Raw genomic sequence first — 52,798 nt, forward strand, 5'->3', positions numbered from 1 at the left:
TGACAGGGATGACAACAAATATTAAAAAGCGCTCAAATGACCTTTAGAGGGCTGGTACCTACTCCTAACCTGGAGACTGTAAAGAAAAATCTTCAGTATATTGCCCAAATAGTTGGTCAAGAAGAGAAGGCAAAGGAAGTTCTTGTTCAATATCAAAAGCGTATTAAGGAGTTGCAAGAGCATCTAGGAGACCAATTACAGCAAACTGAGGTTTCCGTCATTATCTATGGAGATAGTTTTATTGGAGGACTTCTTGACAAACGCGGTATCGGTGTAGCGACTCAAGTTCTAACTGATATTGGTCTCCGCCAGAACCTCACAATGCACGATAGTTTTAACCTCAGTATTGAAACAATTGATGAATTTGATGCTGATGTTCTATTTATTGCTGACGCTCATGTTGACAAGAAAACACCAGATTTTTATTTCCAAAATTCCTTAATTAACAGTTTAGAGGCAGTCAAAAATGGTCGAGTCTACATTGTTGATCAAGAAGCTTGGCGAGTACAGGGTATGTCAGGAGCGAATAAGATATTAGATGACCTCGAAAAATACCTTGTTAATACGCCCTAGTAAGAAACTGTCACCTATACGAGCGAGCAACATTGGTACAGAGATCGCACCCCTGCGATGCCCCTTCCACAAGCTTCGTCGATCGCGCTTCACCTGAACAGCGATCGCGCTCTGATGGTTGATCGCTGAATGGTTTTTGCGATCGCTCTATCATTTCTCAAAACGTCGATCGCTTAATGATTTAGTGCGGTTCCTGCGGAGTTGCGCTTTGCGCTAATCGCTCCTCTAATTTTGTTCTATCAGCCAAGCTTCTAAATTTGCAACATTGGAAAAATCAAGTAATGCTTCCCCTAATGATTCGAGTTGATCTACCGATAATGCCGAAACGCGATCGCATTCGCACCACCACCAAAAATCCCATCCTCAGATTTCTATTTGTCGCGTTAGCCTTTATTCTGGTGAATTTGTGGGTCTATTTGCTCCGGTGTTTCATCTCTCACCCAAGACTAGGCGGGCAGAGGGTTTTTCAGACTTTGTTTCCCCTCAAAACCATGCTGAACTTCCTCGCTCACGCGGTGGAACGACGATTTCCCTTGATTACAGCCATTTATTTGCCTGTTTCGGGTTGACTTTGCGATCTACTGAGGTTACTTTGCCACTCTGAGAAGAAGGTCGGGTCATCCAGCACTTGACGCAGATTAAACTGATCTTCAACCTCACTGAGCGTTGGTTCATTTGCCTGGACGATCTGAGTCATAAAAGGCAATGCGGAATAGGCTCCAACTATAAAAGTTTCGGGTGAGCGGCGATCGTGATCACGAAAAAAGTGCGTCACCTGAGCAACGCACTGAATGTTTAACGTCGAGAGAGTTCTAACCTTTGAAATCTTTGAGCCAGTCGCGAAGCTGGTCGGCCGCTACATCTCTTCCACCCAGGCCAAAGGCGAGAGCAATCGCAACGGCGATCGCGCCTAACAACAGTCCAAACGCCAGATTCACAATATTAGGGGCAATCCCTGCTTGTTGAAGTGCCATCGCTGCCACCAGTGCAATAATTGCGATTCGAGCCGTCTGACCCAAAAACTTTGATTGACGACTTCCCGAACTAGTAATCAGGCTGTAAGCCAAGTTTGCCAAATACAAGCCCACCGCGAACACCGCCAACCCAACCAGAAGGCGACCAAAAATCGCCAGCAGCCCCGTAATGATCAGCGTCAAGGCAGGTAGATTGAGAACATCAGCCGCCGGGACGGTTGCGAAGAGCAAAATACCCACCAGCACGACCACACCCGCAATTTCAGAAGGCGTGCGCGTAGACGACGGAGTATCCGACGCTTGAAGCAGCGTTTCACCCGTCTGAAACTCAGTGTCATACTCGGTCGGGGGAACTTGAGGCGTATGGGGAGCCGCTTGCAGCCCTAACCAGTAAAAGACGTTGTTGAAACCAACACTGGCGAGAATGTTGCTTACCAAATCGGCGACAAACTTTCCGATCACATAGGCGATGGCTAGAATGATTGCTGCGGTAAAGATCTGCGGGATGGCGCTGAGAATTTGATTCAACATTGCCGTTGCGGGCCCAGAGATCGCGGGGATCTGTAAGGCATCTAAGGCAGCCGTAGCCGTTGGGATCAGAATTAAGACATAGACGATCGTGCCAATTAGCCAGGATAGCGATTGTCCGCCTCCAGTTCGGCTGAGACCGAGTTTTGCGCCAACCTGATCCGTTCCAGTAGCTGAGAGCAGATTGGTAACGATGCCCCTGACCACTCGTGCCACAAACCAGCCCACCACACCAATCAGAACCGCTTTGAGAATATTTGGGAGGGCACCCAGAATATCATTCAGCAAATTTTGAACAGGCTGAAGCGGCCCCTGCAAATCGAGAACGCCCAAAATTAGCGGCAAGAAAAACAGAAACACAAACCAGTAAAGCGCATTTCCCAGCGTTTCACTTAGCAAAAAGGGACTGGGGGCTAGTGGGTCAGCATCGTTCTGTTCGGCAATGCGCTCATCTAGTGAGAAAGACTGTGCTGTGCGAACTGCGACCGCCTTGGCCAGCGTTGCCACCACCCAAGCCACTCCAATCAAAATCGCGGCCGATCCTAGGCGAGGCAAGAACGCAAAAATCTGGTTGAGGAAATTGTTGAGCGGATGAGAAACCGTGGTCAGGTTGAGCGCATTCAGGGCAGCGACGACTGCCAATATCATAATGATCCAGAAGGCGATCGCGGCTCCGATTTGTTCGGTGTTAACTGCGCTGCGAGTCCGCCCACCAGAAACCCACCCCGCCAGACGATTGTCTAAATCTGTTTTTTTGAGCAGATTGCGAACCACACTGGAAACAATGCCCGCTACCAGCCAGCCAATCAGCAAAATTGCCAGCGCCCCCAACAACTGGAGGACAATGTTCATCAGATTGCTTTGTTGGAGATAGGGGATCGGCGAGAAATCAGTACCAGCTTGTGCCAAAACGCGATCGGGCATCCACGTTTGCACCCCAGTTAGCTGACCAAGACTGTGCCAAATTTCGTTCATGGTTGTCTAGTTAACCTCATTTATTTAATCAAGCAAGACGCGCAATTCACTTCATCAATGAAACATGCGTCTAGAATCAGGTCGGAAAGCGGTCAGTACTATGTATAAATCAGCTTACGTGTTCCTATCTAGAGCGCGTAGAGTCAGCAACCTGCGACTAGAGAAAAGTACGGTTGCCTCATCAGATTACTGGTAACTCCCTAAACTGAAAAGACTTCAGAAATACTATTTTGAAGTTTTGGTAAATTACCATAAAGTTTTAGAAGAGTTCACAGCATTCAAATCTTTAGAGCAGCGGTAGATATCCTTAGCTTTGTGAGAATTGAATGTCACAAGCACTGCATAACATCGCAGGTTCCTACCGACTAATCTTCGTTCTAAAGAGATATTTTTTAGAATTCACTAGTTAGTTTCTTTGACCACCAGTTAACATGTCATCCCAAATCTTTGAGCAATCGATTCAAATTAATGCGAGTGCGATCGTGGTTGAGCGCTGTATTACTGATCAAGTTTTGATGCACCGTTGGCTTAATCCCGCTCTGCGATGCGAACCTGTGGGCGATTGGTCTACCGATTTGGGCAGCCGCAGCCGATTTGTGATCCAGGTTCCGGTTTTGCAGCCGACGCTTAAGAGTGTGGTAGTTGAGCGAGAGCCAGGGCTTGTGGTTTGGGAGTTTCAGGGTTTTTTTAAGGGGCGCGATCGCTGGGAGTGTAAGCCAGAAGCGCGAGGCACTCGTTTGGTAAATCGGTTTGAATTTGAGATTCCGAATCCGATCGTCCGCTTTGGGTTTGATACTTTTGCCGCTAAGTTGACGCGAGAAGATATGCAGGCTCAACTGCGACGGCTCAAGCGAGTGGCTGAGGAAGTTTATCAAAGTGTAAGCTAGGATGCTGACAATTATCGGTTACTCATCCGATTTAATAGTTGCTGAATCACATCGCGATCGTCAGCTTTCGGCATCATTTCTAAATACAGTTCTAAATCTTGTCGAGCCTCAATCCAGCGGTTGGTACGAAAGTAGAGAATGCCACGATCGCGCAGTTCTAGAGCCGCGTTGGGAAACAGTAAAAGGATACGTTCGATCGCAGCTAAGGCAGATTCAATTTGATTTTTATTAAGATAAATTGCTTTGAGATTAGTCAACATTCGGGCTAAAAGCTGTCGATTACTAATGGTTTCTAAAAACTGAGGCTGCATCTCAACAGGCTGACCAAAAAGTTGACTTAAGCGGTCTTGACAGTCTTGAGGAAATAGAATTTCGCCTTGAGTAAACGGATCTACAAAGACTTCCATTTCTTCTTGATCAGGGCGAATCAGAAAATGTCCGGGCATCCCAATTCCCACCATTGGAAAATCGATTCTTTGAGCGATCGCTAGATAAACAACAGATAAAGTGATTGGAATCCCTGTGCGGCGATCAAGTACATCATTCAAGAAACTGTTGCGGGGATCATAATAGTCTGTTGTGTTGCCGACAAACTTTAGCTCATCAAACAGATAGCGATTGATGGTTTGCAGGGTTTTGAGCGGATAAGGTTCCAACGGAAGGCGTTTACGAATTTCTTCAGCAATGTCATCTAATCGGGTGAGATAGCGATCGACCTCTAAAGTTGGATATTCTTCTTGTGCGATATGAAGGGCTGCTTTTTCCAGAATAATATGTTCATCGAGTTGACGCACTTCTTGATAAAACTGTTGGCGAGCGAGGGAAAATTCCATTGTTTCAGTGGGAGGTTCTCTTTCTAGATTATCAACTTCTATCTATGAGAAAAAGCTATTTTTTATAATCTTCTCCGGAGCCGTATTTCCAGGCTTGAATCCAACGATTCCAATAATATTGTTGAATTGGTAATAAATTTTTTGTCCAGGGTGTCAAAGTTTTGCCAAATGGATAAAGCAATGAATAGGTTGCCAAACTACTGAAGTGTTTGGCCCAATCCAATAATGTCAAAATACCAACTTGTGGAATGATTTTAAGCACCAGTTTGGGATGAGAAAGTCCTGTCTTCATTAAGGTTTGAAGTAGGGGAATAAACTGGACAACATCTTGTAGAAAAGGTTTGAGAACGGGATCTCCTAACTGCTGCATTTCTTGAAAGACGATCGCCAGCAATTCATTGATTTGATTGGGTTCAATCTTTTGGTCAACGCCTACGCTCATCGCTCGCTGAAAGAGCCAGGTTACTGTGAGATTTGGCTGATAGGGCTGTAGAGGGGCCAACCCATCTCGATGCAAAACATCAGTTTCCAACGCTTCATGAATCCCTTCTGTCAAACGTTTTAGATGGCGCACCATTGCCCCAAATCCTCCAAAACTCAGGGGAGACTGACTGCCGCTACTATCGCCAACAGGCAGAATACGATCCCATTTTGGCTTGAGGGGACTGTCACGATAGCAGGGAAAAAGTCCGAATAAAACGCGCTCAAATTGAAGCTGAGAGAGTTTAATCTTTTGGTATTCAGGTAATAGACGAAAGTACTCTTCAAACAGCGTTTCTAAAGAGATGCGATCGACTTCTGCATCCAAATAAGTAAACAGATAAGTTGTTCGACCGTCCCTAGCCGGAAAAGCTTCCCAAAAATATTGGCACTGATTTTGTATCGGTGTAAATGACACAATTAAATCACCCGACTTATTTTCAGGAAATCCTTTTGCACAACTGCCTACAACTAAACAGACTGCATCTGGTTTTTTGCCTTGTCTAGCTTGCCGCACGATCGGCGAAAAATGCCCCATCGCATCTAACATTAATCGGGCAGTAAATTCTTTTTGAATAGAAACGCCATTGGGATGCACAGTGACTTCTTGAAAGGGCGTATTTTCAAATAGCTTTCCACCTGAATTGCAAAATTTTTGTTTTAGGGTTTCTAGTAAGAAAACGGGATCGACTCCGTTGTTGAGCACATCTTTAGCAAAGACTTCAGAACCCCCTGAAAAGCTAACTCGAACGGGGTTAAATTGAGTAGCGATCGCGCTCTCTAATTCTTCTTCAGTCAGCAAACCTAACTCAACAAATACCTGAAGTTCTTGACGAGAAATATTCCATTCCTGCTCTCGTCCTCGCAAAATCCCCCGCTCTAATAAGGCAACTCGCCACCCTTTTTGAACCAGCGCCGCTCCGATCAAAATTCCTAATGTGCCGCCGCAGATAATGACATCATAATCAAGCGTTTCTAACCAAACACCACTTTCTTGAACCACCTGGGAAACAGCTAATCGATCTTCTCGAAGAGAACGCCACAATTCATCGGTGCGCCTCAATCCACTCAAGACATCGCCTGCAAGTTGCGAGAGAATTTGTTCGGTAAGAGTCATGGAAATTTAGTGACAGCCTTTTTCAAAAGTCTACCGTGACGCACGACTAAAGCAGGCCGCCGCATTTTGCCCCCCAAACCCAAAACTAAAATTTAAAACATTCTCAATCGAGGACGACCCTTTGTGACTAGCTTGAACGTGATTGACTTGAAGAGACCGCGCCTCTGTCACAAAGTCCAACTCAAATTCAGGCGATCTCAACCCCACACAGGGCGGCAATCTCTGCTCCCGCAGGGCCATCAAACAAAACGCAGCCCCCAAAGCGCCAGACGCTCCCAAAGTGTGACCCGTTGCTCCCTTAGTTGAACTGACCGGAACCCCTTGTGGAAAGAGAGTTTGGATCAAATGAGCTTCAGTGCGATCGTTAACTTGCGTCGAGGTTCCGTGAGCATGAATGTAATTAACTTTCTCAGGGTTCAAGCCACTTCTCTCTAAACAGTGCTGAATGGTGGCGATCGCGGTGCGTCTATCGAGGGCTGGCGCACTGACATGAAACCCATCTGCCGTCAGCCCAAATCCTCGAATTTGACCATAAACGCTGGCTCCTCGACAGCTTGCCAACTCCGCAGTTTCTAATACCAAAACGGCTCCCCCTTCACCAAGAACTAAGCCCTCCCGATCGCCATCAAAGGGATAGCAACCCGTTTGTGCCAATGCCCCCATGCGATCGAACCCAATCAGCGTCAAGGGCGTAATCGCAGCCTCCACCGCTCCCACAATCACTCGGTCACACTGCCCGGATTGAATCAGTTCATAGCCTTGAGCGATCGCCCAAATTCCAGTTGCACAGGCGGCCATCGGTGAAAAAACAGGAGCATGAGTTTTGAGCAGTCGAGCCGCCGCGATCGCAGCAGAATTAGGCAACGTTTCTAGCCAATTTTCTAGCAGCGTTGGGTTGGAGTGAGTCGTCAATTTTTCCCAAGCGGATTGATTGCCCCGACTCGACCCGATCACCACGCCACAATCTGCCAACGGCAAAGAAAGTCCAGCGTCTTGCAGCGCATCCCAGACGATTTGCTCAGTCAAGTCCACCAACCCAGCAGGATATTTGTCAATCAGTGCTAGAGGTTTTGGCGGCAGTTGTGGAAAGGGTTGATAAAGTTGAATACTCGATCGCCCTTTCAATAAACCACTCCAACTAGCTTCAAGATTTCCTAACGCTGAGACAAGTCCGATCCCAGTCACCACAACATCCATGTCTGAAGCTAACTTGTGAATGTAGTCAGTCTGATACGAATTCCCTAATTTGCTGGACAAAAGCGGCAAAGACGGTAGACCTCAGACTAAACTCGCTACAACAAAATCCCCAACTTCTTTGAGAAATCGGGGATCTATCTAAAGAGCCTCGCAAGTTTAGGACAGTCTGCCTTGATGCAAACCTGAAGCCGCTATGAGATTCCTAACCCTTCTTGAGCTTGTCTAATCCCTGGGTGACTTTGGCAGACTCAATGCGATCGCCCTGTTGAATCTTATCCACCACTTCCATTCCCTGCGTCACATAGCCAAAGACTGCATAGCTGCCATCCAAAAATTGCAGATCAGACAGGGCAAAGTAAAACTGAGAAGACGCTGAATCGGGAAACGCCGATCGTGCCATTGCTACCGCGCCACGAGTGTGTTTGAGCTTGGGTGCGCCAGAATCGAGAATCTTGCTGTAGACGATCGCATCACTTGTCTTCTCAGGCTTGATTTCTAAGGGAATATTACGAGCCTGTCCCGTTGCTGGATCAGTAAACCCGCCCGTCCCTAACTGCTCTAAAGGAAAATTAGGATTTTTGCCTTGGGGATCGCCACCCTGCACCACAAATGGCTGAGGTTCTCGCACGACTCGATGAAAGACTAAACCATCGTAAACCTTGCGATCGACCAGATCCACAAAATTGCCAGCCGTGACAGGGGCATCAGTCCCATCGACCTCGATTGTAATGGGCGACCCTTTCACCGTCATTACGACTGTCGCCTTCCCGTCTAGCCTGGGCACGCCTGCCGCTTGCGAAGTTGCCTGAACGCTTGGGATCGGAGAAGCTGCCGAAGGGGAAGCAGTTGGCGGAGCGGTCGGAGCCGAAGAATTTGCTTGTGAGCCGCATCCAGCGATCGCGAAGATGGCAACCGCCAACGTGGATAATAGCCAATTTCGGATTTTTGTCTGCATTTTTAGTTACCCTTCCAACAAAGTCACCTCAACATACTAAGCAAAAAGGCCCAGTTGCAACCAGGAATTAGCCCAGATCATTGTAAAAGTAAGTTTGAGGGTTAGGCATGTAGAGCTACAGTCCTTCTAGCGGCACACCCAAAAAGCGAGCCAGTTCCGCCGCCTGATTTTCTAATTCTGAGAGGGGCAGAGGTTCACCTACTCGCGTCAATGGGATATCACGCATTCCTTTAACCCGCAAATAAAGCGATCGCTTGGGGCTGATCCCTTCTCTCAGAGTGGCTTTTACAGCCTGCACATCCGATGCCTTAAAGTTCAACTCAATTTCGCGATTCTTCCCCGGAAATCCCCAGCGAAAGATCTTTACATCACCCGTCTGCTTGTTGAATTCGTTGTAGCCGCCTCCCAGATTCCAAATCACGGACAGCCACAGGTAAATTGCCAGTAGCGTGCCAGCCGCTCCATACAAGCCCATCGCCAAACCCTGCGGCACAAAGATCAGCGTCGTTGGGTCGGCAAAGGGCAGAAGGTTAATCTTTAAATAGCTAGAAATTCCTGCTAGGAGAAATCCGGTCGCACCGAGCGAAATAACCGTCGCCCACCAGTAATTGCTAAATCGTCGAGAACCCAAAATCTCTTTGCGTAAAATCAGGTTAGTAGGAGTTGTCTGTGCAGTCATAGGACATTCATTGCCTGAAGAAGAGATGACAAAATCAGAGTTGCAGCCGTTGACTGATAAGCTTTACAACAGATCGAGATGCAAAGCTGAGAAACAGGGGTCTAAAAAGTTGGCAATTCTAGAGCAACCTCTAAACCAGTATATTACGCCCCACATTCACCTCGGCAAAAGAATCGCGATCGACAGCACATGTTAAATCGTTAAGAGAAACAAAGCTTTATGACAATTAACCCTGAGCAAAAATACTCAAATAGTCATTTCGTCTCAGGAAGGCATGAATTTTCTTGAACTGCTGAAACCATTGGTATTTCTGATGTTTTCAGAAAATTTGATAAAAAGTTTGCTGAGATTTGACGTTTCGCTTTGTAAAATTTCTGATTTCTCTTATTATATGTAGACATATAAACGCGTTCACTCTAGAAAACTCGCATTTTAGTAAAGACTACGAGGGTTTAATTCATGACCATTGCAGTTGGACGCGCGCAACAACCGAGCAGAGGCATTTTTGATGCCCTGGACGACTGGTTGAAACGCGATCGCTTCGTCTTCATCGGCTGGTCTGGTCTTCTGTTGTTCCCCTGCGCCTTCATGGCTGTGGGGGGCTGGATGACCGGCACCACCTTCGTCACCTCCTGGTACACCCACGGACTCGCGTCCTCGTACCTCGAAGGCTGCAACTTTCTGACCGTTGCCGTCTCCACCCCTGCTGACAGTCTGGGACACTCCCTACTGCTGCTGTGGGGACCGGAAGCCCAAGGTGACCTGACCCGCTGGTTCCAAATCGGCGGACTGTGGTCATTCGTGGCGCTGCACGGAGCCTTCGGACTGATTGGCTTCTGCTTGCGTCAGCTAGAGATTGCCCGACTGGTGGGCATCCGACCCTACAACGCCATCGCCTTCACAGGACCGATCGCCGTGTTTGTGTCGGTGTTTTTGATGTACCCGTTGGGGCAATCGAGTTGGTTCTTCGCCCCCAGCTTTGGGGTGGCGGGCATCTTCCGCTTTATTCTGTTCATCCAGGGCTTCCACAACTTCACGTTGAATCCGTTCCACATGATGGGCGTGGCGGGCATCCTGGGTGGTGCGTTGCTCTGTGCGATTCACGGCGCAACCGTGGAGAACACGCTGTTTGAAGATGGCGAAAACGCCAACACCTTCCGGGCGTTCAACCCGACGCAGAGTGAAGAAACCTACTCAATGGTGACGGCAAACCGCTTCTGGTCACAGATCTTTGGGATTGCCTTCTCCAACAAGCGCTGGTTGCACTTCTTCATGCTGTTTGTGCCCGTGACGGGGTTGTGGATGGCCTCGGTGGGCATCATCGGTCTGGCGTTGAACTTGCGGGCGTATGATTTCGTCTCGCAGGAGCTACGGGCGGCTGAAGACCCAGAGTTTGAGACGTTCTACACCAAGAACATTCTGCTGAATGAGGGCATCCGCGCTTGGATGGCTACTCAAGATCAGCCTCACGAAAAATTTGTATTCCCCGAAGAGGTTCTGCCCCGTGGTAACGCTCTCTAATAATTCAACCATTGCGGGTAATCGCGACCAGGAATCTTCAGGATTTGCCTGGTGGTCTGGAAATGCCCGCCTCATCAATCTCTCTGGTAAGTTGCTGGGTGCTCACGTTGCCCACGCTGGTCTGATCGTTTTCTGGGCTGGAGCAATGACTTTGTTTGAAGTCGCTCACTTCATCCCTGAAAAGCCGATGTACGAGCAAGGTCTGATTCTTCTGCCTCACTTGGCTTCTCAAGGTTGGGGCGTGGGCCCTGGCGGCGAAGTCATTGACATCTTTCCTTACTTTGTGGTCGGTGTTCTGCACCTGATCTCTTCTGCGGTTCTTGGGTTTGGTGGTATTTACCACGCAGTTCGCGGCCCTGAAACTCTGGAGGAATACTCCAGTTTCTTCGGCTACGACTGGAAAGACAAAAACCAAATGACCAACATCATTGGCTACCACCTGATCCTTTTGGGCGTGGGTGCGCTGTTGTTGGTTGCTAAGGCGATGGCTTTTGGTGGTCTGTATGACACCTGGGCACCTGGTGGTGGTGACGTTCGTGTGGTCACGAATCCGACTCTCAACCCTGCAATCATCTTCGGCTACTTGCTGAAGTCTCCCTTTGGTGGCGACGGCTGGATCGTCAGCGTTGACAACCTGGAAGATATTGTCGGCGGTCACATTTGGGTTGGACTCATCTGCATCGCAGGTGGACTGTGGCACATCTTCACCAAGCCTTTTGGTTGGGCGCGTCGCGCCTTTGTCTGGTCAGGTGAGGCTTATCTCTCCTACAGTATCGGTGCGTTGTCTTTGATGAGCTTTATTGCTTCCACGTTTGTTTGGTTCAACAACACGGCTTATCCGAGTGAATTCTACGGCCCTACTGGCCCTGAAGCGTCTCAGGCTCAAGCCATGACCTTCTTGATTCGTGACCAAAGACTGGGTGCGAACGTGGGTTCTGCTCAAGGCCCGACAGGTTTGGGTAAATACCTGATGCGTTCTCCGACAGGTGAAATCATTTTTGGTGGAGAAACGATGCGCTTCTGGGATTTCCGTGGCCCCTGGTTGGAGCCTCTGCGTGGGCCGAATGGACTTGATTTGAACAAGATCAAGAATGACATTCAACCCTGGCAGACTCGCCGTGCGGCTGAGTACATGACTCACGCTCCTCTGGGTTCAATCAACTCTGTTGGAGGTGTGGCGACAGAAATTAACTCCTTTAACTATGTGTCTCCTCGCGCCTGGCTGGCAGCCTTCCACTTTGTGATGGGCTTCTTCTTCCTGGTTGGACACCTTTGGCACGCAGGTCGCGCTCGGGCAGCGGCCGCTGGCTTTGAGAAAGGAATCGATCGCGAGTCGGAACCCGTACTCGCAATGCCTAACCTCGACTAATTGAGTCAGGTACTGAATAAAACTAGGGCCTCTGCACTTGATCGCAGGGGCCTTTTTCTATGGCATTCAATCTTCTGGTATCAAGCCTTCTCGCTCAATTTTGGATCTAACTCTGATAGAGAGTTGCGCTCGTCTCTAGAGAAGTCTTTGAGTATCGTGCTTACTCGTCACTTGGATTCGGCAATCGCTTCTTTGCAGCTTCGATTTCGTCCAGACGTTCCTCAATTAGCTGCCGCAATTTCTGGGCCATTGATAGCTTTTCCCACAGATGGTTTTCTGCGTAAGCGTTTACAAGACGCTCTCGAAGTCCTTCAATATCTACGCTCTGACGATCGGGCACAAATTTACTCTGTCTTTCTACGGGGCTATTCATAGATTAACTTCCTGTAGACAGTACGTTTTAATGCGTTTCATACATTATGCAGCGTTGCATTACTTATTGCTGCTAGTTGCAGCATTTTAGGTAGAGTGATACAGTAACGCTCAAGAAGTTTTTAGAGTGAATTATGAATCAACCAAGTTTCAGGGACGTGTATCGCCTCTATCTGATCGTGGCTGACTTTCCCGAAGAATTGCCCAGGGTGACTGGGCGCGCCTGCCACAAAATTGATGCGGATGATCATGTGCGGTTTCTCAAGCGAAAGGCAGGGCAGGGCAACTTTTATGTGGCATTTGACCTGGAGCCGCAAAAATTGAATCGAGATCCGGTTTCGTGCTGAAGCGATCGCGATTAGAAATCAAACGATCAGGCTTGAAGCGCGATCGTTCCACCTCAGAACTCGGAACTTGTAGCTCAGAACTCGGAACTTGTAGCTCAGAACTTGGAACTTGTAGTTCAGAACTCGACCACTCGACCTCAGAACTCGAAACTTCCACTTCAAAACTCGGAACTTCCACTTCAGAACTCGATCACTCGACCTCAGAACTCGGAATTTGCACCTCAAAACTAGAACCGGGATGTTCTGAACTCGAAAATTGCAGTAAAGAGTTCTCTTTTTCGTATTTTTTGTGCTATCGCTGTATCAAACCCTGATGAGTTCGCCCAAATTCATCCCTCATCCCTCCTCCCTTCCCATGAAAGCCAGCGAAGTCCTTAGACGCTATGCCGCCGAAGAGCGAGATTTTCGCTGTGCCAGGTTGCGCGGGCAGTCGTTTAGAGGACAAAACCTCTCTGGTGCCGACTTTAGCGAGGCAGACATTCGAGGAACGGACTTCAGCAACGCCATTTTGAAAAAAGCAAGTTTCGTCGGAGCAAACGCAGGGCTACCCACTAACTGGAAGCTTGGATTTGCCATCCTCTTTTGTTTAGGGTTAATCATCAGTTTTGTGGTTGCATTCTCTTTTATTCATGGTGGATGGTTCCTTTGGCGATCGAACCTTGAACTCAACTGGCTTGCCATTGCTATCTTTGCCCTCGTCTCCGCTGTCATTGCTTATCAGGGTTTAGAAGCGGGGTTTGTGGTGATTGCGATCGTGATGGCGATCTCCCTACTGCTTATGGGGCTTTCAGCACTGACAGGCGGTGAAATCATCCCTTTTACAATTGTGATCGTCTTGCCAGTTGTGTTGTCTCTGGGGGGTTCTGATTTGGTGGCTGGTTCGATAGTCGTGGCAACCATTGAGCTAGGGGCAGCCATTGGCTTGCTTGTTGCACCCCTCTACGGAGCGACCATGCTGGCTGGAGCATTAGCCGGGAAACAGTTTGGCAGTACACCCGATGTTGTAGAAGTTCCTCTTGACGTGATCGTGCCCTTATTTGCGGCCTGGGCGATTGCCCAAACCCTCCTAGGGGGTTACATGGGATGGCACACCCTCAAGGGAAATGACAAGTTTGCTTTGATTTGGAAAACCTCACTCGTCCTCTCGACGATCGGCGGGACTTCCTTTCGCGGTGCAGATCTGACCGCCGCAAACTTTACCAGAGCGACACTCAAAAACACGAATTTTACGAATACCTGGGAAAAAGACGCTCACGGCAAGAAGCATCGAGAACGCAAAACTATTTTGGACTGGGTGTGCTGGCAAGATGCCAAACAACTCGATCGCGCCAGAGTTGGCAATTCCATTCTGACAAACCCGGCTGTGCGCGACTTGCTCATCACTCGCAACGGCTACCAGAAATCATACATTGATGCCAACCTGCGAGCCGCAAACCTGGATGGGGTCAACTTAGAACAAGCAAACCTGACTTGGGCAGATTTGACCTGCGCCACCCTACACTATGTCAACCTGAAGAACGCCAATCTGACTGAAAGCCTTGTTCTCAATGCCGACTTCAGGGGGGCGACCCTCACCGGAGCTTGTCTAGAAGCCTGGAACATCGACAGTCATGCCAACTTAGAGCAGGTAGATTGTCAACATGTGTATTTGTTGCGAAACGAGCAAGAACGCCGCCCCAGTAGCGGCAACTTTGCCCCCGGTGAATTCACCAAACTCTTTCAAGAAGTCCTGAACACCGTCGATCTGATTTTCCGCAACGGCATCGACTGGAAAGCCTTTGTCGTTGCTTTTAAGCAAGTGCAGGTCGAAAACGAAGAGACCCCGCTAGAAATCCAGAGCATTGAGAATAAAGGCGATGGCGTTGTGGTGGTGCGAGTCAGCGTCCCGCACAATGCCAATAAGCCAAAAATTCACAGTGAGTTTAACCAGCAATATGAACTTGCTCTCAAAGCGATCGAAGCCCGCTATCAAGCAGAACTGCAAGCCAAAGACAGCGACATTACCTACTACCGTCAGCAAAATACAGATATGTTAGGAGCCATTCGCTCACTGGCAAATCGACCAATCAGCATCATTAACGAGAACAAGCTTATGAGCAATAGCAGCGACCAAAGCCGCAACCTCAACGTCGGCGGCAACCTCAACGCCACAGGTTCCTCCTTCAACCTCGGTGAAATCAGCGGCAACCTCACCAACACCCTCAACCAGCTATCCGCCCACCCCCAAGCCGCCGAACTCGCAGACTTGCTCAAGCAGTTACAGCGCGCGATCGAGTCCGACCCCGACCTCACGCCCCCCGACAAAACCGAAGCCCTAGAGCAAATCGGCACTCTGGCAAAAGCCGGAGAAAACCCCCAAGACAGCACTCTCAAGAAACTCGCCGCCACTTCAGTCAAAATTTTGAAAGGGACAGTCGCCGCCCTTCCCAGCACCGCCACGATCGTCGAAGCCTGTAGTAAGCTGTTACCGCTGATCAGCAAAGCGTTAGGACTGGGCTGAGTGCCGCGATTAACGAATGGAACCGCAACTCAGAGACATTCAGCTATACACAACAGCCAGCGGCAAAGTGCCCTTCACACAATGGCTAGAAGCGCTGCGAGACATCAAAACTCAAACTATTATCAATAAAAGACTCGATCGCGTGCGTTTGGGCAATTTGGGCGATCATCGCTCTGTCGGCTCCGGTGTCTACGAGTTGCGGATTGACTACGGCTCAGGGTATCGCATCTACTTCAATCAGATTGAAACCACGATCGTCTTGTTACTCTGCGGTGGCGACAAAAGCACCCAAAACAGTGACATCCTCAAGGCAAAAGAATACTGGGAAGATTATGAACAACGTCAAAGCGCCCGTGAGTCATAGCTATCAGGACTATTTGATCTCGCGCCTGAGCGATCGCACCTACGCAGCGACCTATCTAGAGACACATCTTGAAGAAGCCACCGCTGAACCTGACGTACTGCATCTAGCGCTGCTAAATGTATCTGAGGCGCTGAGTCGATCACACCCATTGCTGCAAGCAGCCGACCATCAACAAAAGCTCGACGATTTACTAAGTCAACCGGGAAGTCAAGCCATCCAAAGTTTAGCGGACTGGTTAAATCAACTAGGACTGAAGCTAACGGTTGTCGCTCAACCGCCCACTTCTAACCTTAGTGAGATGGGCAGCACCCATTCGATCAATCCCCTGCATTCCACCTTTTGCCATGCCGAACTCGCAGACTTGCTCAAGCAGTTGCAGAGCGCGATCGAGTCTGACCCTGACCTCCCCAACAAAGGCAAAGCAACCGCCCTCGAACAAGTCAAAACTCTGGCAGAAGTGGCACAAAATCCTGATCAGACTGAGAAGAAAAGCCTGGGCACTCAGTCCGTTACGTTTCTCAAAAACGCAGCTTCGTTTCTCCCCGACACCGCCAAACTTGCAGAAGCTTGTACAAAACTACTGCCTCTGATCAGCAAAGCTCTAGGATTGGAATGAGTCATTAGGGAACTTCTGCGATCGAGTCCGGGGTGCTTGAGCCGTCACTCAATCTGTAACCTCTTCACCGACCTGTAACCTCTTCACCGACAATGAGGTTTGTTCCTACAGTCAAAAACCTACAGTCAAAAACCTATGGAAGTGATTCCCGCGATCGACCTGCTCAACGGTAAATGTGTCCGACTGTATCAGGGCGACTACAACCAATCAGAAGTGTTCAATGACGACCCGGTTGCGGTAGCGCAGCAGTGGGCTGAGGAGGGGGCAACTCGGCTGCATTTGGTGGATCTAGATGGAGCCAAGGTAGGAAACCCGGTGAATTTGGCAGCGATCGCCGCGATCGTTCAAGCCGTAACGGTGCCTGTCGAAGTTGGGGGCGGACTGCGCGATCACTCCAGCGTTGCGGCTTTACTGGCGACGGGTGTCCGGTGGGCTATTTTGGGAACAGTTGCCGTCGAGAATCCTAAGCTTGTCGCTGAACTGTGTGGTGAATTTCCGGGGCAAATCATCGTCGGCATCGATGCCCGAAATGGAAAAGTGGCGACCAAAGGCTGGCTAGAAACTTCAGAAGTGTTGGCGACTGAGTTGGCAGAACGAATGGCCCAGTTGGGAGCCGCCGCCATTATCTACACCGACATTCATCGAGACGGAACTCTACAAGGGCCCAATCTGGCGGCGCTTCGAGAATTGGCTGCGGTAGTCGCGATTCCTGTCATTGCGTCGGGGGGAGTTAGCTCGGTAACGGATTTGCTGAGTTTGTTGGCGTTAGAACCGCAAGGGGTGACCGGAGCGATCGTCGGGCGTGCCATTTATACCGGAGACGTGTCCCTCAAGGAGGCGATTCGAGCAGTAGGACAGGGCCGCTGGCAGGACATTCCACCTGACTTTGGCTCATCTGCGATCGGCTAACCTGCCTGTAGAGTGAACAGTTTGATATTGAGCTTACAGAAATTTAGCCAAACGCTATATCTGCTGCTATCTTAGGGTGAAAGCAATTGAATAAGAGCAAGTCATCGTCACATGGGAATAACTTATCGGCGGGTTCTGCTGAAGATCAGTGGTGAAGCTCTGATGGGCGACCTGTCCTACGGGATTGACCCTGCTGTTGTCACGGGTATCGCCCAAGAGGTGTCAGAAATCGTGGCCAATGGAGTACAGGTGGCGATCGTAGTGGGCGGCGGCAATATTTTTCGAGGGGTCAAAGGGGCGGCGGCAGGCATGGATCGGGCCACCGCTGACTATATTGGCATGATCGCCACGGTGATGAATGCCATGACCCTGCAAGACGCGCTAGAACAATTGGGAGTACAGACACGAGTGCAGACTGCGATCGCCATGCAAGAAGTCGCAGAACCTTATATTCGTCGTCGGGCGATGCGTCACTTAGAGAAAGGTCGTGTAGTCGTGTTTGGGGCGGGGTCAGGTAACCCGTTCTTTACGACAGATACGACTGCTGCTCTGAGAGCCGCCGAAATCAATGCAGAAGTGCTGTTTAAGGGGACGAAAGTAGACGGCGTGTATGACGCAGATCCGACTCACAATCCTGACGCAAAACGCTTTCAAAGTCTGACTTATTCTCACGTTTTGACCCATGATTTGAAAGTGATGGACAGTACCGCCATCTCATTGTGTAAAGATAACAATATCCCCATTGTTGTTTTTGACATGTCAGTTCCCGGAAACGTAAAACGGGCAGTGATGGGAGAACCTATCGGAACGATTGTCGGAGGTTTTTGTGAAGTTTGCTGAAGTCGAAGACCATATGAAGAAGGCGATCGAAGCCGTTCAGCGGTCGTTTAATACAATTCGTACGGGTCGGGCTAGCACCAGTCTGCTAGACAAAATTTCGGTCGAATATTACGGGGTGCCTTCATCTCTTAAGTCTTTAGCCAATGTCAGTACGCCTGATTCGAGTACGATCCAGATTCAACCCTACGATCGCTCCAGTCTGTCGATTATTGAGAAAGCAATTTCGATGTCTGATTTGGGGTTGATGCCCAACAATGATGGCTCGGTGATTCGGCTCAATATTCCGCCGTTGACGAGCGATCGTCGTAAAGAGCTAGTCAAACTGGCCGCCAAATATGCAGAAGAAGGCAAAGTTTCGATCCGTAATATTCGCCGTGACGGAATTGATACGGTGAAAAAACAGGAAAAAGACAAAGAGATTTCTGAAGACGAAGCCAGAGATTTGCAGGACAAAATTCAAAAACTCACTGACAAATACATTGCTGAAACTGAAAAGGTTTTAGCGCAAAAAGAAAAGGATATTACGACTGTTTAATTCTTCCAGCTTCGTTAGAAATTTGATGGAGGCGATCCGTTCTTTGGGTCGTCTTTATTTTATGGGTTCTCCCCAGTATGTAACATAAGATCGGAGAATTTTTTAGAGGTAGAAGTTATTCTTCCAACATCTGAGCAAGGAGTGATATGTATTATCTTGTGCCAGTCTCTAACTGACTGCTTTCGCTCTATTGAGGTTTTGCGCCTAGACAAGCGGGATGGCTCAATCTTCATTTTTGCTGGAGAAGAACTTCAGATTCAAGTTAGTCGCAATGGGCTGTGGAGATTTATTGCATGAAGCCAGATTTTAAACTGATGAGTAAGTCCGAATTACGAGCTTATGTGCTTAAACATCGAGGCGATCGCGAGGCGTTTTATAACCTAGTCGATCGTTTGAAAGACGACAATCAAAATACACAGTGGAATCCCTTTCCTCAAACACCAGAAGATTTAGCAGCGATCGAGGAAGCTATTCACAATCAAATTAGAAAGATAGAAGAATCTTAGAAATTTTCAAAGAGGTTCAACAAAATCACGATGCAGGAAAACTTTATCTATGTGGTGACTGATGATAGTTCTGAATTGGCTCCACTAGAGGGGCAGAGAGGTTGGCGAGAAGAAGTCCAGCAGCGCGTGGCGGGTCTCAAAGAAGTGAAGCTGAATGTTACAGAACTAGAGAAAAAGATGGCAGCCTTTTTGCAAGTTGTTGGACGATTGTTTCAGCAAGCAGAGCAGCAGGCGCTTACAGAGCAATCATCAGAAAAGATATCTGGGATGCAATTAGCTGAAGTTGAGTTGTCTGTAGAGATCAGTGGAGAGGGAGAGATTAAACTAGTAGCAGGAGGAAAAGCGACTGGCAAAGGCGCAATCAAAATGAAGTTTACGCGCATTGCTTCAGAATAAATGGCTAAGAACTGGGCGATCGTAATCGGCATTAATCAGTATCGCTTTCTGCAACCGCTCAGGTACGCTAAGCGAGACGCTGAGTTGATGCAAAATTTCTTGTTGAACGATGCTGGATTCGATCGTGTTTTCTTCTTCTCTGATGATTCCTCTCCACTTGGCGATAAATCCACCGAACCCTTCCGAACAAACCTGCTGCGGGTAATGCGACAAATCTTTGAGCAGCCATTTATGGGAGCAGGCGACAACTTTTGGTTTTTCTTCAGTGGTCACGGAATTCGTTATGACGATCGTGATTATTTGATGCCTTTGGATGGCGACTCAGAAGATGTGGAGAATACGGGGATTGCGACCCATGATATTACCGATCGCTTACGTCGCTGTGGCGCAGACAATATTGTGATGATGCTGGATGCGTGTCGCAACGACAGCAAAAAGAGTGGTCAAGGCATTGGTCGCCAAACAGAAGAAGAGGCACGGCGTACAGGTGTCATTAGTATTTTCTCGTGCAGTCCTGACCAGTATTCTTACGAAATCGAAGCAATTCAACAAGGGGCATTTACAGCAGCGTTGCTCGAAGGATTGGGAATTCGGGGTCGATGTGCCACGGTTGAGCGATTAAATCAATATCTTGAAAATCGTGTTCCAGAAATTGTTCGGCAACATCACAGCAAAGCACAGCAAACGCCTTACACCATTGCAGAACCGATCGGGCGATCGAATCTGATCCTGATTCCGAAACACGCAGACTTCTCCGATATTGCAACCCTAAAAAATGACGCTTATCAAGCAGAAGTTAGTCAAAACGTGGCATTGGCAGAACAACTTTGGATTCGAGTTCTAGCAGCAGCATCTGGGCAGGATATGGATGCAGTAAGGGCACTACAGAGAATTGAACGATCACGGTTGGGAAATACTGATCAATCATATGTAGTTGACCAAACACAAACAGGTTCTGTTAAAGGCGAAAATTCTGGAACTTTGCCTCTCCTGGTTTTTCAAGCCGTTCGCAGAAGCATTAATCGAGCAATTGAAGCAACTCCCGGCTATCTTATTGGATCAATCCTTCTGCTGATAGCGGTACTGTGGATAAGAAAAACAGGAGGTGCTTTTTCGTTTAACCAAACCACTCCACCTGTTGGTCAAGTACCCACTCCCGTAATTTCTGAGCGACCCACTTCTGGTCAAACTCCAGATGACCGTCTTTCGTTTCAAACTCCGAGTATTTCTTCTTCTCTTCAATCATTTGAAGTCAATGACTTAACAGCATTTGCGATTAAAAATTTCAGCCAAGGCAATCTTCAGACTGGCAATCAAGCTGTAGAAGCGTTACTCGATCGTGGAGCTATCACCGCCGCCGAAACAGCCTTTGCTTCTGTTCCTGCTAATCAACGCGACATACCAGAGATTAATTTTCTACACGGCAGAATCGCCTGGCAATCAATCGCTCGTGGCAACCGCAACTATGATCCGGGAGATCCGCGCCGTTATTGGGAAGCCGCCACCCAAGGCAAGCCTGATCCGCTTTACTTTAATGCCCTGGGCTTTGCTTACTATGCAGAAGGAAATTTGCAAAGGGCAACAGATGCCTGGTTTCAATCACTCAAGTTAAGCGAAGAACAGAAAAAGAATGGTGCCCCTTCTCAAGATGTGCTGACAGCCTATGCGGGTTTGGCGCTGGCTTCTCTCAAATCTGCCTCCAGTCAGCCTCCCGCTCAAAAAGTTAGACTTCGAGGTGAAGCGGTGAAACTGCGCGATCGCGTCAATAAATCCTCCCCCGATAGCTTCCTACCCGGAACACTCTATCGAAACTGGCTCTGGACTGAAGCTGCGATCGCAGACTGGAAAGCATTACAGGCAATAAAGTAGCGCGTGAAAAAAGTCTTTTCTCCCAAATTTGAAAGCTTACAAAAACGAAATTTAGACTGAAATTTGTACAGAATTTAGAATGTATTAGAATTTGGGCAGCAGGATTGATAGTTTTGATTCGCGATCGAGCAACCACACAGCAACTCGAAGAAATGCTTGAAGTCTACGGAATCTACATCAAAATAGCAGTGGATGTCGATCGTGGACTTCTCGTAGGTGGAGGAGAACTTCATGCAGATTGCGAAAAGGTTTTGCTCGAAAATGGCAGCACACAGCAAAGTATTTGGGGAGCCGATTGGGTGCCGCTGTTGCAGAAAATGCAGTATGAATCGATGATCAATCTTCGTCCTCGTCAAAACCGCTCAATGGAAATTCTTGACCCCAGAATTCGAGAAAAAGTCACTCAAATCACTCAACAGTTATTAGGAGGGTTATGAGAAATTGGAATCAACTAAAAGAACGATTTCTACGAGATGGGGTGCCAATTCGTTTAGGAGAACTTGCCTCTAACCTATCTAGAATTAAGTCTTTCTCGTATGAGGAAAGTTTGCAACAAGCTGTTGAGCAAATGCTACAAGAGAGTAAATTTTTTGTCGAATGGACGATTGGTGAAGTCGAGGCAAATGTCGCTGTTGAGTTAAATGAGTTGTACGCTCAACTGACTCGGTGGGAGAAAGATTTCTCAGGCCTTTGGGCAGACCTCGACCAACGTACCGAAATGAGCGAACAGGCACGGAAATGGTCAGACCGAATTTTAGAGCGATCGGACTTGCTCTCAGAATCAGTTCCTTTAAGGAAACAATGCTAGGAACTACCTGAGATTTTCCTACGAACCCGCAATCATGCCAGCCAGTAAAATAAAGCCCACTAACACATCGAGTCTGAGCGCGTGAAGTGTGTTTGGAAGTTTGCCCTGAGAAAGTTTGTAATATTGGTACGCCCAGCCGATCGCTGCCACCGTCAAACTCAACCAAAACGCCCATTCAAGCTGCATCACCTCACCTAACTTTGCCAGAAGCACGATCGTTCCTGTATAGAAAGCGCCGATCGCCTGCGGAGCATACTTGCCAAAAAATAGCGCACTTGAATTCACGCCAATTCGCTGGTCGTCTTCGCGATCGGGCAGGGCATACACCGTATCAAAAGCCAGCGTCCACAAAACCGTTGCGCCCCAAAGCAGCCAGGTTTCTTGACCCAAACAAGGAGTCGCCGCAGGAATCGCAGAACAACTGACCGCACTCCAACTGATCAAAACCGCAAACCCCCAAGCGATCGACAACACCAACTGAGGCACCGGAAAGACTCGTTTTGCGCCCGGATACAGCAAGATGACCGGAACAGCGGCCACACAAAGCCAAAACGTCAGCCGATTTAGATAAGCTGCCAGTCCATAAGCGCACACCAGCCCTACCAGCATGACGACGACACCAACCTTGATCGAGAGCGATCGCGACGCAAGCGGTCGGTTGCGAGTTCGTTGGACTTGAGGATCAATATTGCGATCCCACAAATCATTGGCGACACAGCCCGCCGCACTCGTGGCCAGCGTTCCTAAGACAATCACAGCGACCAGCATCCAAGGAGGCGTTCCTCTCGCAGATAGAAACACCGCCCAGAGCGCAGGAATCATCAAAATCAAGCGTCCTTCTGGCTTGTCCCAGCGCAACAGTCGAAGAACTTTGAGCCAGATAGGTTCGGGAGTCGTTAGCATAGAGGGTTTGAATTGAGCCTAATCAGCGTTCAAAAGCATCCAAAACTATTGTGCAACGGGCAGGGTAAAGAAAAACCGACTACCTTCTCCGTGGGTGGATTCAAAACCGATTTGACCGCCCTGGTTTTCGATCAAAAGCTTACAGAGAGAAAGTCCCAACCCAGTGCCCGAAATGTTGGCTCGATCGCGGTGTCGCACTCGATAAAATCGCTGAAACAAATGAGGTTGAGCCTCGATCGGAATCCCTAATCCTCGATCGCGCACCCACACTTCCACCGATCCCTCTGAATGTATTGCCCCAATCACGACAGCAGTCTGAGCAGGAGAATACTTGATGGCATTGGACACAAGATTGATCAACACTTGGGACACCTGCCAGCGATCGCCCCAAACCTCTGGCAAATCAGACTGAAATTCATAGGCGGCTGAATGATGAAATAGACCCATCACTTCTTGAACCAGAGCGCTAACTGAGAAGGCGATCGGCTGAGACACCAAAACCCCGGCTTCAAACCTTCTCAAAGCGACCAGGCTTTGCAGCATTTCTTGCAAATGTTCGACCTGTTGGCGAATCAGATCTAAAAATTCCTGACGCTGATCGTCATTCAAAGACGGCTCACCCAGCAAATGGACAGATCCTTGCAGCGAAGTCAGCGGCGTGGCGAGTTGGTGCAGCAATAAGTGGATAAACTCGGTTTGAGAATCCACCTGATCTTGCAGTTGTTGCTTTTCGTGAAGCAAGACTTCGAGCAGGTCGGATGTGTCCAGCAGAGGGGCAATCGGGCGATTTCCCTGAGACGGATTGTGGTTCTCACCAGGTAAAGGAACGTGAGACATCTCAGTTTAATCTCAGTTTGGGCGTTGAGTGCGAAAGAGATCATCTGCGGCCGTTCAGGAAATGCCTTGGCACTTGACGAGCCTAATTATTCAGATTATTTCATTATGTTACAAATCTAAAGTTTTTTAGCAAGTTGGACGGCAAGCATTTCTACCTGAAGAGATTTTGTCTGATGAATTGTTGTAAAAACGACCTGAGAAACTCTTAAGATCAACCTGACCCTCGATCTGCAACCTCTTCTAATCGTCCTCCGTCAAGATAGAAAGTAGACCGCGACCCATCAACTGTCAGCTACGCATCTATCTTCTAACCCGTTAAAAATGCTACAAAGTTTCTGTTGCCGATCGTCCCATTCTGCCCCGCAAGCCGCTTCATCGCATGGTTAAATCAACCTATACCCCTCCCGAAACGTTGATCAATATTCCTACGCTGCCCAGCGATCGAGACCGCATCCTAGCGGCAATTGATGTGGGGACAAACTCAATTCATATGGTTGTGGTTCGCATTCAGCCCCGATTGCCTGCGTTCACAATCATTGCGCGAGAAAAGACGACTGTGCGATTGGGCGATCGCTGCAAACAAACGGGACGACTCACCCCAGAAGCGATGACACGGGCAACGGACGTACTAAAGCGCTGTCAAGAAATTGCCAAAAGCCTCAACGCCGAACAGACGATCGCCGTCGCCACTAGCGCAGTCCGAGAAGCCCCAAATGGACAGGAATTTTTGCAGCAGATCGAGGCAGATTTGGGGCTGTGGGTCAATCTGATCTCAGGGGTCGAAGAAGCTCGGAGAATCTATCTAGGTGTGCTTTCGGGGATGCAGTTTAATGATCAACCCCATGTGATCATTGACATTGGGGGTGGCTCAACTGAGTTGATTTTGGGTGACGGGCACGAACCGCGAACTCTCAGTAGCACCAAGATTGGAGCAGTCCGCCTGACTTCAGAACAGATCACCACTGACCCCATTAGCCCCACCGAATTTCAGTATCTCCAGGCTTACATTCGCGGCATGTTAGAGCGCCCCGTCGAAGAGTTGCAGACTCAACTCAAACCAGGCGAAACCCTACGGATGATTGGCACGTCGGGCACGATCGAAACTCTGGTCAGTCTAAATGCTCGTGAAAAATTTGGCACGGTTCCCACTCCACTCAATGGCTGTCAAATCACCCAAAAAGACCTGCGTGAATGGGTCAATCGACTCCGAAAGTTGAGCTATGCCGATCGCCTTTTAATTCCTGGACTCAACGATCGACGCGCTGAGATCATTCTGGCGGGGGCAATGATTTTGCTCGAAGCGATGACTTTGCTCAAGGTGGAGGCGTTAGAAATCTGTGAACGATCGCTGCGCGAAGGAGTCGTCGTTGACTGGATGCTGGCCCACGGCTTGATCGAAGATCGGCTTCGCTATCAAAGTTCTGTCCGTCAGCGTAGCGTTCTCAAAAATGCTCAAAAGTATCAGGTCAATCTAGAACACAGTCAGCGCGTCGCTCAATTTGCCCTCAACTTGTTTGACCAAACCCGTGGTCTGTTGCATTCCTGGGACACCGATGCACGAGAACTGCTGTGGGCGGCCGCGATTTTGCACAACTGCGGGCACCATGTCAGTCACGCCTCTCACCACAAGCATTCCTATTACCTAATTCGTCACGCAGAACTGCTGGGCTATACCGAGATCGAGATTGAAACGATCGCCAATCTAGCCCGCTATCACCGCAAAAGCAGCCCCAAAAAACGTCACGACAGCTACCGAAATCTCACTAGCAAAAAACATCGTCGCATTGTTGAACAATTGAGTCCACTACTGAGATTGTCCGTTGCCCTTGACCGCAGACAAATCGGGGCGATCGCTGACATTCAGTGTGACTATATTCCTGACCTACAAGAGATGCGGCTGCTGCTACAAGCGACTGAGCCTGGCGAAGATTGTGCTTTAGAACTGTGGAGTTTGGACTACAAAAAGAGCAGCTTTGAGTCAGAATTTGGAGTCAAGCTTGTCCCCATTCTGAGAACAATTTCAGCTAGAAACCCTTGAAACTAGGTGAATTCGATGAGGTAAATTCGATGAGATTGTTCGCTTCGGTTATCAATTCGAGTCACTTCCAAATCCCCTACGAGTGAGGGATTTGGGGGGCTGCCCAGATTAATCATCGTAGCGAAAGATTTCACCGAATTCACGCTGTTTTACGTTACCCGCAAGGGGTCGCTTCACGTTACCTACAAAAAGTCGCGTTTTAGTTGCAGTAGAAAAGAATCAGAAATTGCTCTGAATTCAAGCTGTGAAGGGATTCAAGCGACTCCGTATTTTCTAGTAGGTAATCTTCATCATCTATTAGGTTTTCTTCACTGAATTTTTACAGAAATAGCGATAGGTTTGGGGGCAGGCAGCTTAATTTGCTTAAGTTTAGAGGAATCTAATTTCTTCACCTCAAAGTCGAATTTATGTAGGCATATTTCATCTGAGCTTCACGCTCCACTGAGTAAAAATACGGTATCTTCTCCTTAAAGGGTACAGATTTTCTACTAACTTCTCAGCGTGTTCTCCGTATTTTATCTATTAAGGATATTCACTGATAAACATACGGAGGCTTCTCAAAAAGCTTATCTGTCTTTAGTCTCGCCCCCGCTAAAGTGCTTAACCAGTAGGCTTTAAGTAACAAAGTAGACTTGACAACTACAGCGCCCAAGAATTACTCTGCCCGGTAATTTAATTTCTATAGATTGGTGCCTGAAATCACTTTCAGAGTAAATTTCCAGTTTCAAGAATGCGATCATGACCTTAGAAACTTCCATTCCTGCTCAAAGCGTAATTGGCTTTCCGGTGACTGCACTGCCGTTTGACCAGCAGATTTCAGTCATTCTCAAGTGGGCCAAAAGTCGAATCAGTAAAGTGGTCTGTGTCGCCAACGTTCACATGCTCACAGAAGCCTCCTGGGACCCTGCACTGGCCTCAGTTCTCTACAATGCAGATATTGTCACACCTGATGGGATGCCGCTCGTGTGGATGGTGCGACTGTTGGGCCGCTATTCGCAAGACCGAGTGGCAGGGATGGATATCATGATGTCGCTTTGCGATCTGGCTCCTTCTCAAAACATCAGCGTCTTTTTTCTTGGCTCCGAACCAGAAATTTTGGACAACATGCGGAGCCGCTTTGAGCGAGAGTTTCCTGACCTCACCATTGCAGGCATGGAGCCTTTACCGTTTCGTCCGCTGACCCCTGCTGAGGATGCGGCAGTCATTCAAAAAATTCATGAGAGCGGGGCAGGAATCGTCTTTGTGTCTCTGGGTTGCCCCAAGCAAGAATTTTGGATGGGACAGCACAAAAGCAGAATTCAGGCGGTGATGATCGGGGTCGGGGGCGTTTTTCCCATCTATGCAGGCATTCACAAACGGGCACCCTATTTCATTCGTGAATCAGGTCTGGAGTGGCTGTATCGTCTTGCTCAAGAACCTCGTCGGCTGTGGGGCCGCTACCGCAAAACGATCCCACCGTTTCTGTGGCTGGCGTGTAAGCAGCTTTTGAGTTCACAAGGGAAAATCCAGACTTCGAGCCGAGATTAAGCTTGAGATGGTCGAGGCTCGTAAATTAAATCGTTATCTATAGGATGTGTTGAGCTAACTCGATCGCGCCACCAGCCTGAAATCTTAAAATCGGTGCGTTTCGCATAGCTCTGCGTTAACGTCAGTTCGATGAATTCTTCGCTTTGCTTGCAGATCCCAAAAGGCTCCCTAAATTCCCCACGAGTAGGGGACTTTAAGACCAGATCTCCGACCCAAAGGTTTTCATCTGTAGGGGATTTGGGGGACAACCTAGATCTGCAACCAAAGCGAAGAAATTCATCGAATTCACGTTGATCAAAAAGTGTTTACAGCCGATCGAGCGAATTGGTATACCTGATCTAATTGACGCTCAACTCGCTTGATCGAGCCGTCTCCAGGCAGCGATCACGGTTTGAAGAGGCTGGGGTAGGTGAGTCTGAATGCTATCAGAGTATTGAACCGTACCAGCGCGAGTCGAAAGTGTAACCGTGATAATGTCTGCGGAGCCTGGAGTAGCGGGATAGCTGAGGCGATCGTACGCCTTGATCGCTGCCATAACCTGTTGAAACTGACGCATCTGCTGAGAAGAAATCTGAGTGGTTTGCAGCAAAGAAGCTGTGCCATTGGGGTTGAGGCGACTGCGAATCAATCGACCGTCTTGAAGCAGAACAGTTTGTTGCGTTTGACCCGCGAAGCCGCCACTAGCGATCGCTCGAAAAATGACGCTTTGCGGTAATTTGGGCAGGTCATTCACCGGAATCTGAACAGGCTTCAGTAATGTCTCTCTGGTGGATTGGTCAAGCTTCACCATCGATCCTGAGAAATTGGTGCGATAGACCCAGCGCTGTCCGGTTGCTTCTACCACCACGAGCCAACCAGGAACCAATGCCTGAGTACAAAAAGCTTCCTTCTCTGCCAGCCCCAGACAACCGTCGCTCCAGGTTCTTTGTTCAGCCTGGGTGATCCGCAGCGCAGAGCGAGATAGATTTGATTGCGCCACCGCGTCTCTGAAGACTGCATTTTCTACCGACGCTGGAAGTGATTGCTCCTGGATTCCTGCTACGCGCAAAACTCGTCCTTCGCGATCGGTGTGATAAACCCAGGTTTGCTGGTTTCTAGCGACAACTACGCGCCACCCCTCAACTAGAGCTTGACCACACAGTTCATCTGGTCTTGCCAACTCCAGGCAGCTATTTCGCCAGGTGCGCTTTTCAGCGGTTCTGATCCGCAATTTTTTGAGTGGCACTCTGACCCGACGAGACAGATCGCGCCGCACCTGATCCGCGATAAACTTTGGCAGGGCTGAGGAGCGATTGCTTCGCTTGAGCAGGTTGATGGGATCAGCAGACACAGGCTGCACCATTGGCACACCCGTCACCAGAGACAAGACCGCCACTAAAACAATCACAGACAAAAATTTAGTCGATCGGTTAAGTTGCATCGCAAAGCAGGATAACAAGAACTGCACTCCCAGACGCAGAGGTGAGGATAGCAAGTTCCAGGGTCAGGTTGACGAGTGCAAAACTTAATTTTCGACGGTGGACATCTCCGGCAAAGTGGGTAGGTTGCGATCGCGCATAAATTGATTAAACGCTTTGGGCTGCACGATGTACCAGACAATTCCCATAACTAAAATTGCTGCGACCAGCGCTGACAAGCCTGACACGATTTGATAGAGCGCCGCAGGATGGTGAGAATCTGGACGGATGGCACGCAGATTTTCTGCTCTAGAAACTCTGGAAACAGCGCGGGACGGCGGTCGAGCAGGACGAGTTGGTTTGGTCGCGGTGGCCACACGAGTAGACGAAGGCATAATGCCAACTGTCACTGTTGTAGACCGCATGGCTTGCAAATGTTGAGCCACGATCGGCGGGCGACGACCGCTACGAGTCCAGATCAACAGTGCCGACAGCGGAATTCCACAGAGATTGGCGATGCTTAATCCTTGAATGCGCTGTAACAGCGGTTGGTCATTACCAATCAGGGCCACAAGCCGACCAGGACTACTGCGTGACAGCCCATAAGCACATTCTGCAACCGTGAGCGCAAGCCGGGCCCGCCTGCTATAGATCTGTCCAGCAACGGGTTGGAGTGAGGAATGAGTCGCCCCAACGCCCGTCAATTGCCAATCGCTCTCACCAAAAAAGCGCACAAATTCTCTAGCGGTCTGCTCCTGATTGCGATCGACCCCAACTCGCCCTAGCGCCTGGATCTCTTCGTAGACTGCCTGGGGTACAAAACACCGTCCAACTCGTGAAAACTCTTGCCACTCGCGGGTTTGACCAGCCAGTAGCGCCGTGAGATCAAACAGGAGAAAAATGGGAGGTAATTCAGACATGGTTTTAGGGAGGTGACTCAACGGGAACTCTAAAGTATGAAGTGTAATTTATCACTGACCGTTTACGCTTCACACTTGATAACTTAAATTTCAACAACCTCACCCACCAATTCCGAGTCGTCCTGCCAAACTGGGTGTCAGGGGTAAAAGAATCGTAACCATTAAAAAGAGAGCCAGCAAGCCTAACGCCGCCCGTGCGTCATCGGGTTCTAACAATTCATTCAGGCTGGGGCGTTCTAAATTGCGCTGCAAGACCAAAATCACGATCGCCCAATATAATGCTAGCGGATTCACTAAAGACGTGAGAGCTAACAGGATCACGGTCGCGATCGTCGTCCAGCCTGCAATTTTGCGTCCGTAGATCGCTTGGACAATTCTGCCACCATCAAGCTGACCCGCAGGCATGAGATTGATCGCCGTGACGAGCAGCCCAATCCACCCCACAATGACCAAGGGATGCACAGCAATGACGGTCTGCTGAAGCGCACTGCCCAAGACAACTCGTGCCAAAGTTCCTACTAAAATCGAACCCTCAAAAAACTGAGTCGGCACCTTAAACAAACTGCCCTCATGAGAAAGCAGCAAGCCACCGATCAGCAAAATTAACGAAACGATGCCGCCAGCGGCTGGGCCAGCAAACGCGATATCAAACAACGCATTTCGGCTAGGCAGCAGAGACTCAAATCGAGTGATCGCCCCAAAGGAGCCAATTTGCCAGGTTGGAATAAACAAGGGAAAACTCAGGCGAACCTGATGCCGTCGTGCCAAAAACCAGTGACCCAACTCGTGAGCCGCCAAAATCGTGAGAATGCCACTGGCGATCGGCAACACTTCCCGGTATCGGCTCAAGTCGGTGTAAAAATCAAAGCCCAGTAGGAATCCAGACGTTTCTAAACAGGTTGCGATCGTTCCCGTCAACAAAACCCCTGCCAAAATCTTTTGGGTCAGCGTGGCAGGCTTGGGATCATTGGCGCTCGGTAAGATGACGACAACTGGCTTGCCATCCTGATTTTCGACCAGAAACAGCCGATAGCGATCGCCCAATTTGTCGTGCAGATTTTTGGAGAGGCGATCGTAGGTCGGTTCAATTTCACCTCGCAGATTACCTCTAAAAATCGCCCCATTCTGATAGGGGATCGTTTCGGTTGCAAAAAAAGTATCAATCCCAAAAATCCCTTGAATCGTCTTGAGATCCTCTAAGGGAATGGGCATCTCTTCAGGTTTTTCGAGGCTATCCGGTGAAGGCGTTGTCAGCGTCTGGGAGGGAGGCTCGATCGCCTGAGTTTCAAGATTGTCAGTTTCAACATTGGATAAAGTAGACGCTCGTTTGGTCAAGACTTCCTGACCTGCTGCCCGGAGCCGTCGCCCAATTAAAATATAAGAACCAGTAGAAATGACAAATAACAACAAGACACCCGCCAAATTGAGGTAGATGCCCACCGAAAACAAACCAAAAAATAGCAGCCAGGGAGCCATCAGCACAACCGACTGCAACCAGTCCAGAATACCAATTTTGCCAAAGGGTCTGGCCCGATAATAGCCCCAACCCAAAATCCCTAAAGCCACTAGCACAGTTAGCGCAGTAATCATCTCCAAACCCCTGTAAGACAATGCTTACGCTCGATCAAGCAGAGAGCGCTTCTAAGTCTACTCTATCGAAGTTGGGGGTCTGTGGAGCGATCGGATTTGAGGAGAAATTTGAGTTGGGGAAGGGTGGAGGAGGTTGAGCTATAGACTTTAGACTTCGGACTTTAGACAGAAAGCATTTCGAGTTGTAACGTCTCGATCTAACGTCTCTACTGGTTCTTGAGTTTGACAATCTGATCTAACACGCTGCGATAGCCTTCTGCTTGACCTTGTTGGAGGTAGAGATCGCCTGCTTGTCTCAGATCAGTCAATGCTTCTTGACGATCGCCCAGGCTGGCAAGCAATACGCCGCGATGATAGTAAGCATCTGCACTGGTTGAATTGATCCGTAAGGTTTGGCTAAAGTCAGCGATCGCCCCGCGCGCATCTCCCAGATCCATTCTGGCTTTGCCGCGATTTTCGTACGCTCTGGCATCGGTGGTGTCGAGACTGACGGCTTGGGTGTAGTCTGCAATCGCCCCGGCTCGATCGCCCATTTCTGACCTGGTTTCGGCACGGCTGACGTAAGCGGCCGCGTAATCTGATTTGACCTGCAACGCCTGAGTGTAGTCAGCCAGTGCGCCCTGTTTGTCTCCGACAGAGGCCTTCAAATCGCCGCGACTTTTTAACACTTCTACATTGTCGGGCTGGAGTTTGAGGGCTTGATTGTAGTCAGCGATCGCCCCCTGCACATCTTCCAGCGCAGCCCGTACCATTCCTCGTCTCAAAAAGGCATCGGTCTTGTCAGGATTGAGTTTCACTACTTCGCTAAAGTTAGCCTGGGCAGCTTCTAGATTCCCCAACTTAGAATGAGCCAGCCCTCGATTGTAGTAAGCAGAGGTGTAGGTCGGTTTGAGGCGGATGGCTTGATTAAAGTCAGCGATCGCCGCCTGGTCTTCTCCAATTTCATGATGCAGTGTGCCGCGACTTAAATAGGCTTCTGCGTAGTCGGGCTGAAGTTTGATCGCTTGATTTAAATCATTCATAGCAGCCTGACGATCACCCTTCGAGAAGCGAACATAGCCCCGATTGAGTAAAGCAGGCGTGTAGCTCGGCTGAAGCTGTAAGGCTTGATTGAAGTCAGCGATCGCGCCATCGGTGTCTCCAGACTGAGCGCGAATGTGTCCCCGATTGACGTAGGCTGGCACCAGGTTGGGATTTAGCTCTAGGGCTTTGTTGAGGTCAGCGATCGCACCATCGGCATTACCCACTGCATAGAGAGTCGTTCCGCGTTGAGCATAGGCACCCGCATCAAAAGGACTGAGCCTGATCGCCTGATCAAAGTCTGCCATCGCTCCAGTTGAGTCACCCAGATTCGATCGGGCTGCCCCTCTTCCTACGTAAGCATTACTGAGATTAGGATTTAGCTCGATCGCTTTGTTGTAGTTCTCAACGGCTCCTCGATAGTTGGCGCTTCTAATTTGACCTTCTCCGGCTCCGTAAAATTTCTGAGCTTCTTGTTGGGTTTTAGACAGTTCAGACGCTTTGACGGGTTCTGTTGGGGTCGGTGCTTTGGCGGATTCTGTCTGGGCTGCCATCGGCGCAACACTACTGAAAGTTGTGACCAAGCCAACCACAAGGGCGTGGACAGCGTGACGTGAGGAAAAACGGATCAGGCTCATGGCTTTAAGTCAGGATGTCTTAGAAAGAACAAGGGTCTTTTTCTAGCTGACTGTTCCCAAAATTGAGGACTGGATCACGTCTGGCTTTATGAAGTTTTTACCAAAGCTTAAGGAGTTTCCCGGAGGAGAGGTTTCTCTGCAAGAGCAATTGTGGCTGGCGGTTCAAACCGCGCCTAACAGAACGAAGTCGCCTTCGCAGACTAAAAGAATTTTTGAGGGGCGAAGGCGGGTTTTGATTGAATTCAGATTAAGTCGGCACCAGCTCACCCGGACGCAGCCTGGCCCATTTACCGTGTTCTGATTTAAAGCTGAGACACCCTACAACGTCCCATTCCATCTCAATGTAGTCGGAGCGATCGCGGATGTTGACATTGATCGTCGGCTCGGTCGCTTCAAAGTCGGGTGTCTCGGTGAGATGGGGCTGTTCGTGCTGGTGTTCGACCGCGTGATAGGTGGTGCAGCGGTCTACATAATGGCAATTGACACAGATACACATTGTTCTAATCTCTCTGCAACACAATAGAAGGGAGTGGGGCAAGAATGGAGATGATTTTCTGTTACTCTAGCTCAGGCGAACGAATTATTCACTGGCTTCTGGGTTGATTTATGTTGCGGTTAGCGGTTAGCAAAAGATGGCGGCGGCGCAGGTGGGCGATTTCTAGACCCCAGACGCTCCATACCTGAAAAATCAAGCGCCATACTAGAGAGGTGTGGTCGCTTTGATTGAGACGATCGGTTTAGAAACGCTGACTCGACTGCCTGTAGCTGCTTCAATTCACTGCCAGTCGCTTCTTTGTCACTTCGCCAGCTTTACCCCGTTTAGGATTAGTTTGAATTGAATCATCTGTGTTGGCAAAACGTTGTGGTTGCCTCTTCTGCCCTGTCTCCCGAAAGCTGGCCCTTTAGTCTAAAGTGGCTACCTGAATCTGCGTGTCTGGTTGGTGGAACGGTTCGGGATGCTCTTCTCAAGCGGCATTCTGACTATTTGGATTTGGATTTTGTGCTACCGATCGCGGCGGTCGAAACGGCCCAAGCGATCGCGCGTCACTATCGAGCCGGGTTCGTGTTGTTGGATGCGGAACGCCAGATTGCTCGTGTCGTGTTTGAGCAGGGAACGGCTGACTTTGCCCAGCAGGTCGGCCCGACGCTAGAAGCCGATTTGCGCCGACGTGACTTTACGGTGAATGCGATCGCCTACAACCCACACACCTCTCAATTACTCGATCCGCTGCAAGGTCATGCCGATCTACAACGGGGACTGCTTCGCATGGTCTCGTGTGAGAATTTGGCAGAAGATCCGCTGCGTCTTTTGCGGGCGTATCGTCAGGCAGCCCAGCTAGGATTTGCGCTCGAATCAGAAACTCAGTCCGCTATTCGCCAACTCGCACCCAAACTAGGGAGAATTGCCGCCGAACGGGTGCAGTCAGAGTTAAATTATTTGCTCAGTTCTCCGAAAGGAACAGACTGGTTGAGAGCCGCGTGGCAAGATGGTCTGCTGCAAGATTGGTTTCCCAGTGCGACAGAAGTGAGTTTGACGCGATTGAGGGCGATCGACCAAACAGCGGTAGTCTTTCAAGAAACCTGGGCTGAGTTTGAGGCGGAGTTGTTTCAAAACATTCGTACTGCCGCTCGTAATGAAGGCAAGCTCGAAAAGTCTTCTGGCTCGACCCGCAACTGGCTAACGATCGCCAAATTAGCCGCTTTACTGAGTCCTGATCCCCAGCAGGCAGAAGGGCAGTTGTGGCGATTAAAGTACAGTCGAGCCGAGATTCAGGCAGCAAGTACCGTTCTCAAAAATTTGCCCCGGTTTGAAAACAATGCTCAGACCGAGTGGAGTTTGGGAGAGCAATATTTCTTCTTCCGCGAAGTGGGCGCTACCTTTTCGGCACTGGCTATCTTGGCGATCGCTGCGGGCACTCCTTTAGAAACGATCGCGCCTCTGATTCACCGCTTTCTCAATGCTGAAGATCCGGTTGCTCACCCCAGTTCTCTGGTCACAGGGCAAGATTTGATGTTGGCGCTCGGTCTCGCAGCCGGGCCGCAAATCGGTCAACTACTGGCAGCGCTACAACTAGCACGAGCCGAAGGGAAGATTTTTAACGCTGAAGAGGCGATCGCCTGGGCTGCAAATTTGGCGCGGTCAACTGGATAGCTGTGCGGATTATGTTAGAGTGATCTTCTCACTCAATTCCTTTCGGGGCTAGATTCGTTTGGCTCTGGTTTGAATGCGATCATCTACAATTCTTCAACTGATGTCTCAAAAGGGGTAAACATGGCTAAACGCCGCAACCAAAAGAAAGAAAAAGCGCTCCGTAACCAGGCTTATGCTCGTAAGTTTCGCAAGCGCACTAACACAGGTCGCATGACGCGAGGCAGACGCTACGACAACAATCGCGATGAGTCAGAAGGCGATCAAGAAGGTGCAAGCAGAGGCAATGAGGGTGCTGCTGACGTATAGCGGCTGGCCTTAAAAGATTGTCAGGATCAAAGATTGTCAGACGGGCTGAGATTTTAACGGTTCATGCCTCTTCTGAATTGCAAACGATTAAATCTTGCCCAAGTCCCCGGATCTCAACAGGTCTGGGGATTTTTGATTGTAGATCTCAGTCCAAAAGGTAGAACTTCTGTGTAGACTGAAGCTAGTTTGATTACCAATAAGTGATGCCTTCTAAACAGCAATTGCTTGATGAGATTGAGCAGATCCCCGATTTTCTAGTCGAGGAAATTCTAGATTTTGTGCAATTCTTGAAATCGAAGCATCAACCGGATAGACAAGAGACCGCGTTGTTGAGCGAGTCCACCTTAGCAAAGGATTGGCTTAGACCAGAGGAGGACGAGGCGTGGCGGGATTGGTGAGAGGCGATGTGGTGATTGTACCGTTCCCGTTCTCAGATCTTACTGAGGCAAAAAGACGACCTGCGCTAGTGTCGGCGGTGCTAGCAGGGGATGATTTAATTTTGTGTCAGATTACGAGTCGTTTGGTGAGAGACGGTTCTGCGATCGCTCTAGAAAGCTCAGACTTTAGTTCTGGAAGTTTGAGGCAGTCAAGTAATATCAGACCCAATCGCTTGTTTACTGCCGATAGACAAATCATTCGCTCAATAGCCGGACAGTTGAAAACAGAGAAACTGAGTGAGGCGATCGATCAAGTGATTAAACTGTTGCAAGCTTGAATGTGGTTACATGGAGTCAATTCCACCACATGATTTAGCCTCATTCACTTCCTTGTTGTGTTTTTTGTCTCTATTTCGCACTCTACGGACTCGAAGAATAAATGATAAATCCCTCAGACGCTCGTAGATATCGTTACTTGCTAGCAAAAGTTCTTCAAAAGGATCGTCCTCACCTTTCTGCTTTGTAAATGCCCATTTACCTATCCGGCCAATACTATGAGCTTCAGCAGTACGGAAATTATCATCAATTCCTCTAACAATCCTTTCAATTTGGTTGATTGACTGTTCCCACTTCTTGTTCCACTCTTCTATTGACTCATTCTGTTCCTCCCCAGGGTCTATCTTCCACCCACGTGCGATTTTTTGGAATGCCTTGAGCCTACTTTTCGCCTTGAAAAAGTCTTGATATTTGTTTGGCCAATGTACTAAAACCGTAAGCCCCATAATTTTGTCCCACATTGCTCGAAAGCGAAGAGCAGCGTTGCTTGCAGCAATATACCGCCCCATCCGGAGTGAGAAAAAGCCTTCAATATCTCCTCCCGAATATTCACGGTTTGTTTCATCTCGAATGATTTTGAGATCACACTGAAGAGCTACATCTTGTAAACAAATATCGAAAAAGGCAGAAAAGAGTTGAGCAGGTTTTTCGTGTTCTTCTGAAATATTAAAGAACTCTTCAAGAGAGATAAAAGGCCATTTGTGAATGTGGTGTTCTAATCGGTATCTATTCAACAACTGATCGAATTCTTCAGCGTCAGAGCGTGTTGCGACTTTGAACTCAGTAGCTTTCATAAGGCTAAAAATCTAAAGTTAAGTGCAAGGTCATGAGACATAACAATACATTGTGCAGCATAGCTTTCTTATTACTCAAAATGGCTGACTTTTGGCTCTCCTAGATTTCGTGTGTTGCGAGATTTCTACACAGTTTGCAACTCTTTCTCCTGAAAGGGTTTCAGAGTTGCCCGTTAGAAATTCCTAATAGAAGCTTCCCCTTTTTCATATCAAGTCTAGGAGAGCCTGACTTTTCTACTTCATATTGCCTCCAGTTTTAGAAAACGTCTTCAAGTTACCCGCAAGAGATCGCTTGCCAAAACTCCTCAACCAACGAACTCTGGCAGATAACTTGAAGCGATCACTCCACTGCATTGTTAGACCTCATTGCGCCTCTAGCAACTCCTCAACAGTCAACTTAATATCACTTGCAATTTGTCGTAGCAGCCTGGGAGAAATATCGCGCCCTTTGTGAAATGGAACGGTAGTTGCTCGTCCATCCTCATGCCGAAACTGTTTGTGCGAACCTTTCTAACGCACTTCCGCAAACCCAAGATTCTCCAGAATCCGCACAACTTCCTGGGGTTTGAGAACGGGAATGCTGCTCATTATTTATCCAGCCACAATCTGCTGAGTTCCAACAAACTCTGTGCCGATCGCGACTTGTTCATCTTCAAGCAGCATCTCAATCACTTCCTGCAAGTTTGCGTGTAACTCGTCCAAGGTCTCGCCTTGAGAATGCGCTCCAGGGAAGCCAGGAACATAGCCAACGTAGAGGCTTGTGTCTAGATCTCGCTCAACGATCGCAGTAAAAGTTTTCATACTACTTTCTAGATTTAGCGGTTTGATTCTAACCAAAAATTGAAACTACTAGGACGTTCCGAAGCAAAATGATACTGCGACTTGTGTTCAAAATTTGGGAAGCGACTTCTCAACAGTCGAGCATCCTTAGAATGGCTTTTTTCCTGCGACTATAAGTTTGCTCATCGCCCTGCTCTCAAAATTTGTTCAGCCGTCAGATTCAACGCTGGGAAAGTGGGAGAGACTATAGAATCGCTGCCTCGAAACTCCCTCGACTGATAAGCTTCATTTTTGAGCGTGAGGACTGTCACCACTGCTCTCTCTGGATCAACCTGCCAAAACTCAGGAATGCCTCGCGCTGCATACTCTCTTGGCTTCTCAACATAGTCGCGGTTGTAATTGTCGCTGCCTGGTGCTCCCGGTGAGACGACTTCTATCACCAAGGGCGGGGTGGGCATGTCGATCGTGACGGACGATCGTTTCGCTCCTTCTAGTGCAATTTGTCCTGTTTCACTCAGTACCATCAAATCGGGATAGCGACTGCTCACCATGCGACTGTTTACAAAAACCTCAGTGCCTCGACGAATGAGATAGTGCGGCACAAATTGCAGCAGTGCAGAGAACAGAAATCCTGCAATCATGACATTGAGATCACTTTCAGGAGGCAACTCGACTAATTCTCCATTGACCAACTCATAGTTACCCTCTGGCAGTTCTGAAGGGTGTAGTGCTGCATATTGCTCAAACGTTTTGAATCGTGGCTTGGCTTGCGTCATAGTGTGTTCGCCTTTAGCACTAATCGCCTTTTTGCTCACCCTCGCGTTAGTCGGTTTCACCCGCTTTTCGGTGGGTAATTTTGGCAGTGGATTCAACAATTCTAGCCAGGAGTTGAAACTACTATTACGCTTTGGGGCGAAATAATGCTGCAATTGATACCTAAATCTTAGGTGACATCGCTCTCCAAAACTCTCTATTCAAACTTCGCTTTCGCAATCTCAGATTTATTTGTTCTGCTGTTGCTAGTCCTGACAAAAAAGCACTTTCGACCCGGTTTCCTCCACACCAATCTCCTGTGCAAATTAGCGGTAATTGTGTGTTTGCAATTAGGTATTTTTCCGTTAAGGGTTGAGTCGGAAAGGCATACCGCCAGCGATGAACTTGTAGCACTTCGGGTGTAGATAGCCAGGGAAGAATTTGAGCAGCTTTGTCTAAGAGATGTTGTCCGACAGGTTGCAGGTCAGAGGTATCGAGATGACGGTGAGCAAACGCCGCGTTACTTTGCACGACGAACACAGGCTGAGAGGGTGAAAGTTGTTTGGTGCTGTCGATCGCAATCCAACCCAGATCAGAATCATGGGGACAGACGATCTCTTTCCAGTCTAGCAAATCCGTTTCGATGTGGGATGGGTAGGTTGCGATCGCCGCAATACAAGCCGAATACTGCACCGATTTCAACGTCTGCAAAAAGTCTGAATCTGGGATGGATTCTAGAATGATCAGAGCTTGAGGAGCCGGAATCGCCACGATCACTGCATCGGCGGTAATGACTGAATTGTTCTCAAATTGCAGGTGCCACTTTTGACCAATAAGTTCAATTTTTGCAACGCGCTGATTTTGGATGAGAGCCAACCCCGTTGCTAGAAACTTACCGATCGCGCTAAATCCCATTGGTGAAGCATAACGGGGCGATCTCTTCGAGTTATCCGCAAGGGGTCGTTCTCTCGGTTCTTGTACCTGTCCATTGGCATCCAATTCGTGAATCGTGTCTGTCCAGGGTTGGAGAATGGCGCGATCGACCAGCGTTTTGACCAGGGATTGAAAGCGATCGTCTTTTGGCTTGAGATAACAGACCCCATGATCGGCGTGAGTGCCTTCTAATCGACGAGTAGCCAGCCTGCCGCCCAGCCCACGAGACTTCTCAACCACCACGACGTTGTAGCCCGCCTGATGTAGTTGTTGGGAACAGGTCAACCCCGCCATTCCCGCACCGACGATCGCAATCTCAAAATGAGTCATCCCATCACACCGAGAAATGTGTTTTTATATTACGAGAAATTCATCCTTCATCCCTCCTCGCGAAGCGGATTACCCCCAAGGGGGAACAGATCATCGAAGTTCTCCCTTATCCCCTCCCTTTAGTAGAATATGACTGACTGCCCAAACTTTGCACCGGAGGAGTCTGAGAGTGGACGAACTGAGAGCGGCATTGGAGTTAGCAACCGAAGATGAGTTACGAGACTTGACCGAGATTTTGTTTCGTCCCAAGTTTAATCCGTTGGATTATGTCAGCACGCCTGACCCGATCGAGGTGCAAAGTCAAGACCGAGAAGACTGGCTGGATGCGATCGACGAACGATTTCGATTTTTGGCCGCTGATGGCATGACCGTTTTGAGAGGACGCACGGGACAGGTGAGCTATCGTCAAGTGTTGATCCAGGTTTGCCGCTATTTGAAATTGCCTTATGCAGGGTCGATGTCTACAACTGATCTAGAGGCAGAAGTTTTTCTCAGCTTGTTAGACCGCGCTTGGAAACAGCTTCCCAAATCAGAAAAGGCGGCGTTGACGAAACGAGTTCAACAATCTATTTCTCAATCTGATCTGGCAAAAACACTGCCGCTCCCGGTGCAAAATGACCCGTTAAATCTGTTGCTCAAAGGAGGAGGCGCGATCGCCATTAGTTCCGTCGTCCGTCCGATGTTACTTCAACAGGTCGCCGGACAATTTGCCCTCCATTTTGCCCGACATGAAGCCGCAAAAGCGACCCTGACTCAAGGCGGATTGGCGGCCGCAACTCAGTTTCAAAATTACGCCGCGCTTCAAATGTCGAAGTATGGCATGGTGGCCAGTGCTGCGAGATACGGAGCCGTGAGAACGGTGTTTGCCTTTGCAGGATCGGCGCTTTGGGGCTGGTTTTTGGCAGATTTGGGATGGAGAGCGATCGCCACCAACTACGGTCGTGTGATTCCCATCATTTTTACGCTGGCACAGATTCGACTCACCCGTTCTGAATGTTTTGAGGCAATTTGAGCAAATCTCTGAGAGCCTTTCTGCAACTCCAGCGTCACCCCAACCTGAGTCTGCAACGGCACTGGAACATCGTCCAACTCGGACTGATCCTGCTGCCCTTTAGCGCGTTTTTAGGCGGGGTGATGATGCTCGTGCCGTCAGTGGTGATTTGGCAGCAGGAGTACAAAACTCTGATTCGTCAGCCGCTGAATTGGGGGTTTTTGACGCTTGCTCTTTGGTTACTGATCACCGCTTGTTTTGCGTTCAATCGATACAATGCTTTTCTGGGGCTATTCAACTTTCTGCCCTTCTTTTTTGTCTTCACCGCACTCAGTAACCTGATCCAAACGCCCAGTCAGCTTAGACGAATTGCCTGGATTCTGGTGATCCCTTCGCTGCCCGTGTCATTGATTGGTTTCGCCCAACTCTATTTACACTGGGGCGGTCGTCCTTCGCTGCTGTGGGGACTGATCGAATGGACGATCGACCCATCGGGCAATCCTCCCGGACGCATGGCTTCTGTGTTTACTTACGCGACGGTTTTGGCCAGCTATCACGTCATTGTGTTTGTGTTGGGTCTGGGCTTGTGGATTGAGGAAACGCAGCGAAACCCAAAATATTTCTTGAGCGCGATCGTGCTTCTGGATGCCGTCGCCTTAATTTTGACCAACTCTCGAAATGCCTGGGCGATCGCGCTTCTGTCCTGTCTTGCCTTTGCGTTGTATCAAGGTTGGCGACGCATTGTGGCAGGAGTTGGAGCGATTGCCGGAATCATTTTAGGAGCCGCCTTTGCCCCACCGCCATTTCAGGATGGGTTTCGAGCCGTTGTGCCTGCGTTTTTTTGGGCGAGACTGAATGATCAAATGTTTCGCGATCGTCCGATTCCTCAGATGCGATCGACGCAGTGGAGTTTTGCCTGGTCACTGACCCAACAGCGTCCGATCACAGGATGGGGCTTGCGAAACTTCACTCAGCTTTATGAAGCAAAAACGCAGTATTGGTTGGGGCACCCCCACAATTTGTTTCTAATGATGTCATCCGAAACAGGGCTTCCCGCAGCCTTGATGTTGTACGGATTAGTGGGTTGGGTCGTGACCCAGGGGGCGATCGTCTTTAGAAATTGGCAGGGAGAAAACCGCCTGATCTTTTTCACCTTCCTCATGGCCTTCGTCGCCTGCACGCTGTTTAGCCTGTTTGACATTACGCTGTTTGACGCTCGAATTAATACAATGGCCTGGGTTCTATTAGCGTCGATTTGCGGAATTGTCTATCAAAAAGCAAGCTTACGAAAAGATAGAGACACGATTTGAGTCGCATCTCCGTATGAATCAAAGTCCCCCAGAATAGGGGATTTAGGGGGCGAAACAATTGACAACCTTCACAGATCAATCCCTCCAGCAACACCTCAAAAAGCAGGCTTGCAAAAAAATAGAGACACGATTTGAGTCGCATCCCCATTTGTCAAACTTTTAAGTCAAAATTTCAAGTCAGTGGTCTACTTGCCCATCTGAGCAGCCACTTCTGCCGCAAAATCACTCTCTTCTTTTTGAATGCCTTCGCCCAACACAAAGCGGACAAAGCGACGTACCTGAATGTTTTCGCCCAGTTGTGCCACATTTTGCTTGACCAACTCATCAACCGTGATGTTTTGATCGCGAATGTAGGGCTGATCGAGCAGACACATCTCTTTGAGACGCTTGTCGATGCGACCCTGAACGATCTTCTCTTTGAGTTCTTCTTTTTTGCCGCTCAGGTCATCTTTGCCCATCTCGATCGCTTTCTCTTTTTCGACGATCTCAGCGGGAATGTCAGCAACCTTGACGTATTCTACATTGGGGCAAGCCGCCACCTGCATCGCCACGTTTCTCACCAACTGCTGAAACGCCTCATTTCGAGCCACAAAATCCGTTTGGCAGTTGACTTCTACCAGGACACCAATGCGTCCGCCCGTGTGAATGTAGCTGTCAACCAGACCCTCAGCCGCGACCTTGCCTTCTTTTTTGGTCGCAGACGTGATGCCCTTTTGTCGCAGCCACTCCGAAGCTTTTTCTAAATCACCGTCGTTTTCTTTGAGCGCTTTTTTGCAGTCCATCAGACCTGCGCCCGTTTTTTGTCGGAGTTCACCGACCTGTTTTGCCGAAATGTCCGCCATGGCCTTTTCCTAATAGGGTTGATTGAGTTTTGAGTTTTGAGCTAGGAGGTTCGGCGTTGCGCCTACTCATGAATTTTGAGTTACGAGTTATCAAAACCCATAACCCAAAAATCACTACTCAAAACCTATTCTGCGCTTTCTGTCTCTTCGGGAACGAATTCCGCTTCTTCGTCGTATTCGTACTCGTCTTCTGCACCGTCGTAGTCGTATTCGTCCTCTGTTTCTAGCTGACCGTGACGGCCTTCATAGATAGCATCGGCTAACCGACCTACAATTAGCTTAATGGATCGAATCGCGTCATCGTTGGCCGGAATGGGAATATCCACCACGTCGGGATCGCAATTGGTATCGAGTAGAGAGACGATCGGAATACTCAGCTTGGTGCATTCCTGAACGGCGTTATATTCGCGACGCTGATCGACAATCAACACGATATCGGGCACTTTTCGCATCTGTTTGATGCCACCCAGATATTTTTGAAGTTTTTCAAGCTCACGACGCAAAACAGCAGCTTCTTTTTTGGGCAACAGATCCAATCCGCCTGTTTCTTCACGACGCTCAAGGTCTTTGAGGCGATCGACGCGGGTTTTGATCGTCGTCCAGTTGGTCAACATGCCGCCGAGCCAGCGCTGGTTGACGTAGTATGCGCCACAGCGAGAGGCTTCTTGGGCGATGATTCCAGCGGCTTGGCGCTTGGTGCCAATAAACAAGAATTTTTTGCCTTGCTCAGAAGCGTTGCGGACATAGTTGTAAGCTTCATCCATCAACTGGGCGGTTTGCACCAAGTCAATGATGTGTACCCCGTTGCGCGAGGTGTAGATGTACGGGTCCATTTTGGGATTCCATCTTCGGGTTTGGTGCCCAAAGTGAACTCCAGACTCAAGCATTTGAGCCAACGAAACAACTGGCATTTATTTAACTCCTGATTCGGGTTAATCCTCCATTCAGAAGCAGTGAGGCGTGAGGCGTGAGGCGTGAGGAGTCAAAGAATTTGGGATAAATTTCTTGGTTCTCAGTGTCCATTCCTGTGGCCAAACCACCCGAAATTCTGAATGTGCGGGTTGAAAGAACTTATCTAGGATAGCACTTTGGGCACTTATCTGACTTTGGTTCTGTTGAGTTGAAGGGGAAGATTACGTCTCGATCGCGCGGCTAAAACTCCAACTTTAAAAGAACTGGCTGACCAGACAGCTAAAGCCCGGAAGATTGGGACTACTCAGGCGATCGTTCTGATACAAAGTCGCGACCAGTTTGAGGGCAGCATTTTCACGTCGATACACTTCAACGGTTTGTTCTTGCCAGCTTACAATCCAATACTCATAGACTCCTTGGACTGAGTAGAGTTTCAGCTTGGCTTCTCTGTCGCGTCTTTCATTGGTTGCGCCTGGGGACAATACCTCAATCACAAGCTCTGGTGCGGCGATGAGATGTCCGGCTGCGTCTAGCAATCGTTCTAGGCGATCGTGGCTGGCCCAAACCACATCCGGAATCACATTATCTGTCTCTGAAAAAATGATACCAGGGTTAACTGCGGCTCTCCCTAGTCCACTTTCGTCCGACCAGAGTTTCAACAAGGTTCCAGCATTGATACAAACCTCTTGGTGTTTCCAGTTGGGCGCTCTCGTCACAAATAGTTCTCCATCAATAATTTCGTAGCGATTGACACGATCGCCTTCAAAGATCGTCAGATCAGAAGTCGTCCAGCGGATGGAATGGCTAGTTGTGGACTGCATAGAACGCCTGCCTCTCGTCACCTTGATTATAAGTCAAAGATTGTAGGCCAAAGTTTGATCGCAACGATCGGATAGAAAACCCCGGCTCAAACCTCTTATCTTGAAGTCAAGCAATTAGAAAAACAACCCTTGTAACCCGTTGAGAGGTAGAAGCTGTGAATCAACTGATGCAATCACTTTCTGAGGAAGCACTCTGGCGAGCGGTTCTCGATCGCGATCCCAAGTTTGACAATCGGCTTTTTTATGGGGTTCGGTCTACCAAAATTTATTGTCGTCCCACCTGTCCGAGTCGCCGCCCTGATCGCCGTCAAGTTTGCTTTTTTGAGTCGCCCCAAGCTGCTGAGGCGAGTGGCTTTCGTCCTTGTAAGCGTTGTCATCCTCAACAAGCGATCGCTCCAATTCAAGAAAAAATCTTGTCAGCCTGCCGTTATATTGAAGCGCAGCACGATCGCATTCCCACGCTCACAGAATTGGGCACTCAGGTTGAGATGAGTCCGACGCATTTTCAGCGAGTGTTTAAGCAAATGATTGGAGTGAGTCCGTTTGAATATGGCGACGCTCGCCGAGTTGAACGCTTGAAGCAACAATTACATCAAGGCGAAGAGATTGCGATCGCGCTCTACAGTGCAGGGTACGGTTCTAGCAGCAGACTTTATGAGAAAGGATCACAACTTGGCATGACACCCGCAACTTACAAAAAACACGGTTTTGGTGAAGCCATTCGTTACGCCACGGCCGACACTCCTCTGGGAATTTTGCTGATTGCAATGACCGATCGCGGTTTGTGCAGTGTCCAACTTGGAGAAACTATAGAAGATTTGGAGAATGAACTACAAGCGCAATTTCAAAAAGCTTCTTTGTATAAAGCGAGTGATGATCTGCAAGCGTGGATTCAAACGTTCGTCAGTTATTTGAGTGGTTCTTTGCCCTTACCAGAATTGCCCTGTGATGTGAGAGCAACGGCTTTTCAAATACGGGTGTGGCAAGCTTTGAGGCAGATTCCGATCGGAACCACCATCACCTACAGCGATTTAGCGATAGCGATCGGGCAACCCACTTCGATTCGAGCGGTGGCCAGTGCTTGTGCAAGAAATCCGATCGCGCTTCTTGTCCCTTGTCATCGGGTCGTGCCTAAAACGGGCGGCTTGGGTGGTTATCGCTGGGGCGTTTCTCGCAAGCAGGCATTACTTGATTTGGAGAAACAATATATGACTAATTCTCAATAGCTGCTACTAAGAGATTAGACCTCCTGCGCGAATCCGGAAACGCCCCCTAAATCCCCCACAAGTGAGGGACTTTGAGCCAAGACTTGCGGTTTCAAAGTCCCCCAGAATGGGGGATTTAGGGGGCACAAGCCGACCCAAACGGAGCAAGACCTAAGCGGCAGGTGACATCGAAAATTCTATTCATGCAGGAGGTCTATTAACGACGTGTTTGTTTAAGCACCCAATAAGCTGAGGTTAGTGTCATCAGAATTTGACCTATTTGCATAATGGGATCGAATCGCCAGCCATAAAGAACGAAAATAACACTACTGATGAGAAGAAAGACTGCAAGAACGATCGCTGCAACTCGCACAGGACGGCTAGACTGAGCAAAGAGTAACAATTTCAGCCCCAAATAAACTAACGCCAGTCCACTCAACGATGCAAAATTCAATTGAAAATTTACCATAATTTATGAACGATGATCTTGAACAATCCAATAGACATTTGAACTGACTAGAAGCAATTCACTAAACTGCATAATTGGATCAAATTGCCAACCATAGAAAACAAGAACCAAACCAGCTAGAACATAAAATGGAGCAAGAACAAGATCTTGAAGTAATGTTTCAACCCTGGAACTTCCATGAGCCATCAACTCTGATAGTGGCAAGAATAGCCCTAAAAGCACCAAAACCAACCCCAGAAGACCTACAATACTAAACTGATAATTGACCATTTTGATTTTGGAACCTAGCTTTTCTGGTTCTGCTGAAGTATGTCGATTTTATGGTAGCGATCGTCTCAATTCAAGCCAAGCACAAAGTTCTGGAGTCGGTTGCACGATATGACCTTCGTACAAGAAAGCCAGTGTATTCAGTCTTGTTTTGATTCTTCTAAGCTGTCGAATTTCATTTAGGTGATTGAGAAGATAGCCCCGCTCATTCTGATGCTCTGACCACCTTTCTGCTTGCTTTCTGACTTCTAAATAAGACAAATTATTGAGTGCCCAATTCACAACAGTCTGAATGTCTAAAATTGGATGTCCCACAACCGAACCCAACTGCCTAATCATTCCGAGCCTCAACACCATTGCTGAATTGAGAAAAGATTCGTTGTCAGGAACACCTGTTGTTTGAGCCAGCTTTTCGTAGACTGAAACTGCAACTTCTGCCCACTTTAAAGCCGTCATGCGATCGCCCTCTACCCCAGAGTGAGCTACTGAGGTCGCCACTTCAGCCAAACCATGCCCTTTTGCCGGACTTTTTCAAATCCTAGCTTCCGAGCAACTTTGGCTAATTCGCTGGCTTTAGCTGGCATCTGCGACAACCAATTCAACGTCTTTGGGGAGCGATCTCTTCGAGTTACCCGCAAGGGGTCGTCCAGTTTCTTCGTACTCTTCCCCAATCATGTCAAATACGTTGTGTAATTCGGTACGGGCTGCGTCTGGCGTTTCTCCCCAAGCATGGCAACCCGGAATCGCAGGTACATAAGCGATAAAAGTGCCGTTATCATCTGGACGAATCACAGTTGTATAGTCTTGCAGAGATTTCATTGTGAACAGTTTAAGGTAAATTGCTTCTGTTTTGACCGTAACATGAAGTTCTACCGTTGTTGAGCTTCTGCATAAGCTGCGTAAACGCCTTTGACGTTGTACCAGTTGAGAAAAATTCGGGCGACTTCGAGAGCGAGTTGGGGTTTGCCTTGATCAATTAGCCAGCGCAGCAGAGGAGCCATTGTGCGCTCATTGAGCAAACCGCCGATCGTCAATCCTCCCCACAACAAACGATGAATCCACGTCATTTGAATCATCATTCGTACATTCCAGGTGGGATGCTTTTGGTAAAACAAAACGCCCATGCGGCCGCGTTGAATTTCGATATCAATCAGTTTGGGAATCTGTTCCAAAGAAAAAGCGGGATGCCAATGATAACCAACCGCATCGGGACATTTGATCAGCTTCAAGCCCAACTTTTTGAGCCGAACGCCTAACTCCAAATCTTCCCAGCCGTAAAGCTGAAAGCCTGTGTCAAATAAGCCTGCTTCAATTAGCCAGTGACGCGCGATCGCCACATTCCCCGTCGCAAAATAGGCCGCCGAAAAGTCCGTCACCTTAAACGGTTCAGAGGTCGGATCGGCAAAATTAGCCGTATTGATCACTCGTCCGTAAGTGAAAAGGCGAGCAGGTTCACCTGTGCCAGAGGCATTGCCCAATTCTTTCTGACCATCGCTTAACGCTGCTGCATGGGATTTGAGAAAAACGTCCGTGACGACTAAATCGCTGTCGATAAAAATAATCGTGTCGCCGATCGCCTTCTCCACTCCCAAATTTCTCGCCGCCGATGCGCCTTTGTGATCCTGGCAAAACAGCTTGACGTGAGGAAACGCTTCAGAAGTCAGCCAATCGACCGTGCCATCCGTCGAGCCATCATCCACGACGACCACTTCATACCCAGAGAACTGAGCACTGGACTGCTGACGTTCGAGCGCCCTCAAACACTTCTCTAAAATTGGCTTGCGATTATAAGTCGGAATCACAACGCTGAAAAACACAGGCTCTTCCTCAAAATGACAGCTTCACACCCCGATTCATGTCATTCAATTTTGACAGTTCTCAAGGCTGATTGAAGACGGGACGCTGAAACAGAGACTTTTGATCCAAGTTGTCTGCTTGAGTCTGGTACTATCTACGCAATAAACGGCTACATCCGGCGATCGTCAGATTTCTGTGCATCTCCGGACATTCCAAAAGAAAGATAAGCTGCATAATTGTAAACTTGTTGTTCTACACAATTTGGGTAAATTCATGGGTCGCGCCAAAAAGGTTGTGCTGGCATATTCAGGTGGGGTTGATACGTCGGTTTGTATTCCTTACCTTAAGCAAGAGTGGGGAGTTGAAGAGGTCATCACGTTAGCGGCAGATTTGGGTCAGGGAGATGAGCTAGAGCCAATTCGCGAGAAGGCCTTGAAGTCTGGAGCGAGTCAGTCTCTGATCGCAGACGCGACCCAAAGTTTTGTCAAAGATTATGCGTTTCCGTCAATCCAAGCGAATGCACTGTACGAAAATCGCTATCCCCTTTCGACCGCTCTGGCGCGGCCCTTAATCGCCAAACTATTAGTAGACGCTGCCGCCGAACATGGAGCCGATGCGGTCGCCCACGGATGCACCGGAAAGGGCAACGATCAAGTGAGATTTGATGTCTCGATCGCCGCCCTCAATCCCGATCTCAAAGTGCTGGCCCCCGCTAGAGAATGGGGCATGAGCCGCGAAGAAACGATCGCTTACGGAGAACGCTACGGCATCGAATCTCCGGTTAAGAAAAAATCGCCCTACAGCATCGATCGCAACCTGCTTGGACGCAGCATCGAAGCCGGCCCGCTCGAAGACCCCTACCACGAGCCGCTTGAAGAAATCTACTTGATGACCAAAGCGATCGCCGACACGCCCAACGACCCTGAATATATAGAAATCGGCTTTGAGCGCGGACTTCCGGTGAGTTTGAATGGTTTGGCACTGAGTCCGATCGAGTTGATTACGCAACTAAATACGATCGCTGGCAACCACGGAGTCGGCCGCATCGACATGATCGAAAACCGTCTCGTCGGCATCAAATCCCGCGAAATCTACGAAGCCCCTGCGTTGTTGGTTCTAATCCAGGCGCACCGCGATTTGGAGAGCTTAACCCTGACCGCAGATGTCACCCACTACAAGCGAGGCATTGAGGAAACCTACTCGCAAATGATCTACAACGGTCTCTGGTACAGTCCGCTGAAGGGTGCGTTAGATGCCTTTGTACAGCAGACTCAAGAGCGAGTCACCGGATCGGTCAGAGTGAAGTTTTTGAAAGGGAACGCGGCGATCGTCGGTCGGCAGTCCACCTACTCTCTCTACACGCCCGATCTGGCAACCTATGGCGCAGACGACAAATTTGACCACAAAGCCGCCGAAGGCTTCATCTACGTTTGGGGCTTGCCCACCCGCGTCTGGTCACAAAACCTGCGGAAATAAAAGCCGTTAGGAATTGAATGAGAAGGGACGATCGTGACGATCGTCTTTTTTTTCCTCCCTCCTCCCTCCTCCCTCCTCCCTCCTCCCTCCTCCCTCCTCGTTCTCTCTCCTTTTTTCTCTCCAAAAACTTCCCCCCTTCCCACTTTTTCCTCGCACCTTGGGCAACCTTAAATCACGACCCTTCCTAAAAGTCGTCACTAGTAACGCAAGCAAGGTAAACGACAGGCATGACGAGACTCACTCCTCGGCATCTAGACGCAGAAAACAAAGAGCCAATCCCAGACACCTACCCCATAGCCACCAGTCTGCAACCGCTCAAAGAATCGGATTGGCTGCTGAGGACGGTCGTAGAAAATCTGAATGATGGCGTAGTGATTACCGATTTACAAGACTGCGTTTTGCACGTCAACTCGCGCATGGCCAAACTCGTCGGCTGCACCATCGCAGAAATGATCGGCAAACCGTCTGGGCAATTTTTCTCAGCGATCGAAGGTTGGCTCCAATTTTACGCCGGGCAAGCCACTCAAGAACGACAGCGCTTTTATGGCTGGAAGGAAGGACAACTTCAGCGCAAAGACGGTCGAAAATTTTGGGCAGAAGTCAACGCTACTCTATTGTGCAACAATTCTGGAGAACCCACCGGAACGCTAATCACCGTCAAAGATATCACCGAACGCAAATGGCTCGAAGAATATCTGCGATTGCTAGAATCAGTCGTCGTGAATGCTAACGAGATAGTGATGATCTCACAGGCAGAACCAACCGAAGACCCGCTCAGTTTGCGAATTGTCTATATTAATGATGCGTTTCTACGAGTGACAGGCTACAACTCATCAGAAGTGATTGGCAAGTCGGCTCATCTTTTGCTGGGAATAGACACCGCTGAGAGGGAGGTCGATCGCATTCGGGCTGCCCTACTCAAATACGAGGCCGTCAAAGCCGAATTGATTCTCCATCGCAAAGATGAGACTCCGTTTTGGGTCGATCTCAATACTGTGCCGATTCGAGACGAACAAGGTAAAGTGACTCACTTTGTCTCCGTTATGCGCGAAGTCACGGAACGCAAACAAGTCGAAGAACAACTGCGCCGCAATGCGTTTCATGATTCGTTAACGGGGTTGCCCAATCGTCTGCTGTTTATGGAACGGCTGTCTCACACGGTCGATCGCCTCAAACAAAACCCCGATCTCCAGTTTGCCGTCTTGTTTTTGGATCTCGATCGCTTCAAAGTGATCAACGATAGTTTGGGTCACATGATTGGCGATCAGTTGTTAGTGGCGATCGCTCGTCGCCTCGAAGCCTGTGTGAGTCAGCAAGATACCGTTTCTCGTCTGGGCGGTGACGAATTCACCATTTTGCTCGAAAGCATTCGAGATGTCGAAGATGCTACCAAAATTGCTGAACAGGTACATCAGGCGCTCTCGACTCCGTTTGATTTGAATGGGCATGAGGTATTTACGTCGGCGAGTATTGGCATCACCATGAGTACGACTGCTTTTGAGCGTCCTGAAGATCTGCTGCGGGGGGCAGATATTGCGATGTATCGAGCCAAGGCCTCTGGTAAAGCCTGTCACGAAATTTTTGACACAGACATGCACACGCGAGTCGTCAATCTGCTGCAACTAGAAAACGATTTGCGGCGGGCCGTCGAGCGTCAAGAATTTTTGCTGCATTATCAGCCGATCGTCGCCCTGGCTACGGGAAGAATTGTCGGTTTTGAGGCTTTAGTTCGCTGGCAGCATCCCGATCAGGGCATGGTTTCACCGATCAAATTTGTGCCGATCGCCGAGGAGACGGGGTTGATTATTCCGCTGGGGCAGTGGGTTTTAAAAGAAGCCTGTCAGCAAATGAAACGCTGGCAAACTCGCTTTCCTCAAGATCCGCCTCTGAGCATCAGCGTCAATCTGTCGAGTCGCCAATTTTCTCAGCCCAGTCTGATTAGTCAAATTCGCCAACTGCTTGCGGATACTGGATTGGATGCTCACAGTCTCAAGCTAGAAATCACCGAAAGCGCCATCATGGAAAACACCGAATCGGCGATGGATATGCTGCTACAACTCAAGGCGATGGGCATTCAGCTTTCGGTCGATGACTTTGGGACGGGCTATTCGTCGCTGGGCTATTTGTATCGGTTTCCAATGGATTTGCTCAAGGTCGATCGCTCGTTTATTAGCCGTGTCGATGTCGATGGCGAAAAGCTAGAACTGGTTCGCACGATCATCACTCTGGCCTGGAATCTGGGCATGGATGTCGTGGCCGAAGGCGTGGAAACGACCAAACAACTCGCTCAACTCAAGGCGCTCAAGTGCGAATATGCTCAAGGTTATTTGTTTTCTAAACCTCTGAGCCGCAAAGACGCTGAGAAACTGATGAATATTGACCACCCGTTTAAGCATTTGGCTCAAGTGTTGCCGCCTAACGGACGAGCGATCGAACCCGCAGATTTTTGAGGCGCTCGCTCCCCAACTCCGCCAGCCCAACGCTCGAAAGACGAAGAACTCTGCGATCGCGGACGGATTCAAATCCTATGCGACCCGTCACCTCCCAACCTTCACGAAACATCCTTGCCAAAGTCAACACCGACAAGTCTGCGCGATCGTGATCAATCACCTTGACTTTCGATTCACCAACCCGTTTTCAATACCGTTGATGTTCAGATGAACGACAACTCTGGAAGACCGTGTTGATTGACCTTCGGGCTGGCGGCATAACGACCCCGTTCACCCGACGCTAACAACCTCTCGGAATCAGCCAGCTAACTTTGTACGGTCGGCGTGCAACGGGATTGTTATACAGCGATGCTCCCAACATTTACCAGTCAATTGTGTTCCCCTGTATTCAGGCATTATGCTGATTCGTCTATACAGAGCGACTGCGTAGCCATCTGTCTGTATTCATCCAAACCTGACCTTAGCGCAAATTCCGCA

Annotated in this window: 57 protein-coding genes and 2 pseudogenes; 29 read left to right on the top strand and 30 right to left on the bottom strand. The window is 48.9% G+C overall.

What is annotated here, in order from left to right; all coding sequences use genetic code 11:
- The first annotated feature begins 36 nt into the window (after positions 1-36).
- Positions 37-573 carry an ABC transporter substrate-binding protein gene (locus tag ACKFKF_RS19960; RefSeq protein WP_446869320.1) on the top strand — a complete coding sequence of 179 codons (537 nt, stop codon included), beginning with the start codon at positions 37-39 and terminating at the stop codon, positions 571-573.
- Between the two features lie 225 nt (positions 574-798).
- Here ACKFKF_RS19960 and ACKFKF_RS19965 read toward each other — a convergent pair.
- Positions 799-864, bottom strand: a pseudogene (locus tag ACKFKF_RS19965) (DUF4351 domain-containing protein); the annotation flags it as partial.
- Between the two features lie 26 nt (positions 865-890).
- Here ACKFKF_RS19965 and ACKFKF_RS19970 point away from each other — a divergent pair.
- Positions 891-1,142, top strand: a complete 252-nt coding sequence (locus tag ACKFKF_RS19970) for a hypothetical protein (protein WP_446869321.1) — start codon at positions 891-893, stop codon at positions 1,140-1,142.
- Here the strand turns inward: ACKFKF_RS19970 and ACKFKF_RS19975 are convergent.
- Both ACKFKF_RS19975 and ACKFKF_RS19980 read right to left on the bottom strand, forming a co-directional pair.
- Positions 1,121-1,270 carry a hypothetical protein gene (locus ACKFKF_RS19975; protein ID WP_446869322.1) on the bottom strand — a complete coding sequence of 50 codons (150 nt, stop codon included), beginning with the start codon at positions 1,268-1,270 and terminating at the stop codon, positions 1,121-1,123. The two genes, ACKFKF_RS19970 and ACKFKF_RS19975, sit on opposite strands and share 22 nt — an antisense overlap.
- Positions 1,271-1,385: 115 nt before the next feature.
- On the bottom strand, positions 1,386-3,050 hold the full coding sequence (locus ACKFKF_RS19980; protein WP_446869323.1) for a mechanosensitive ion channel: 1,665 nt from the start codon (positions 3,048-3,050) through the stop codon (positions 1,386-1,388).
- A 431-nt stretch (positions 3,051-3,481) separates the two neighbouring features.
- Here ACKFKF_RS19980 and ACKFKF_RS19985 point away from each other — a divergent pair, with 431 nt between their 5' ends.
- Entirely contained in the window at positions 3,482-3,937 is a 456-nt protein-coding gene (locus tag ACKFKF_RS19985; protein ID WP_446861949.1) for an SRPBCC family protein, read from the top strand.
- A gap of 11 nt (positions 3,938-3,948) precedes the next feature.
- Here the strand turns inward: ACKFKF_RS19985 and ACKFKF_RS19990 are convergent, their stop codons facing one another.
- The 5 genes from ACKFKF_RS19990 to ACKFKF_RS20010 all read right to left on the bottom strand — a co-directional run bounded on the left by ACKFKF_RS19990 (position 3,949) and on the right by ACKFKF_RS20010 (position 9,198).
- On the bottom strand, positions 3,949-4,770 hold the full coding sequence (locus tag ACKFKF_RS19990; RefSeq protein WP_446869324.1) for a SirB1 family protein: 822 nt from the start codon (positions 4,768-4,770) through the stop codon (positions 3,949-3,951).
- Positions 4,771-4,825: 55 nt separating this feature from the next.
- Complete coding sequence (locus ACKFKF_RS19995; protein WP_446869325.1) at positions 4,826-6,367, bottom strand: FAD-dependent oxidoreductase; 1,542 nt, start codon at positions 6,365-6,367, stop codon at positions 4,826-4,828.
- Between the two features lie 30 nt (positions 6,368-6,397).
- The gene (locus ACKFKF_RS20000; RefSeq protein WP_446869326.1) at positions 6,398-7,624 is read right to left on the bottom strand and encodes a beta-ketoacyl-ACP synthase; all 1,227 of its coding nucleotides are present in this window, start codon (positions 7,622-7,624) and stop codon (positions 6,398-6,400) included.
- A gap of 142 nt (positions 7,625-7,766) precedes the next feature.
- Positions 7,767-8,519 carry a peptidylprolyl isomerase gene (locus ACKFKF_RS20005; RefSeq protein WP_446861945.1) on the bottom strand — a complete coding sequence of 251 codons (753 nt, stop codon included), beginning with the start codon at positions 8,517-8,519 and terminating at the stop codon, positions 7,767-7,769.
- Positions 8,520-8,634: 115 nt separating this feature from the next.
- Positions 8,635-9,198, bottom strand: coding sequence for a photosystem I assembly protein Ycf4 (locus ACKFKF_RS20010; protein ID WP_446869327.1), 564 nt, complete (start codon positions 9,196-9,198; stop codon positions 8,635-8,637).
- A gap of 459 nt (positions 9,199-9,657) precedes the next feature.
- Between ACKFKF_RS20010 and psbD the strand changes: the two genes are divergently transcribed.
- Complete coding sequence (psbD, locus tag ACKFKF_RS20015; protein WP_446861943.1) at positions 9,658-10,719, top strand: photosystem II D2 protein (photosystem q(a) protein); 1,062 nt, start codon at positions 9,658-9,660, stop codon at positions 10,717-10,719.
- A complete protein-coding gene (gene psbC / locus ACKFKF_RS20020) occupies positions 10,703-12,088 on the top strand; it encodes a photosystem II reaction center protein CP43 (protein ID WP_446869328.1) in 1,386 nt (461 codons plus the stop codon). Before psbD ends, psbC begins: the two co-directional genes overlap by 17 nt.
- Positions 12,089-12,248: 160 nt before the next feature.
- Here the strand turns inward: psbC and ACKFKF_RS20025 are convergent, their stop codons facing one another.
- Positions 12,249-12,461 carry a hypothetical protein gene (locus ACKFKF_RS20025; RefSeq protein ID WP_446861941.1) on the bottom strand — a complete coding sequence of 71 codons (213 nt, stop codon included), beginning with the start codon at positions 12,459-12,461 and terminating at the stop codon, positions 12,249-12,251.
- Positions 12,462-12,594: 133 nt separating this feature from the next.
- Here ACKFKF_RS20025 and ACKFKF_RS20030 point away from each other — a divergent pair, with 133 nt between their 5' ends.
- From ACKFKF_RS20030 to ACKFKF_RS20090, 13 genes are all read left to right on the top strand, one after another.
- Entirely contained in the window at positions 12,595-12,807 is a 213-nt protein-coding gene (locus ACKFKF_RS20030; RefSeq protein ID WP_446869329.1) for a hypothetical protein, read from the top strand.
- Positions 12,808-13,162: 355 nt separating this feature from the next.
- Positions 13,163-15,307, top strand: coding sequence for a pentapeptide repeat-containing protein (locus ACKFKF_RS20035; protein WP_446869330.1), 2,145 nt, complete (start codon positions 13,163-13,165; stop codon positions 15,305-15,307).
- Between the two features lie 16 nt (positions 15,308-15,323).
- Complete coding sequence (locus tag ACKFKF_RS20040) at positions 15,324-15,671, top strand: type II toxin-antitoxin system RelE/ParE family toxin (protein WP_446869331.1); 348 nt, start codon at positions 15,324-15,326, stop codon at positions 15,669-15,671.
- On the top strand, positions 15,640-16,287 hold the full coding sequence (locus tag ACKFKF_RS20045; protein WP_446869332.1) for a hypothetical protein: 648 nt from the start codon (positions 15,640-15,642) through the stop codon (positions 16,285-16,287). Before ACKFKF_RS20040 ends, ACKFKF_RS20045 begins: the two co-directional genes overlap by 32 nt.
- A 135-nt stretch (positions 16,288-16,422) precedes the next feature.
- Positions 16,423-17,196 carry a 1-(5-phosphoribosyl)-5-[(5-phosphoribosylamino)methylideneamino]imidazole-4-carboxamide isomerase gene (hisA, locus tag ACKFKF_RS20050; protein WP_446869333.1) on the top strand — a complete coding sequence of 258 codons (774 nt, stop codon included), beginning with the start codon at positions 16,423-16,425 and terminating at the stop codon, positions 17,194-17,196.
- Positions 17,197-17,307: 111 nt separating this feature from the next.
- Entirely contained in the window at positions 17,308-18,036 is a 729-nt protein-coding gene (pyrH, locus tag ACKFKF_RS20055) for a UMP kinase (RefSeq protein WP_446861935.1), read from the top strand.
- A complete protein-coding gene (gene frr / locus ACKFKF_RS20060; protein WP_446869334.1) occupies positions 18,023-18,571 on the top strand; it encodes a ribosome recycling factor in 549 nt (182 codons plus the stop codon). Before pyrH ends, frr begins: the two co-directional genes overlap by 14 nt.
- A gap of 117 nt (positions 18,572-18,688) precedes the next feature.
- A complete protein-coding gene (locus tag ACKFKF_RS20065; protein ID WP_446869367.1) occupies positions 18,689-18,868 on the top strand; it encodes a DUF6888 family protein in 180 nt (59 codons plus the stop codon).
- Entirely contained in the window at positions 18,865-19,077 is a 213-nt protein-coding gene (locus tag ACKFKF_RS20070; RefSeq protein ID WP_446869335.1) for a DUF6887 family protein, read from the top strand. The genes ACKFKF_RS20065 and ACKFKF_RS20070 overlap by 4 nt, the downstream gene beginning before the upstream one ends.
- Before the next feature lie 30 nt (positions 19,078-19,107).
- Complete coding sequence (locus ACKFKF_RS20075; protein ID WP_446869336.1) at positions 19,108-19,473, top strand: Pepco domain-containing protein; 366 nt, start codon at positions 19,108-19,110, stop codon at positions 19,471-19,473.
- Complete coding sequence (locus ACKFKF_RS20080; RefSeq protein ID WP_446869337.1) at positions 19,474-21,342, top strand: caspase family protein; 1,869 nt, start codon at positions 19,474-19,476, stop codon at positions 21,340-21,342. It abuts the gene before it with no gap.
- Between the two features lie 104 nt (positions 21,343-21,446).
- Positions 21,447-21,779, top strand: a complete 333-nt coding sequence (locus ACKFKF_RS20085) for a DUF5674 family protein (RefSeq protein WP_446869338.1) — start codon at positions 21,447-21,449, stop codon at positions 21,777-21,779.
- Positions 21,776-22,150 carry a hypothetical protein gene (locus ACKFKF_RS20090; protein ID WP_446869339.1) on the top strand — a complete coding sequence of 125 codons (375 nt, stop codon included), beginning with the start codon at positions 21,776-21,778 and terminating at the stop codon, positions 22,148-22,150. Before ACKFKF_RS20085 ends, ACKFKF_RS20090 begins: the two co-directional genes overlap by 4 nt.
- 18 nt (positions 22,151-22,168) lie before the next feature.
- Here ACKFKF_RS20090 and ACKFKF_RS20095 read toward each other — a convergent pair whose 3' ends face one another.
- Together ACKFKF_RS20095 and ACKFKF_RS20100 are read right to left on the bottom strand one after the other, a co-directional pair.
- A complete protein-coding gene (locus ACKFKF_RS20095) occupies positions 22,169-23,053 on the bottom strand; it encodes a 4-hydroxybenzoate solanesyltransferase (protein ID WP_446869340.1) in 885 nt (294 codons plus the stop codon).
- Positions 23,054-23,098: 45 nt separating this feature from the next.
- Positions 23,099-23,890, bottom strand: a complete 792-nt coding sequence (locus tag ACKFKF_RS20100; protein ID WP_446869341.1) for a sensor histidine kinase — start codon at positions 23,888-23,890, stop codon at positions 23,099-23,101.
- A gap of 379 nt (positions 23,891-24,269) precedes the next feature.
- Here ACKFKF_RS20100 and ACKFKF_RS20105 point away from each other — a divergent pair, with 379 nt between their 5' ends.
- Both ACKFKF_RS20105 and ACKFKF_RS20110 read left to right on the top strand, forming a co-directional pair.
- A complete protein-coding gene (locus ACKFKF_RS20105) occupies positions 24,270-25,928 on the top strand; it encodes a Ppx/GppA phosphatase family protein (protein ID WP_446869342.1) in 1,659 nt (552 codons plus the stop codon).
- A 738-nt stretch (positions 25,929-26,666) separates the two neighbouring features.
- Complete coding sequence (locus tag ACKFKF_RS20110) at positions 26,667-27,455, top strand: WecB/TagA/CpsF family glycosyltransferase (RefSeq protein WP_446861930.1); 789 nt, start codon at positions 26,667-26,669, stop codon at positions 27,453-27,455.
- Positions 27,456-27,804: 349 nt separating this feature from the next.
- On the opposite strand, the gene ACKFKF_RS20115 is transcribed toward ACKFKF_RS20110, so the two are convergent.
- The 5 genes from ACKFKF_RS20115 to ACKFKF_RS20135 all read right to left on the bottom strand — a co-directional run bounded on the left by ACKFKF_RS20115 (position 27,805) and on the right by ACKFKF_RS20135 (position 33,516).
- A complete protein-coding gene (locus ACKFKF_RS20115) occupies positions 27,805-28,875 on the bottom strand; it encodes a hypothetical protein (RefSeq protein WP_446869343.1) in 1,071 nt (356 codons plus the stop codon).
- 84 nt (positions 28,876-28,959) lie between these two features.
- The gene (locus ACKFKF_RS20120) at positions 28,960-29,772 is read right to left on the bottom strand and encodes a PIN domain-containing protein (protein ID WP_446869344.1); all 813 of its coding nucleotides are present in this window, start codon (positions 29,770-29,772) and stop codon (positions 28,960-28,962) included.
- Positions 29,773-29,871: 99 nt separating this feature from the next.
- A complete protein-coding gene (locus tag ACKFKF_RS20125; protein WP_446869346.1) occupies positions 29,872-31,362 on the bottom strand; it encodes a site-2 protease family protein in 1,491 nt (496 codons plus the stop codon).
- A 206-nt stretch (positions 31,363-31,568) separates the two neighbouring features.
- Entirely contained in the window at positions 31,569-33,020 is a 1,452-nt protein-coding gene (locus tag ACKFKF_RS20130) for a tetratricopeptide repeat protein (protein WP_446869347.1), read from the bottom strand.
- A 247-nt stretch (positions 33,021-33,267) separates the two neighbouring features.
- A complete protein-coding gene (locus ACKFKF_RS20135) occupies positions 33,268-33,516 on the bottom strand; it encodes a Ycf34 family protein (RefSeq protein ID WP_446869348.1) in 249 nt (82 codons plus the stop codon).
- Positions 33,517-33,882: 366 nt separating this feature from the next.
- On the opposite strand from ACKFKF_RS20135, the gene ACKFKF_RS20140 reads away from it, so the two are divergent.
- The 4 genes from ACKFKF_RS20140 to ACKFKF_RS20155 all read left to right on the top strand — a co-directional run bounded on the left by ACKFKF_RS20140 (position 33,883) and on the right by ACKFKF_RS20155 (position 36,193).
- Positions 33,883-35,172 carry a CCA tRNA nucleotidyltransferase gene (locus ACKFKF_RS20140; RefSeq protein ID WP_446869350.1) on the top strand — a complete coding sequence of 430 codons (1,290 nt, stop codon included), beginning with the start codon at positions 33,883-33,885 and terminating at the stop codon, positions 35,170-35,172.
- A gap of 120 nt (positions 35,173-35,292) precedes the next feature.
- A complete protein-coding gene (locus ACKFKF_RS20145) occupies positions 35,293-35,478 on the top strand; it encodes a hypothetical protein (protein ID WP_446861923.1) in 186 nt (61 codons plus the stop codon).
- Between the two features lie 203 nt (positions 35,479-35,681).
- Entirely contained in the window at positions 35,682-35,876 is a 195-nt protein-coding gene (locus tag ACKFKF_RS20150) for a DUF2281 domain-containing protein (protein WP_446869351.1), read from the top strand.
- Entirely contained in the window at positions 35,861-36,193 is a 333-nt protein-coding gene (locus tag ACKFKF_RS20155) for a type II toxin-antitoxin system PemK/MazF family toxin (protein ID WP_446869352.1), read from the top strand. The genes ACKFKF_RS20150 and ACKFKF_RS20155 overlap by 16 nt, the downstream gene beginning before the upstream one ends.
- Before the next feature lie 6 nt (positions 36,194-36,199).
- On the opposite strand, the gene ACKFKF_RS20160 is transcribed toward ACKFKF_RS20155, so the two are convergent.
- The 5 genes and pseudogenes from ACKFKF_RS20160 to ACKFKF_RS20180 all read right to left on the bottom strand — a co-directional run bounded on the left by ACKFKF_RS20160 (position 36,200) and on the right by ACKFKF_RS20180 (position 39,781).
- Entirely contained in the window at positions 36,200-36,985 is a 786-nt protein-coding gene (locus tag ACKFKF_RS20160; RefSeq protein ID WP_446869353.1) for a hypothetical protein, read from the bottom strand.
- Positions 36,986-37,348: 363 nt separating this feature from the next.
- Positions 37,349-37,483: pseudogene (locus ACKFKF_RS20165) on the bottom strand (type II toxin-antitoxin system HicA family toxin); the annotation flags it as partial.
- A 93-nt stretch (positions 37,484-37,576) separates the two neighbouring features.
- Positions 37,577-37,786 (bottom strand): type II toxin-antitoxin system HicB family antitoxin, encoded by a 210-nt coding sequence (locus tag ACKFKF_RS20170; protein WP_446869354.1) that lies wholly within the window; start codon positions 37,784-37,786, stop codon positions 37,577-37,579.
- 161 nt (positions 37,787-37,947) lie between these two features.
- Positions 37,948-38,637 carry a Uma2 family endonuclease gene (locus tag ACKFKF_RS20175; RefSeq protein WP_446869355.1) on the bottom strand — a complete coding sequence of 230 codons (690 nt, stop codon included), beginning with the start codon at positions 38,635-38,637 and terminating at the stop codon, positions 37,948-37,950.
- A 64-nt stretch (positions 38,638-38,701) separates the two neighbouring features.
- Positions 38,702-39,781: an NAD(P)/FAD-dependent oxidoreductase gene (locus ACKFKF_RS20180; RefSeq protein WP_446869356.1), complete on the bottom strand. Its 1,080-nt coding sequence runs from the start codon at positions 39,779-39,781 to the stop codon at positions 38,702-38,704.
- A gap of 169 nt (positions 39,782-39,950) precedes the next feature.
- Here ACKFKF_RS20180 and ACKFKF_RS20185 point away from each other — a divergent pair, with 169 nt between their 5' ends.
- Both ACKFKF_RS20185 and ACKFKF_RS20190 read left to right on the top strand, forming a co-directional pair.
- Complete coding sequence (locus ACKFKF_RS20185) at positions 39,951-40,793, top strand: YaaW family protein (RefSeq protein ID WP_446869357.1); 843 nt, start codon at positions 39,951-39,953, stop codon at positions 40,791-40,793.
- Positions 40,790-42,082 carry an O-antigen ligase family protein gene (locus ACKFKF_RS20190; RefSeq protein WP_446869358.1) on the top strand — a complete coding sequence of 431 codons (1,293 nt, stop codon included), beginning with the start codon at positions 40,790-40,792 and terminating at the stop codon, positions 42,080-42,082. Before ACKFKF_RS20185 ends, ACKFKF_RS20190 begins: the two co-directional genes overlap by 4 nt.
- 185 nt (positions 42,083-42,267) lie before the next feature.
- On the opposite strand, the gene tsf is transcribed toward ACKFKF_RS20190, so the two are convergent.
- The 3 genes from tsf to ACKFKF_RS20205 form a co-directional block, all read right to left on the bottom strand.
- The gene (tsf, locus tag ACKFKF_RS20195) at positions 42,268-42,924 is read right to left on the bottom strand and encodes a translation elongation factor Ts (RefSeq protein ID WP_446861275.1); all 657 of its coding nucleotides are present in this window, start codon (positions 42,922-42,924) and stop codon (positions 42,268-42,270) included.
- Between the two features lie 125 nt (positions 42,925-43,049).
- A complete protein-coding gene (gene rpsB / locus ACKFKF_RS20200) occupies positions 43,050-43,835 on the bottom strand; it encodes a 30S ribosomal protein S2 (protein WP_446861274.1) in 786 nt (261 codons plus the stop codon).
- A gap of 255 nt (positions 43,836-44,090) precedes the next feature.
- Positions 44,091-44,657, bottom strand: a complete 567-nt coding sequence (locus tag ACKFKF_RS20205) for a Uma2 family endonuclease (RefSeq protein WP_446861273.1) — start codon at positions 44,655-44,657, stop codon at positions 44,091-44,093.
- Between the two features lie 155 nt (positions 44,658-44,812).
- On the opposite strand from ACKFKF_RS20205, the gene ada reads away from it, so the two are divergent.
- Complete coding sequence (gene ada, locus ACKFKF_RS20210) at positions 44,813-45,883, top strand: bifunctional DNA-binding transcriptional regulator/O6-methylguanine-DNA methyltransferase Ada (protein ID WP_446861272.1); 1,071 nt, start codon at positions 44,813-44,815, stop codon at positions 45,881-45,883.
- Positions 45,884-46,079: 196 nt separating this feature from the next.
- Here the strand turns inward: ada and ACKFKF_RS20215 are convergent, their stop codons facing one another.
- From ACKFKF_RS20215 to ACKFKF_RS20235, 5 genes are all read right to left on the bottom strand, one after another.
- Positions 46,080-46,331, bottom strand: coding sequence for a Ycf66 family protein (locus tag ACKFKF_RS20215; RefSeq protein ID WP_446861271.1), 252 nt, complete (start codon positions 46,329-46,331; stop codon positions 46,080-46,082).
- A 3-nt stretch (positions 46,332-46,334) separates the two neighbouring features.
- Positions 46,335-46,601: a Ycf66 family protein gene (locus ACKFKF_RS20220; protein ID WP_446869359.1), complete on the bottom strand. Its 267-nt coding sequence runs from the start codon at positions 46,599-46,601 to the stop codon at positions 46,335-46,337.
- Between the two features lie 48 nt (positions 46,602-46,649).
- The gene (locus tag ACKFKF_RS20225; RefSeq protein WP_446869360.1) at positions 46,650-47,096 is read right to left on the bottom strand and encodes a hypothetical protein; all 447 of its coding nucleotides are present in this window, start codon (positions 47,094-47,096) and stop codon (positions 46,650-46,652) included.
- A gap of 75 nt (positions 47,097-47,171) precedes the next feature.
- A complete protein-coding gene (locus ACKFKF_RS20230; RefSeq protein ID WP_446869361.1) occupies positions 47,172-47,417 on the bottom strand; it encodes a type II toxin-antitoxin system HicB family antitoxin in 246 nt (81 codons plus the stop codon).
- 50 nt (positions 47,418-47,467) lie between these two features.
- Positions 47,468-48,415, bottom strand: coding sequence for a glycosyltransferase family 2 protein (locus ACKFKF_RS20235; protein ID WP_446861267.1), 948 nt, complete (start codon positions 48,413-48,415; stop codon positions 47,468-47,470).
- 253 nt (positions 48,416-48,668) lie between these two features.
- Here ACKFKF_RS20235 and ACKFKF_RS20240 point away from each other — a divergent pair, with 253 nt between their 5' ends.
- Entirely contained in the window at positions 48,669-49,871 is a 1,203-nt protein-coding gene (locus tag ACKFKF_RS20240; protein ID WP_446869362.1) for an argininosuccinate synthase, read from the top strand.
- A 227-nt stretch (positions 49,872-50,098) separates the two neighbouring features.
- Positions 50,099-52,321, top strand: coding sequence for an EAL domain-containing protein (locus ACKFKF_RS20245; RefSeq protein WP_446869363.1), 2,223 nt, complete (start codon positions 50,099-50,101; stop codon positions 52,319-52,321).
- Here the strand turns inward: ACKFKF_RS20245 and ACKFKF_RS20250 are convergent.
- Positions 52,287-52,481, bottom strand: a complete 195-nt coding sequence (locus tag ACKFKF_RS20250) for a hypothetical protein (protein WP_446869365.1) — start codon at positions 52,479-52,481, stop codon at positions 52,287-52,289. The genes ACKFKF_RS20245 and ACKFKF_RS20250 overlap by 35 nt on opposite strands.
- Positions 52,482-52,798 lie beyond the last annotated feature (317 nt).

Source organism: Phormidesmis sp. 146-12 (assembly GCF_052939495.1).

Bases quoted from the DNA above. Each gene is read 5' to 3' on its own strand.
- ACKFKF_RS19960 (WP_446869320.1), top strand. From the start codon at position 37: ATGACCTTTAGAGGGCTGGTACCTACTCCTAACCTGGAGACTGTAAAG.
- ACKFKF_RS19970 (WP_446869321.1), top strand. From the start codon at position 891: ATGCCGAAACGCGATCGCATTCGCACCACCACCAAAAATCCCATCCTC.
- ACKFKF_RS19975 (WP_446869322.1), bottom strand. From the start codon at position 1,270: ATGACTCAGATCGTCCAGGCAAATGAACCAACGCTCAGTGAGGTTGAA.
- ACKFKF_RS19980 (WP_446869323.1), bottom strand. From the start codon at position 3,050: ATGAACGAAATTTGGCACAGTCTTGGTCAGCTAACTGGGGTGCAAACG.
- ACKFKF_RS19985 (WP_446861949.1), top strand. From the start codon at position 3,482: ATGTCATCCCAAATCTTTGAGCAATCGATTCAAATTAATGCGAGTGCG.
- ACKFKF_RS19990 (WP_446869324.1), bottom strand. From the start codon at position 4,770: ATGGAATTTTCCCTCGCTCGCCAACAGTTTTATCAAGAAGTGCGTCAA.
- ACKFKF_RS19995 (WP_446869325.1), bottom strand. From the start codon at position 6,367: ATGACTCTTACCGAACAAATTCTCTCGCAACTTGCAGGCGATGTCTTG.
- ACKFKF_RS20005 (WP_446861945.1), bottom strand. From the start codon at position 8,519: ATGCAGACAAAAATCCGAAATTGGCTATTATCCACGTTGGCGGTTGCC.
- ACKFKF_RS20010 (WP_446869327.1), bottom strand. From the start codon at position 9,198: ATGACTGCACAGACAACTCCTACTAACCTGATTTTACGCAAAGAGATT.
- psbD (WP_446861943.1), top strand. From the start codon at position 9,658: ATGACCATTGCAGTTGGACGCGCGCAACAACCGAGCAGAGGCATTTTT.
- ACKFKF_RS20025 (WP_446861941.1), bottom strand. From the start codon at position 12,461: ATGAATAGCCCCGTAGAAAGACAGAGTAAATTTGTGCCCGATCGTCAG.
- ACKFKF_RS20030 (WP_446869329.1), top strand. From the start codon at position 12,595: ATGAATCAACCAAGTTTCAGGGACGTGTATCGCCTCTATCTGATCGTG.
- ACKFKF_RS20035 (WP_446869330.1), top strand. From the start codon at position 13,163: ATGAAAGCCAGCGAAGTCCTTAGACGCTATGCCGCCGAAGAGCGAGAT.
- ACKFKF_RS20040 (WP_446869331.1), top strand. From the start codon at position 15,324: ATGGAACCGCAACTCAGAGACATTCAGCTATACACAACAGCCAGCGGC.
- ACKFKF_RS20045 (WP_446869332.1), top strand. From the start codon at position 15,640: ATGAACAACGTCAAAGCGCCCGTGAGTCATAGCTATCAGGACTATTTG.
- hisA (WP_446869333.1), top strand. From the start codon at position 16,423: ATGGAAGTGATTCCCGCGATCGACCTGCTCAACGGTAAATGTGTCCGA.
- pyrH (WP_446861935.1), top strand. From the start codon at position 17,308: ATGGGAATAACTTATCGGCGGGTTCTGCTGAAGATCAGTGGTGAAGCT.
- ACKFKF_RS20070 (WP_446869335.1), top strand. From the start codon at position 18,865: ATGAAGCCAGATTTTAAACTGATGAGTAAGTCCGAATTACGAGCTTAT.
- ACKFKF_RS20075 (WP_446869336.1), top strand. From the start codon at position 19,108: ATGCAGGAAAACTTTATCTATGTGGTGACTGATGATAGTTCTGAATTG.
- ACKFKF_RS20080 (WP_446869337.1), top strand. From the start codon at position 19,474: ATGGCTAAGAACTGGGCGATCGTAATCGGCATTAATCAGTATCGCTTT.
- ACKFKF_RS20090 (WP_446869339.1), top strand. From the start codon at position 21,776: ATGAGAAATTGGAATCAACTAAAAGAACGATTTCTACGAGATGGGGTG.
- ACKFKF_RS20095 (WP_446869340.1), bottom strand. From the start codon at position 23,053: ATGCTAACGACTCCCGAACCTATCTGGCTCAAAGTTCTTCGACTGTTG.
- ACKFKF_RS20100 (WP_446869341.1), bottom strand. From the start codon at position 23,890: ATGTCTCACGTTCCTTTACCTGGTGAGAACCACAATCCGTCTCAGGGA.
- ACKFKF_RS20105 (WP_446869342.1), top strand. From the start codon at position 24,270: ATGGTTAAATCAACCTATACCCCTCCCGAAACGTTGATCAATATTCCT.
- ACKFKF_RS20110 (WP_446861930.1), top strand. From the start codon at position 26,667: ATGACCTTAGAAACTTCCATTCCTGCTCAAAGCGTAATTGGCTTTCCG.
- ACKFKF_RS20115 (WP_446869343.1), bottom strand. From the start codon at position 28,875: ATGCAACTTAACCGATCGACTAAATTTTTGTCTGTGATTGTTTTAGTG.
- ACKFKF_RS20120 (WP_446869344.1), bottom strand. From the start codon at position 29,772: ATGTCTGAATTACCTCCCATTTTTCTCCTGTTTGATCTCACGGCGCTA.
- ACKFKF_RS20125 (WP_446869346.1), bottom strand. From the start codon at position 31,362: ATGATTACTGCGCTAACTGTGCTAGTGGCTTTAGGGATTTTGGGTTGG.
- ACKFKF_RS20130 (WP_446869347.1), bottom strand. From the start codon at position 33,020: ATGAGCCTGATCCGTTTTTCCTCACGTCACGCTGTCCACGCCCTTGTG.
- ACKFKF_RS20135 (WP_446869348.1), bottom strand. From the start codon at position 33,516: ATGTGTATCTGTGTCAATTGCCATTATGTAGACCGCTGCACCACCTAT.
- ACKFKF_RS20145 (WP_446861923.1), top strand. From the start codon at position 35,293: ATGGCTAAACGCCGCAACCAAAAGAAAGAAAAAGCGCTCCGTAACCAG.
- ACKFKF_RS20150 (WP_446869351.1), top strand. From the start codon at position 35,682: ATGCCTTCTAAACAGCAATTGCTTGATGAGATTGAGCAGATCCCCGAT.
- ACKFKF_RS20160 (WP_446869353.1), bottom strand. From the start codon at position 36,985: ATGAAAGCTACTGAGTTCAAAGTCGCAACACGCTCTGACGCTGAAGAA.
- ACKFKF_RS20170 (WP_446869354.1), bottom strand. From the start codon at position 37,786: ATGAAAACTTTTACTGCGATCGTTGAGCGAGATCTAGACACAAGCCTC.
- ACKFKF_RS20180 (WP_446869356.1), bottom strand. From the start codon at position 39,781: ATGACTCATTTTGAGATTGCGATCGTCGGTGCGGGAATGGCGGGGTTG.
- tsf (WP_446861275.1), bottom strand. From the start codon at position 42,924: ATGGCGGACATTTCGGCAAAACAGGTCGGTGAACTCCGACAAAAAACG.
- rpsB (WP_446861274.1), bottom strand. From the start codon at position 43,835: ATGCCAGTTGTTTCGTTGGCTCAAATGCTTGAGTCTGGAGTTCACTTT.
- ACKFKF_RS20205 (WP_446861273.1), bottom strand. From the start codon at position 44,657: ATGCAGTCCACAACTAGCCATTCCATCCGCTGGACGACTTCTGATCTG.
- ACKFKF_RS20215 (WP_446861271.1), bottom strand. From the start codon at position 46,331: ATGGTAAATTTTCAATTGAATTTTGCATCGTTGAGTGGACTGGCGTTA.
- ACKFKF_RS20220 (WP_446869359.1), bottom strand. From the start codon at position 46,601: ATGGTCAATTATCAGTTTAGTATTGTAGGTCTTCTGGGGTTGGTTTTG.
- ACKFKF_RS20230 (WP_446869361.1), bottom strand. From the start codon at position 47,417: ATGAAATCTCTGCAAGACTATACAACTGTGATTCGTCCAGATGATAAC.
- ACKFKF_RS20240 (WP_446869362.1), top strand. From the start codon at position 48,669: ATGGGTCGCGCCAAAAAGGTTGTGCTGGCATATTCAGGTGGGGTTGAT.
- ACKFKF_RS20245 (WP_446869363.1), top strand. From the start codon at position 50,099: ATGACGAGACTCACTCCTCGGCATCTAGACGCAGAAAACAAAGAGCCA.